This window comes from Spirosoma profusum (assembly GCF_014699005.1).
GTDB classification, from domain to species: domain Bacteria; phylum Bacteroidota; class Bacteroidia; order Cytophagales; family Spirosomataceae; genus Spirosoma; species Spirosoma profusum.
Genome location: NZ_JACWZY010000013.1, coordinates 57,128 through 114,798, shown reverse-complemented (window position 1 = coordinate 114,798; position 57,671 = coordinate 57,128). Strand labels below are relative to the sequence as shown.

Genomic DNA, 57,671 nt, shown 5'->3' with positions numbered 1-57,671 from the left:
GGTGGTTGGCGAGATTTATTATCGCGATAAGGGCCGTTTTCCGTGGCGCATAGGTAACGGTGAGCCACAGCCCCATTTTAAAGGGTATCGGCTAGTGAATCGGTATCCTGAATTTCACTACGTTGTAAATGGCGTCGATTTTCGCGAACTAATCAAACCATTACCCACTAAGCGCGGCCTTATTCGGGCATTTACGCTAACTCCATCAAAACAGGACGTAACGTTTCTGGCTGATGCACAACCCGGAATCGAGTTAAAATCATCGGTTGGCCGCTTTGAAAATGGAGTGCTACGTTTGCCAGCCGGAACCAGACAATTTACGCTAACCATCGAAACGAAATAACCGTCTAATTTTTCATGTTCGCTTCGCTCCTATTATCTACTTTTCTTTGGTCGGCTTCACCGGCGGATACCATTTCGGATTATTACGAGATTGAGGATATTCCAATGCCGACGGGCTTGGTGGCCGAAACAGGTGGCATTACGTTTCTGCCCGATGGTCGGCTGGCAGCCTGCTTTCACCGGGGTGAGGTGATGCTTTACAATCCCAAAACTAAAACCTGGAAACTTTTTGCAGAAGGGCTGCATGATCCGCTGGGGGTTCTGGCAGTAAGTAACAAGGAGTTGATTGTGATGCAACGCCCAGAACTCACCCGCCTGACCGATACCGACGGCGATGGTGTTGCCGATCAATACACGACAGTGACCGACCAATTTGGTATGTCAGGTAATTACCATGAATTCGCATTTGGGCCCGTTCGTGATGCCAAAGGCAATTTATACATTAGCCTGAACACAGCTTCAAACGGAGCCAGTATTCGCAATGAAGTACGTGGTCAATATGATGAACTGGGAAGGAAGGGGCGCATGTATGCGTGTGTACCGTATCGCGGGTGGGTCTTGCAGATTACGCCCGATGGAAAAATGAAACCGTATGCTTCCGGTTTTCGGTCGCCGAACGGGATGGGATTCGATGCGCAGGGGCGACTTTACGTGAGCGACAATCAGGGCGACTGGCTGGGCACCAGCAAGTTATATCACGTAGAAGAAGGTAAATTTTACGGGCACCCAACTAGTCTGGTATGGCGGTCTGGCTTCCCGGACATCGACCCGTTGACATTACCCGTCCGTACGCTCGATAGCATGCGTACCGTAGAAAGTTTCGCTTTTCCGCATGAATTTATGGCTCATTCACCAACGCAGCCCATACTGGACAATACGGGTGGGAGATTTGGTCCCTTTGCCGGTCAGTTGTTTGTCGGGGAAATGGATTTTCCGCATCTGCTACGTATCCTGCCAGATGAAGTGGGTGGGCAGATGCAGGGAGCCTGCGTCCCGTTTCTCGAAAAAGCAGGTTCAAACGGCGTACCACTACGTATCGGCAACAACCGGCTGGCTTTCGCTCCCGATGGAAGTTTGTATCTCGGTAAAGCCGATCACGGCTGGCTTGGTGACCGAGGTATCCAACGTATCAAGTATAAACCGGGTAAAGTTCCGCTCGATATTCTGGCAATGAAACTCACGCCAACTGGTTTTGCTTTAACGTTTACGGAGGCTCTTGATGAGAAAACTGCCCAGGATCTGGCGAACTATCGTTTTCGCAGCTACTACTACGAGTACCATCAAGCTTACGGTTCCAAACAGATAGACGTACAGACCGTCAACGTAACAAGTGCTACGTTGTCCGCCGACCGCAAAACCGTATCGCTGAAAGTAGCAGAATTGAAACCCAGCCGTATTTACGAACTAAATTTAGGCGATCTCAGATCTGGAAACGGGCAGAAAAAAATATTGAGCCGGTCCGTGTGTTATACACTGAACCGGCTCAATATCTGAAACGGCTCAGAATTACGCGTTCCCTAATGTTCGTTCGGGTTCGTTGGCGCGGGTGGCTGGTACGTTCTCCGTGCCTCCTTCCTGACTCCAGTCGGTTTCTGTTACGTTGGTAGTGTCGTCCTCCGACACCGAAGATTGACCCCACGAGGCTCGTTTAGCTTCTTCGATACGTCGCCTATCGGCTTCATCGTCTTCGCTCTCGACGTTGTTCTCCGCGTCGATTTTTGCTACGTCGCCGGGCACGTCAGTATCATTACTGTCGGCCACGCGTGAAGGCAGTTCGTTTTCTAAATTCTTGTCATTCAACTGAGATAACTCCGGGGGAGTACCCATCGTACTATGCATACCTTGAGCGGCATATGACTCAGTGCTCTCTTTGCGGGAATTGCTACTTACGCTCATAACGTTGATTGGTTTAGTGTTGAGTTTGAGATAAATTCGTTAGTAAACCGGTTTATTTTTCAAATCGGTACCTGTTTCAGCAATATCCTCTTCGCGCTCTTTTTGAGCTTGATCTGACTTTTCAGATTTCGAAGTTGTGCTGTTTTGTTCTTTAGCTTCTTTCTGCGCTTCAGGGGCCGAAACCTCGTCATTCGAAGCGTAATCGTCGGGGCCGTGCGTCGTTACGTCGACCATGGACGTATTACTGGTTTTGGAATCAGCAACTGCGGCATCAAGACCTTCTTGGGTTACTTCGAGAGTACTGTTCGACGTATCACCCATCCGCAGAATACCATTTTTACTATCCATATCGGTGCTGCCAATGGCACGGTCGTTACGTCCATCCTGACCACCCCGAACCTGCTCGCTATCCAGCCCGTTGGCTGAGTTTTCCTGTTCGTAACGGTTCCGATTATCTTCGGATGGCCTGTCTTTATCGGTATCGTCAGATCCAAATGGTCCTTCTGTGCGTCCATTTATCTGCGCGTCTTCGTGTTTCGCATTTGTTTCGTCTTTCATGGCGTTGAGTGATTCTGTGTAAGGAATATAACCTTCTGTAGGGCGAAAAGTTTGCACAAGTCATTTACGCCCACAGGTTGTCTTGTACTGACTAACATTAATTAACTGGTGGCTTCGTTCGCTCAAAGATTATTCGCGATCAACCTACCGAAAAATTAATATACCTACCGAAAAATATACGTTCGTCCCTAACATTGGGTAGAACTGGAAGATTCGTCGCTATTTTACGCAGGATTTGTTACCAGATGGAGGGGTTCGTAACTGTTTTCACACAAATGCCAGTTTTATAGACGTATTGGCCGATCAACGATGTCGGTAAATACCTTTCAAGCGGAGAATTTTTAATAGTTGGATAAAGCGTAATGCAGAAAGCGGAACGACGATGTCGATCCGCTTTTTTTTCATCAACTCGTAATAAAAAAGAGGCTGCCTGAGTAGGCAGCCTCTTTTTTATTACGTAGCAGGGAGTTTTAGTCAACGTCCCAGAACAGTTTTGTAGCGAATACGTCAATTGTTCCCTGCGCTTTTACATTAGCTGAGTTGGAACCGCCTTCTGTGTTTGGATAGAAGAAGCGCAATGGCCGCTTGTTCGCTTCCGGTACCTGTGCACTTTGCGGGATGACCGGCAAATTGGTACGACGGTATTCAGCCCAAGCTTCCAGGCCGTTCAAGTTCGCTAAGGAAATCCATTTCTGAATGGCAATAGCAGCAAGTTTATCGGTCGAAGCATCCCAATCGTAGTTCTGGATTTTGCTTCCTTTAAAAGCGGCCGCACCGGCCGTATTAGCACCCAACACCCGGAACGATTGCAGAATACCTTCTTCAAAGTATGCTTTCGGTGTACCAGCTAACGTTACGTCGCTGAATCGTTGTTTGGCTTCAGCCAGTAAGAACTGAACTTCTGAAGCGGTCATGAGGATATACGGGCGATTGTATTCTCCTTTTACAATCAAGCTTGGCCCTAGTGAAGTCGTGTTAGCTGGTAGATAGCCCGAACTGGCACCAATCGGTGTACCTGAATAGTTTGCCATAACTTCTTTCTGGGTACTAACGCCGGGAGTACTCGCATTTTCACCACCATTAGCATAAGCAAGGCGCTTTAATCGAAGCGTATCACCAGCGGCTTTCAGGCTGTTTACAAGGAACTGCGTTGGGCGAGGAAAGTTGTTCAATGCCCGTTTTGCACCATTGGCATCATATCCCCAGCGGTCATAAACGGGGTTTAATTTACCAGCCGTTGCCAGAAAGAACGAAGGGCCGCCTACACCAACATCGATGCCCGTAATAAAACCTGAACCTTCGGTTACGATTTTGTTGATTTCTGGCTTAATGTATGCATCTCTGCCCGTAATCTTCGATTGACGGATGAGGATACGCATTTTAAGCGAATTGGCGAACTGAACCCACCGGGTAATGTTCCCATTAAACACAATATCCGAACCCGTAAAAGCACTGGCGAAGGCATTCGCTTTCAAGTCGACAATGGCTTCATCCAGCAACGTAATCAGCGATTCATAAATAGCTTTCTGATCATCGAATTTTGGCGCAAGTGCGGCCGTTGCTTTCAGCGCATCCGTGTAAGGCAGGTTTCCATACATATCCACCAATTGCTGGAACAGCATGGCTTTCATCACCTTCGACGGACCTTTCAGATACTTCTGGTTGTTCGCATCGGCGTTATTGATTACATACTGGTAATCTTCCAGATTGTCGTAGTAAGGATCCCAGTAGTTGAAATCGCCATCGGTATACTGATAGGCAAACTGAGTGGTGCTGATGATGTAGCCATTACCCTGCGACCACTGTCCTGACCAATAATAACCAATTTCGCTGGAGCCCTGTCCGCCACTGGTTCCGGCAATATTTGTTGCTGTCGTGAACAGCGCATTTGTAAACACGGTGCTTGGCGAAGCTGTAGGCAACTGGTTCGGGTTGGTGTTGATGTCGAGGAATGACTTATTACAACTAGTACCAACCATGGCCACAATGGCCGTTATAACTATTGCTTTTAATTTCATGTCAAATCAATCGTTGTGATCCTTAAAACGTCAGGTTAATATTTACGCCATATTGACGTACCGGTGGTGTCTGTGTGGTAGAATTGATACCAATACCGATTGCCGTGTTCGTTGTTGGCACAGCGGTGCTTCCTGGAGCTGGGTTGCCCTGATAGCTGAATTCGGGGTCGGTGTAGTAATTCATTTTATCCACGATCGTGAACAGGTTACGTCCGTACAGTGCAATGCTGGCACCCGAGAAGATCTTCGTCTTGTTGATCAGGCTTTGAGGCACACGATAGGCAAGGTTAACATCCCGAAGCTTAACGAACCAGGCTGGCGTAACGTAAGCTTCTGAAATATAGCGGTAGTTATCAACCCATAGCGAATATTCAGCTTCCCGTACAACCGTTGTATTGGGCGAAACGGTACCATCTGCATTCAGGATAGCCGAATTGGGATAGATATGAGGAGCACGATTTTCAGTCCATTTACCCGTTCCGGTAAAGCTCATCTGACGGCCCAGGTCGCTATACATTACGTTACCACCCCGATATTCGAAGTTGAACGTAAAGCTCAGATCGCCGTACTCCAGTTTAGAACCCAGACCGGCGATGTGCCGTGGTAACGTACCGCCACGTCCTACCAGCGACGTATTACGGTTTGGATAGCCCGTAGTAGCGTTCACTAACACCCGACCCGATCCATCCGGAGCGTATTGATAACCATCCGTTTTCAGGTAAGGAAAACGCATATCTTTGATTACGTTCGTCGTAGCATACGTGAAACCACCATATTGGAATTCCGTAATACCTGGGTACAGGTCAAGTACTTTGTTATCGTTGTACGAGTACCGAAGCGCAGCATCCCAGGTAAACTTACCACCACGAGCAATCAGGTATTTCACTTCAGCTTCGTAACCCCAGTTTTTGGTTTCGCCGACGTTGATCAGCAGATTTGAGAAACCCGTTGATCTAGGAACACTAACTGTAATTACCTGCCCTTTTGAATTTTGTGTATAGGCCGATACGTCGATATTGATTCGGTTGTTCAACAACTGGAATTCACCACCAACTTCGTACGAATAAACCGTTTCTGGCTTCAGATTGGCGTCGGGTAACGTATTACCTACAGTCAGACCTACAGTATTGCCAAATGGGAAGTTTGCGCCATTCGAATACACCAGATCCAGACCGTACAACGGAATGTTGTCGTTTGCGTTCTTGTTGGCGTTCACCCGAATTTTGGCATAGTTCAGGAAGTTAGAACGCATCGACGGGAAAGCATCGGTAGGAATGAACGAAAGGGCCGCTCCATAATATGGATAAGACCAGTAGTTCGATGGGCGATCCGGCTTGTAGAAGCGCGACGTAAAGTCGTAACGGAACGATCCGTTGATAATCAGCCAGTTTTTGTAATTCGCCGTCAGGTCAGCGTAATAGCCATACCGACGCTCTAACGTAGTAGTTTCACCACCGACTAATTCGCCCTGGCGGTTTGCTACGTTATAAACATCTGGAACGACAATTGAGCTCGAACCAATACCGATTGCTTTAACCGCGCGTTGGTAGATGCTGTTACCCAACAGCAATTTCGTCGATACTGGACCGAAATCCTTGCTAGCATTCACCTGGAATTCGTTATTGATTACGTTTTCGGTACCTGCGTAATCCAGGACAGAGCCCAGAATATCCGTAATAGCCCGGTAGATACCGGTTCCATCACCATCGCGGAAGAAAGGCGCTGGAATGAATGACTTCGATTTAGCCCAGTCTGAATACAGGAATTTGCCCGTTGTGTTTTTACCGGTACGTGAGTTGTTCATCATACCCAGCCGTTCGGTGATCGACAACCAGGGAGTGGCTTTCAACGTAGCACTAACGGTACCGTTCAGATTCGAATCCTTGTATTTCATCCGGTTATTATCGGCGTTGAAATACGGGTTGTTATAGTAGTCGTTATAGAAGCCGTTTGGGTTCGCAAATTTGTTGTTTTGCCAATCGCGCAAATCGGAAAGTGGCAGGTTAGCTGGCTGATTCAGTACGTCGTTGTAGAAATCGGAAGAAGTCCGATCATAAGCAGCCTGCGTATAAGCAGCGTTGAACGTAGCAGAAAGTTTTCCAACTTCTTTCGTACCCGAAATACGCGCACCGGTACGTTCGCTTTTGTCGTGAGGGACAATACCCGCAATCTTCTGATTTTCAACCGACATATAGAACGAACCGGTTTCGTCACCACCCGAGAAATTAATCTGGTTGTTCATTGAAACGCCCGTATCAAAGGCTTTCCGACGCGCATCCGGAATGGCCGAATAAGGCAGCATATATTGCCCACCATCTTCCGTTGTCCGGCCCTGCATACGTATCGAACCGTCAAAGGCATCGCCAAATTGCTGGTTTTCGTACGACCGCCAGTTGTCTTTCATCCGCTCCAGATAGTCGGTCTTATAACCTGTCGTACCAAATCCGGCCGAGTAGTGCGAACCCGAACCGTATTTATCCTGAAGTGCAGGCAAGAAGCTGATTTGCTCGAAGTTGGTGCTATTCGAGAAATTAACTTTCATTTTGCCTTTCGTACCTTTTTTCGTAGTAATGATCAGCGCACCGTTAATACCAGCCGAACCATACAACGTAGCAGCCTGACCGCCTTTCAGAATCGAAACGCTCTCGATATCGTTCGGGTTAATAGTCGCCAGAATGGTAGACGTAGTTTGCATACCGTCCAGTACAACCAGGGCTTCGTTGTTACCCGTTAATGAGCGATAACCACGTAACACAACCTTCACAGCCGGATCAACGCTGTTATTGACGTTGTACACGGCCAGACCCGTTACCTTACCCGAAAGCGCCTGTGCCAACTGCGGAGAACGACCAACTGTTACGTCGCCCGTTTCAACTTTCGATACCGCATAACCGATTTCCCGGTGGCTTTTCCGGACACCCTGAGCTGTTACCACAACTTCCTGAAGTTGTGACGCGTCGGGTTTCAACGAAAAATCAAGCGTTGTCTGATTCTCGATCTTAGCGCTTGTTGTGGTGAAGCCAATAAAGCTAACCTGAAGTACTTCGCCTTTCGCGGCTGTGATCTGATACGCACCATCTGCGTTGGTGGTCGTTCCCTGGTTCTTGCCTTTGATGATAATGCTGACGCCAGGAAGTGGGCTATTATCCTCCGATGAAGTGACTTTTCCGCTAATGACTTGCGCCATCAATGGAATAGCGGACAAACACAGCAGGAGCTGTGCCAGTAGAAATTTACGCATAAAATATAGTTTAAGTTAAGAAAGTGGGACTAAATTAATAATCCAATCACAAATATACCACTAGAGGGCAAATCAAAATTTTGCAATTCCTGCTAATCGTAGAATTAAAATACTGAAACTATCTATTTTGAAGAATTTCCTTTGTAACAAATAAACTGTGCATAAACTTTAGTACTCATATTTCTCAAATTTGAGCTATTTTACTAATCTAATTCAAATATATTGCTTACTTGGGCGAAGACAATTTCTTTGTGAGAATATGGGGCTTTCTTTTATTTTAATCAAATTTTAATCTCCGCTTACGTTTAAATTTGCCTGAAACCAGTCCACAGTGTATTAGAAAAGAACAATTTTCAGATTTTTTTAAAACAAAAATGTCCGCTACGAATAGCGGACATTTTTATCAATTAGTAAGGGAGAGCGTCTATTGTTTATCCCACCAAACTCGGGTATACTGATCGTCTTTTCCCTGACGAGTGACTACCTCGTTGTAATTTTTGGTATTGAGCGTGGTCACTGTTGTTGGATACGCTAACCGGCGAGGAATATCTGTACCACCATTTAAGGGAGAAGCAGCAGGTTTCAACACAGGATATCCAGTACGTCTCCATTCGTTCCAGGCTTCTGTACCTTGGTTGAATAAAGCAATCCAACGTTGGTTGCCAATGACCGCATTTGCGTTTGCATCTGTGTATGCTACGTCAGGTTGAGCAATATACGTATTGAATGCTGCGTCGGTATACGCTGCACCCAGCCACTGTTGCATAGATGCTTTAATAGCCGATTCATATAACGTCTTCGCATTACCTGTAGTCCAGCCTAATTTGGCAGCTTCTGCCTGCGCGAATAGCACCTGTGCATACGTCATGATGTTAGCTGGTGCCGTTTGCGCGCTGATAGCCTGCCCCGCCAGCGAATAGTCCTGCGCTTTACCCGGCGCTGGGAAAACAGCATACGGAGCCCCAACGTAGTCACCTTTCAGGTTTTTGTCAGCGTAAATCGGCAAACGGGGATCGCCCAGTTTTTTGAGATAATCGACGAACGTACTACTTACCGCAAAGTCTTTCCGGTTATTACGAACATAGTTGGCATACAGCGGATTTTCGTTATTAACATCGGCCTGAAACTTGTATTGCACGTTGTCTGCATTCGATGCCAGAACGCCATCCGCTAAGGCTGCATTGAACTCCGTTTTGCCTTTTGCCGGATCAACTTTCGATAAACGTAACGCAGCAATCAATCGGAACGAAGCGGCTAATTTTTTCCAGCGCGCAGCATTGCTGCTCAGAATAATATCGCCTGCTACCGCTTTTCCACCATCGAATTGAGCAGCAGCTTCCTTCCATTCCTTAAACAGGTCATTATAAATATCCTGCTGTTTATCGAACGCAGGCGAAAAATTCTGATCACCTTTTAAGGCTTGCGTATAAGGCACATCGCCCCAACGGTCAGTAATGAACTGATAGATATAGGCTCTCAGAATACGGGCAATAGCGATCTGGTTTGCGTTGGAGCCATACTGGGCCGCTCCAGCACGTGTAGCCTCGTTCGTATTCTGATCAATTACCGCCTGAAGGTTCACCAGGGGACCTGCATATAGACCATTAAAGCTGAAATTGATCGTTTTATAGCGCGAATCCTCAATGTATGTTACGTCAGAGAACTGCTGCACATAAAGTGCAGGAGCAATATTGAATCCACCAGGACCGACTTGTGAATTAATTGTTCCTACAGTGCGTTCAGCGCCCGTCATCAAACTGGCCGTATTCGGGAAGAGTGCGCTGTTCGGGTTGACGTTCAGCTCCTCAAATTTGGTACAGGCCACTGTCGATACTAGTAACCCACCTAGAAGTATTGATTGAAATGCTTTCATTGTTATTGACAATATCGTTTTGCGTTACGTACCGAGCGCTATCTGTTACGTTAACGTCTGGTACGTAGCGATGTGATTTATAAGCTAAGACGCAGGTTGATACCAAACGAACGAACAGGAGGTAACTGACCACCTTCGTACCACAGCGTTTCTGACTCAGAGATATCGATACCTCCACCAATAGCGCTGTAGATCAGGACTGGATTCCGGGCAATCAGCGAAATATTAGCCGATTGTGCCCATTTTCCCAGCATACGTTTGGGCAAATTGAACCCAAAAGCCACTTCACGCAGTTTAACGTAGGTTTTGTCGTAAATCCACCGCTCGTTCAGCGCGAATAACCAACCTTCATATAAATTTTGGGCATCTACCCGTGTTGTATTCTGACGGCCATCTTCGGTTACGCCATCGAGCAATATACCGCCACCCGTTGCTGGATCATCCCGTTTGGGCTTACCAAGTTCATTCAGGCCAGCCGTTTCTTCACTCAGACCTGAACCTGCATTAAACATTTTGGTCGTAGAGAAGAATTTACCGCCTATTACAAAGTCAGTATTTACACGTAGCGTTAATCCTTTGTAGCTGAACGTATTCAACCAGCCCCCTTTAAATTTCGGCAGTACCGAGCCCAGCTCTACGTTATCTTCTTTGATATATAGACCTGCGTTAGCTCCGCTACCATACACCATTGGCCGACCATTCGCATCTTTTTTGATCCCCTGACCTACCAGCGTACCCCAGTCGCGAGGTGATCCATCAGTACCCGTACGAGCATTTAAGGTCAGTGTACGCCATTGTGGACCATCAATCTGGTAGTTGGTCAGGCCACTAGCCAATTCAATAACCTGCGAACGGTTGCGGTCGGCATTGAGGTCGAACTCCCAGCTAAATCCATTCGGGTTTTTAATTGGGTTGGCGTAGATGTGTAATTCCAGACCCGTTGTGCGAATCAAACCAGCATTAACAACCGCATTCGTGTAACCACTAGTCGGATCAACTGGCAGCGGAATAATCTGGTCTTTGTTGTTATTCTGATAGGCGGTGAACTCCAAACCAATACGGTTACCCAGGAAACGCAGGTCGATACCACCTTCATAAGACGAAGAAAGACCGGGCTTCAGGTTGGCGTTTGGCAACGTACCAGGCAGGAAAGCCGTTGAGCTGGTACCGTATGGCTGACCAGCCGTATAGGCCAGCGCAGTTTGATACGGTCCTACGTCGGTACCCACCTGTGCGTAACCTGCGCGAATTTTGGCATACGACAACGTATTGCTCTTTGGCAACAGTTCGGTCAGGATTAAACCAGCCGACAACGACGGATAGAAATACGAGTTATTGGCTTTTGGCAGCGTCGACGACCAGTCGTTACGTGCCGAAGCTTCTACAAATACGAAATCACGGAATCCAATACTTACGTTACCAAATACGCTATTTACCTGACGTTCAAAGAGGTAGTTATTAGCCAGTGGCCGCCCAATCGAAGCAGCTATATTATAAAAACCCGGTGCAGAAAGACCGCCCTGTGTAGCCTGGAATGAAACGTCTACGCGATTATAACGGATATTTCCACCTGCGTTAGCGACAATTGACAGGTCTTTGAGATTCTGGTTATAGTTTACCAGTAATTCGTAGTTGTTCTCCCGACTATTTGTGTTCAGTGTAGAGAATCCCCCCGCGCCCCCTTCGTTCAACGTACCAATCGCAATACGTCCTTGCTGATAATAAGCATTTTGATCTCTACGAACTGTAGCTGATGCTTTCAGGGCTGGTGTAAACTGATACGTCAGGCCAAAGTCACCAAATAACCGATCACTGCGGTTCGTATTTGTGTTTTCGAAAGCTTGTGTATAAGGACTATCCCAATATTTAGGCTTAGGATCAAGCGGACCACCGATGTTCCAGCTTCGGAACGTACCATCTGGATTCTTGTAGTTACGAAGGTCTTCCATACGTAGCTGCCGCTGAAACCACTGGTTAAACATGCCTATTGTCTGGTTAAAGCCATTCAATGTGGTGTTACCAACAGTCAAGGGGCTGCCTGTACCTGTGAGGCCACTATTTTGTGGTGATGTACCTCCAGTTGAGCCGTAACGGTCAGCGGGCTGGTTCTTCGTGTTGGTTGATGTGTAATTAATATTTAGGTTGGCAGTCAGATTCTTGGCGAACGTAATCGAATTCTTGGCGCTGATATAATCCCGAGTCTGCGACGAGTTTGGGATGATACCATTATTGATAATGTGCGTATACGAAATCCGGCTCTGGAACACATCCGTACCGCGCGCGAAAGCAATATTGGTATTATTGCTGATTGGTTTTTCGAAGAAATCACGCACGTTGTTTGGTTGAGCTGAGTAAGGAGTCAACTGACCAAACTCTGGTCCTGGCTGCCAGGAGAACGCCGAACGGTGTGGAGAACCGTCCAAACGGGGCCCCCAGCTTTCATCGGCTGAGTAATCCAAAATTTTCTGACCATTAAACGAAGACCATGCCGCTGGATGGATCGCTGGGTCATACTCGAACGTCTCCCATTCCTGCGAATAACCACCGCCATATTCATTCTGATATTTAGGCAGAAGAGCCACCATATCTAACGTAGTGCTGTGGTTGATATCAAGACGGGTTTCACCAGCTTTTGCGCGCTTCGTGGTGATTACGATAACGCCTGCCGAAGCCCGGTTACCATACAGAGCCGTAGCTGATGGGCCTTTCAACACTGACAGGTTATCGACGTCATCCATGTTCACTTGGCTAATGTCAGTCGGCGTACCATCCACAATATATAGAGGATCGCCACCCGTCAGCGAGTTAATACCCCGGATACGGATGTTTGGGCTACCAAATTTCGCTCCCGACTGGCCTAACACCTGTACCCCGGCTACCTTACCGGCAAGTGCATTACCCACGTTCTGATCACGAGCGAAATTTAGTTTGTCTGCTTTGACGTCCTGAACAGCATAGTTTAGTGCTTTCTTGTCGCGGGCAATACCTAAGGCCGTTACAACAACCTCCTGAAGTTGCGATGCATCCGGAACCAGTGTTACGTTAATTGTTGATTGATTGCCAATAGCAACCTCCTGGCGCGCAAAGCCAATGAATGAGAAAATCAGTGCAGTAGCATTGTCCGGAACGTTAAGACTGTAAGTACCAGATGCATCGGTTGCTGTACCGCGAGTGGTGCCTTTGACCGAGATGTTTACTCCCGGTAGCGGAGAGCTGTCTTCTGATGAAGTGATTTTTCCCGTAATAACTCGATCCTGAGCTAACAAGGGAATAGCGAGCAAACACAGCATGAGCTGTGTTAGTAGAAATTTACGCATAACGTTATTTAAGTTAAGAATAGATTAAACTCTTTTTCAAAGTTATTATATATTCTTAAAATAATATTCGTTTTTCAGCGCAGCTATTTATCCTCAGAAATTTGGAAAATTATCTTTTACAGAATAGAATTTTAAAAAAATGGTTTTGTAGTTAATTCTATCCCTTTTTACAACCAAATTTTGTTTCCAGGGCGATCACAGAGTTTTTACGTCGGCTTATTTTTTAATCTAATTTTAATTGCAAGTCACTTATTATATAATTAATATCACTAAACAATATATCATTATAAATACTGAATAACGTAAATAAGCTTATTTACGTTATTTTAAGGCCCTCGATAAAATTACCTAATAAATTCTTAAGCAATTCTACTAATTAATTTTAAGGATTTTTCACTAAATTTAAAATACTTTTTTTGAGTAAATTACTTAATTTATTTAGAAAATTATCCTTTCATAAAACGTACTAATCCTGCCTCGATTAATAGAAAAACGAGTGACCCTAATAAGAAATATTTCCAGAGACTTTTTCCTAAATTTTCCTTCTCTAATACTTGGACAAAATCACCATCCTGAATGCTATCAAACACTTCTACATTAGGCTGATTGGTAAAGGCCCGGCGTAGCTCATCTGCCGAATAGAAATCCATAGCTGACTCCTGATTCCCGTGATTGAATGCTAGCAGTCGTTCCGTTTTATTATTTAGTTGAAGTTCGTAATAACCCGATTCAACTTCCTGTCCGGCAGCCAGTTCATTACTCTTTGGCATTTCAAGTAGCAGTTGATTACCCACCACCCGTTGCACCGGAATGATCTCCAGCTTATCATGCTTGAGTTTATAAACGGCGCGTTCCGACGGATTGTTTACAGGAATACTAATTAAGTTTTCATCAAATGAGTAGGCTGTTCGTTTAGGGCGCACACTTAGTGCCGCCATTTTATACATGACCGGAACAAACAGCGCATGTTCGGCAAGATTTCCATAAGCAGATGTCAACGGGTTAGCCAATATGTAAACATTACCCTGCCGGGAATTAGTCCCTCCCCCAACGGTCGAATGCGTTAACAATGGGCTACCATCGCGCAGATTGACTAGTCTTTCACCCGCACTCCAGCGCCAAACGGGAGCCGCCGTGGGCATATTTAGCGGGTCGGATTGATAACTCTGCTGAAATACATCCCGAAAAAACGGATTACGCCGATCAGGTTCGGCCACGGGAAGCTTACCAGGTTCTACACCGGCAATGGCCGTAACTTGTAGATTACCCACTCCAAGATTGCGCAGAAAAGGCGCATACGACGTACTATTTGGATTTGTCGGTGGAATGATTGTAAGGCTACCGCCTTGACGCACAAACCGTTCCAATTCAGTACGTAACGTACCATTTACGTCTGTGACGCCTTCCAAAACCACTAAATCGGTTTCTTTCAATTGCCCTACATCGAAGTTCTGAGCATTGAAGCTCCGCCGAACAAACAAGCTGTCATTCGAATAAACGGCATCTATATAATCCGCCAATCGGTTTGGCGAACTGGCTTTTTGCTCAAACAGATGTAGCACTCGCACGGCTGGTGAGGCTTCGATAACGAAAAAGTACTGGTTGTCGAACGTAATAGGAAAATCCTCAAAGACAATTCGTCCCCGATGGTACCCTTTCGTTGTTACGTTAAAATTGAGTGAAACCGTTGCCGAGCCCCCTGGTGGAAGGTCTGCTGTTGCTGTTGACGTCTGTGTATCATCAAGGTAGAGACGTACTGGCAGATTCTTTACGTTCTCCCGGCCCGCATTGGTCAACTTGACATTCAGACTGTTATTCTGCATTTCGCGAATAAAAGGTGTACTAAGCCACACCGAATCCACATAAACGTTTTTAGTGGACTGCGCATCAAGCGGTACAATAAACAACCGATCAGTAGTATCAATTTTCAGTTGCGATAAATCGCCAGTGGTGCTTTTTTGGAAATCAGAAAACCAGAACAACTGATTCCGCCCACCTGGATTGAGCGAACTCAGTAGATTACGCTGCCGTCGATAGACCGTTTCGAGCGGACGAGGAGTATGAGCAAATCGAATCGACGTAACGCGATCACGGATAGACTCAGCAGTTCCAGCCTGTTGTTCAGCTACCGAAAAATCATTCGTCAACAGTTGTAGTGAAGTCGCATTGCGAAACAGCGTCAGTAACTCATCCAGCTTGCCGATAGCAATATCCAGATATCGCTTTGTGTTACGTTCGTTCTGCATACTGAACGAATTATCAACATACAAACTCGTTACGCCCTGCCGCGACAGACCCAATTTGTTTTTACTCGGAATGAAGGGTTGCGCAAAGGCTAATACCAGACACAATAAAAACAGGCATCGACAGGCCAGGATGAGCCAATGTTTCAGTCGTCGAAACGACTTTGTTTCGGTCTGAACAGTACGTAGTAATGCTACGTTGGTGAAAAATACCCGACGCGTACGTCGGAAATTAAATAAGTGGATGGCAATTGGAACCGATATGGCCATCAAGCCAAACAAGAAGGAGGGATATAGGAAGTTCATTCAGAGTATTTGCCGCGAACTATATTTTCTTACTAACGACCCAACACGAGCCTTTCGTTTCTTCGGTGCCTAAGTTAATCAGGGATTGCGATAACATAAAATGCCCCGGCTCAGAGAGTCGGGGCAAATGTCTGAACCGGGATTTAACAGATTGAGGGATTTTTAAGATTTTGTTTGTTAATGGTGCACTTCGAAGAAGCGAAAACAAAATCCTGAAAATCCCTCAATCTGTTAAATCCCGGTTTACAATGTACGCTTCACTTCTTTCAGTTCGAAGCTTTCAATTACGTCGCCAACTTCAATATCATTGAAGTTCTTGATGCTTAGACCACATTCGTAGCCGAACTTCACTTCATTGACATCTTCCTTAAAGCGTTTCAAGGCACTGATTTCGCCGGTGTGAATCACGATGAAGTCGCGAATGATCCGGATTTTATTGTTCCGTTTGATGTTGCCTTCCGTTACGTAGCAACCTGCTACCGTACCGACTTTACTGATTTTGAACACATCACGAACTTCAATATTTCCAACAATCACTTCTTCAACGGTCGGTGCCAGCAAGCCTTCCATAGCATCTTTGACTTCGTTAATGGCGTCGTAGATAATCGAGTACAGACGAATTTCAATCTGTTCCTGCTCAGCCAGTTTACGTGCGCTTGAAGAAGGACGTACCTGGAAACCAACAATTACCGCATCTGAAGCAGAAGCCAGCAATACGTCCGATTCTGAGATTTGCCCAACAGCTTTATGGATGATGTTCACCTGAACTTCTTCCGTCGACAGTTGCAGTAACGAATCTGACAGAGCTTCTACAGAACCGTCCACGTCACCTTTCACAATAACGTTCAACTCTTTGAATGTACCGATGGCTTTACGTCGACCAATTTCTTCGAGCGTAATGTGCTTGCGGGTACGTAGCGACTGTTCACGCAGGAGTTGTTCACGTTTGTTCGCAATTTCGCGGGCTTCACGCTCCGTTTCCATTACGTTAAACTTATCACCAGCCTGTGGAGCACCCGGCAATCCCAGAATCTGAACAGGAGTAGCCGGTCCTGATTCTTTGATACGTTCACCCCGATCATTTGTCATAGCTCTGATACGTCCGTAATGAGCGCCTACCAGCATTATATCGCCCTGACGTAACGTACCGTTTTCAACCAGAACGGTCGATACGTATCCGCGTCCTTTGTCGAGAGATGCTTCGATAACTGTACCAAAAGCGCGCCGATCAGGATTGGCTTTCAGTTCGAGCAATTCGGCTTCAAGCAAGACTTTTTCGAGCAGGTCATCAACGCCCATACCCGATTTCGAAGATATTTCCTGAGCCTGATATTTACCACCCCACTCTTCAACAAGTAGATTCATAGTAGCCAGCTCATTCCGAATTTTTTCGGCATCGGCACCAGGCTTATCTACTTTCGAGAAGGCAAAGACAATAGGTACACCTGCTACCTGCGCGTGGTTAATAGCCTCGCGGGTCTGCGGCATCACGCTGTCGTCAGCTGCAATAACGATGATTACTACGTCGGTAACTTTGGCGCCCCGTGCCCGCATAGCCGTAAACGCTTCGTGACCAGGCGTATCGAGGAACGTAATCCTTCGGTCGTCGGCTGTTTTTACGCTATAAGCACCTATGTGCTGCGTAATACCACCAGCTTCACCAGCGGCTACCTTAGCCCGACGAATATAGTCAAGCAACGATGTTTTACCGTGGTCGACGTGACCCATGATCGTAACGATGGGAGCACGTGGCTGTAGCTCATCCGGTTCGTCGGCTTCTACGTCGATACCAGCTTCGGTTTCGTCTTCAGCTGATACAAACTGAACGTCATAACCAAACTCATCAGCAATTACCGTAATGGCTTCGGCGTCTAACCGTTGGTTAATTGACACGAACATTCCCAGGTTCAGACATACCGATATAACGTCGTTAATCGATACGTCCATCAACGAGGCCAGGTCATTTGCAGATACGAACTCGGTCACTTTCAGAATTTTAGCCTCAAGTTCCTCCTGTTCGTTCATCAAACGGCGGTCCTCTTCACGCTGATTCCGACGGTCACGTCGACGGTCGGCACCCCGGTTCGGCGTATTGCCAAGCATTCGGGCGTTTGTTTGCTGAATAGCTTTACGTACGTCGGCCTGTGTCGGCACTTCACGACGATTGTTACCGCCTGTACGGTCGCCACCACCGCCACCACGATTACGGTCACGACCACCACGACCGCCACCTCCAGTCTTATTATTGTTGTTATTGTTATTATTACCAACTCCACCCCGGTTAGCAGGCGTATTCGTGGTATTCGTATTATTTTGCTGAGGCTGGTTATTACCACCAGCTCGGTTTGCCGTATTCTGATTACGTTCGCCTTGTGGACGATTTCCATCAGGACGATTACCGTCGCGCTGGCCACCCGCCTGATTGCGGTCGCCTTGACGATTGGCCGGAGCCCGGTCGCCATCACGTGGAGCGCGATCGTTACGTGGGGTGTTACCGCCCTGACCCTGTGGCTGATTACCACCACCCTGATTAGGTTGGGCCGTACTACCTAAAGCACCTTCGCGACCACCGCGAATGCGTTTACGTTTCTTCTTATCGGCATTACTACCCTGTCCTCCTCCTTGCCGGGGATTATTAACGGGCAACTCAATTTTACCTAGTATTTTCAGTCCGCCGAGTTGATGACTACCAGCAGCCCGAATGGTTTCTGTTGGTGCACTGTCATCTTCTTCTTCAGTTGGTTCAACCGTTTTATCAACAGGTGTAACAGGTTGCTTTGGCAATACGGGTGCTTTTTCCACCGATGGCGTTACGTTCTGTTTTTCAGGACGAGTTTCCGTTTTTTCTGCATTGACTTTAGGTATCGAAACCTCAACGGGTTTCTCTGCCACAATGACAGGCTTATTTTCTTTTTCCTCGGCTGGAGTCGGTGGAGGAGCTACTGGTGCAGTAACAACTTTAGTTTCTACTGGTTTCACTACCTCTGCCACTGGTGGCGGATTAGGTACTGAAGGCGTAACAGGTTTAGGCTCTTCGGCTTTTACTGGTTCCGCTGGTTTAGGAGGAGTCTGAATTGGTTTCTCCTCCTTCGGTGGCGTCACTTTCGCCTGTGGTGGTGCAGACGGAGTTGGCGGCTTAGCATTTAAATCGATTTTACCCAGAATTTTCAAACCTGGTAAACCGGTCTGTGCCGTTTGCTGAGCAGGTTTTGACTCCGTTAATACCTCTTTCACCGGCTCTACAGGGGCCGTTGTTGGTTTATTCTCCACAATTGGACGTCTCGCGTCCTCCCGACGCCATGCAACGACATCCTCCTCCTGACGGCGTGGGGGCTCAGCAACCGTAGCCGGTGCTTCGGTCCGTCGAGCACCGCTCAGGAGTTCCGTTGATTTGTATTCCTTCGCTAACACCTCCAACTGTTCCATGTTGATTTTGGTGTTAGGATTATTATCAACCTTAAACCCTTTGGCAGACAGACTCTTCAAGATAGTGTCTTTACCTACCTTAAGAATACTGGTTACCTGGCTTAGGCGCATTGACTTTTCTTCTGCCATACGTATGGTCTATATTCGGCAAATTTAGTGGTTGTTCTTATGGTATGAACAATAGTTACAGCAATTAAAATCCCGCACTTAGATAATGAATAGGGAATAATGTAAAATGAACAATGATTTTAGGGCTGTTACTGTCCATTCAGGGCTGCCCGCACGGTTCATTTTACAGTATTCTTTACTATCACTCAAACTCCTGCTTGAGGATGTTCAAAATCTCTTCGACAGTATCTTCTTCCAAGTCGGTTCTTCGGACGAGTTCCTCTTTATTGAGAGCCAGTACGCTTTTGGCTGTATCGAGACCGACCTTGCGGAGTTCGTCAATCATCCATTCATCGATTTCGTCCGAGAATTCCATCAGGTCAACGTCTTCGTCGTCCTCCTGACCTTCGTTATCACGGAATACGTCGATCTCCATATCTACCAACCGCCCGGCCAGTTTAATGTTCTGACCACCTTTACCGATAGCCAGTGATACCTGATCGGGCTTTAGGAAAACAGAGACGCGCCGGACATCCCGGTCGATTTGCATCGAACTGATTTTGGCCGGACTTAGTGCACGGCTGATGAGCAGTTCCAGATTTTCGGTGTAATTGATTACGTCAATATTTTCGTTACCCAATTCCCGAACAATACCATGAATACGTGAACCTTTCATCCCAACGCAGGCTCCTACCGGATCGATGCGGTCATCATAGGATTCAACGGCTACTTTAGCCCGTTCACCCGGCTCCCGAACAATCTTACGTATCGAAATCAGACCGTCATAAATTTCGGGCACCTCAATTTCAAATAAACGCTCCAGAAATACGGGTGACGTGCGCGAAAGCACAATTTTGGGCGTACCATTCAGCATCTCAACCCGGCTGATGACAGCTTTTACCGCTTCACCTTTCCGGTAACGATCTTTAGGAATCTGTTCAGTACGTGGCAAACTCAATTCATTGTTTTCGCTATCAACCAGAATGATTTCGTGCTTGAGCAACTGATATACTTCCGCGCCAATCAAATCGCCAACCTGATCTTTGTATTTCTGATAAAGGAGTTCTTTTTCCATATCCTTTATCTTCTGAATCAGCGTCTGGCGAGCAGTTTGCACAACCCGGCGACCGAAATCTTCCAGTTTTACCTCTTCAGCAACTTGCTCACCCACTTCAAAGTCGTCCTGAATTTTACGGGCTTCGGCAAGCGGAATTTTATCATAATCCCAGATATCTTCCGAATCGTCATCAACGATTTCGCGGGTGCGCCACATTTCGAGGTCACCACTTTCGGCGTTAATAATGACGTCGAAGTTTTCGTCGGTACCGAATTTCTTACGTATCATCGTCCGGAAGACTTCTTCCAGGATAGAAATCATGGTGGGCCGGTCAATGTTTTTGGACCGGGCAAAGTCAGCAAACGATTCAATTAATAGTCCACTGGTCATTTTAGTAGTTAGTCAATAGTCGGCAGTCGTTAGTCGTTGGCATTCGCTTAATTAACGACTGCCGACTATTGACTGATAACTTTATTTAAACGATATTTCTACATTCGCTTTTTTAATCTGCTCAAACGGAATTGGCGTGGGGCCAGTTGGTGGCGCTTCAGCCGCTACGTCAGCTTCTTTTTTCTTTTTACTCTTTGACTTTTTTTCGGGCTGAATATCCAGCACAATCTGCTCATCACTGGCGGATTCCAGCTTACCGGTCCGTGTTGCTCCATCGGTTAACGTAACAACGAGTTGTCGCCCGATATTTCGCACAAACTGGCGGGCGAAGGTGAGCGGATAATCAATACCAGGCGACGAAACTTCGAGCGTAAATGGTTTTTCACCAAAAAAATTTGACTCATCCATCAACGAGCCTAATTTACGGCTGACTTCTGCGCATTCGTCAATCGTAATACCCGTATCGCTATCGAGTAAAATTGTCACTTTCAAACGTCCTCCCTGTCGACCAGCTACCTGACAATCAACAACATAAAGTTGTCCATTGTTAAGAAATGGTTGCACCAGATCAGTAATTTTTGCTTTGTCGTCCATAAGGTAAGGCTAACAAAAAAGGGAGTGCGACTCCCTTTTTTAATCAATGCCATATGGTTTTAATGCCCCAAAGATAATACGTTTCTGTGTCGATAGCAAGCCCTGACCAACTGCTTCGTGCAGGCAATTCAGGCATAATGCCTTAATTTTGACGTAATGAGGATATTTGTACCGCCCACCGACACCCTATGACACTACGTACGAGAGTTGGGCAACTCGTTGCCTATTTTTTCCGGTCATTGCTGTGGTCGCTGAATATTCTGCTGGTTTTATACACATGCCTCGCTTACTGGTTACTCTATTCGCTTCCCGTTGAACACTGGACTGCCGGTATGATTATGATTACGTTACCAGTAGCCATTTTTCTGAACTTAATAGTTGTTATCCTCTGGCTTACTACAAGTCCCTGGCGAAGCTGGTTGTCGGGTATCGTGGTTATTTTGGGACTACTTTTATTTGGCCACCGCACTTTTGTCTGGAACAGCGAACAGGATGTTCCCGCTGGCTTCATGCCAGTAAAGGTATTTAGTTATAATGCACATACTTTCGGACTCGAAGATTACTGGACGCGCTACCGGAGTTCACCCCGCGCCCGACGTATCATCAACTACGTACTACGTTACGACGCGCCCATCAAATGCTTTCAGGAATTCGCCACCGCATCTGAAATCCCTGATTATGACATTCTGCTACGTTTCAAAATGACCGGCTACCCCTATTCGGCCCTCTTAAACTCTAATGAAGCGCGGGCAAAAGATGGTTATATTGGCATAGCTACTTTTTCCAGGTATCCGATTATTGCTTCGGGCAGTCAGGCTTTTTATGGTGCCAATGGGGTGGTTTGGGCAAATATTAAGATCGGCAATGATACCATCCGGGTCATCAACGTTCACTTACAGTCTATGGGGATTCGGGTGGGACGTGTACTGAGGCAGAATGAGTTAAAAAAAGTGCGGCAGGAAACCCGTGGCGTGCTGAGTGCGCTACGTAACGGATTCATTGAACGTAACGAGCAGGTTCGTGTAGTTGAGAAATTCATTCAGGAGAGCCCGTATCCGGTTATTGTGACAGGCGACCACAACGATACGCCTTATAGTGTAGTGTACGAGCGTCTGCGCCGAATTTTACCGAATAGCTTCGAGGATGCAGGGCGTGGTTTTGGTTTTACCTACAATCGATTGCCTGGATTTATACGTATCGACAACCAGTTTCACGATCCTAAACTTCCGGTCCAGAACTTTGAGACGATCAACTACATCGGTTATTCCGACCACTACCCCATCGTCGGGACGTATCTTGTGAAAAAATAGACGCTGAGGAAACGATACGTAGTAAAAATTCCTGCTGCTACGTTATGGATGCGCATTCACCCAAATTTCACCATCCATAAAGATTTCTTTTTTCCAGATAGGAACGGTTTGTTTGATGGTATCGATGATGTAGCGGCAGGCTTCGAAAGCATCGGCGCGGTGGGCGGTTGCAACACCAATCAGAACCGCAATTTCGCCAATCTGCAACGTACCTTTCCGGTGAATAATCAGGCAACGTAGCAACGGCCAGCGTTGGTTAGCATCATCGGCAATCTTCTGCATTTCACCTATGGCCATTCGGTCGTAGGCTTCATACTCCAATCGGTCAACCGGACGCTGCTGGGTATTGTCGCGCACAACGCCCAAAAATATATCAATGGCTCCAGCCTGCGCCGACTGGAGTTCATATAGGGCCGACGTAACGTCAATGGGTTCTGAAGTGAGTGCAATCATAAAATGAATAGTGAGAAATGAACCACACAGGCATCCCGAATGAATAATAGCGGTAAGAAATCATTCTATATTACTCATTATTCATTTTGCGTTTTTAGCCGCCACTAACGGGCGGAATAAGCGCAATTTCGTCATTTTGGTGAACAAGCTGATCGGCTTCAGCATACTCGCCATTCACTGCTACCAACAACGAACGAATGGAGGCTAGTGCAGGGTAATTCTGATGCAACTGATTTAGTAATTCAGCAACACGCGCATTCGCTGGCAATGAAACTGACACTGTCGATTGCCCGGTTAGGTCGCGGGTAATACCAAATAAAAGTACTGAAACGGTTGAATTCATAAAGTAACGTATCGGTCAGTAAACGTACCAAACGAACAAGTAAACGTGTTATCGAAGTTCGTCAGATACTCATAAAAAACCTGTGCCATTATCAGCTTAAGCCAGACAACAGCACAGGTTTTTATAAAAAAGGTCTTTCTAGTTCGAATTATCGAGTTTTCGTTCGGCTTTTTTCATTTTCCGGTCAGCCTTATCGAGCGCTTTATTCGTTCCGTCTTTTACGTCTTCCTTAGCGTTACGAGCTGCTCTTTTCGTCTTCCGGGCGGCCTGACGGGTTTCACGTCCGACCTTATCGGCTGCGGCATCAACGGTTTGCCCGGCTTGTTTCGCCGTTTCTTTGGCATTCTCTTTCGTATCCTGAGCGAATACAACAGCGGTTGAAAAGGCCAGCATAGCCGCCAGCATCACTATCTTTTTCATGGTTGTTGAGTTGATTTAAAACAACGTAATAACCCATGAAAGGACTCAATTGTTTAAGGCTGATGGCAAAAATGCTACGTTAGTCTTTGTGCTTGAATACTTTTACCTGATATACGTAATCCTGCATGCGCTTGATCTGTTGTTTCCGCGACAGATTAGTCATCGTGTTTTTTCGGTTCAGACGTAGCGGCTGGCCTTTGAGCGAATCAGCCGGAATTGTGTTCAGCGCTTCGATCAGGTAATTTGTTTTGACAGCGAAGCTTACACCTTCCGATGTAGTCTGTTTACCGCTGATTATACCAATTACGTTACCTTTCTCATCAAGCAGCGGACCGCCTGAGTTACCTGGGTTTACACCGATAGCGACCTGATAGGCCGTTGAATCGCCCCGATAGCCCGTTCCGGAACTCAGATAACCCTCGCCATATACAATCTCCTCGCGCGGATAACCGAGGGTATATACACGTTCACCCAATTCAGATGGGCGGGCTTCAAAACCATACGGTACAGGAGGTAGTGTTCGGAAAGCGCTATCATCACAAAGTTGTAGAAAAGCAAGATCGTGCTGACTATCAGTAAAGACAACTCGTGCTTTATAAACCTCACCTTTCACGCTCTGGACATACACCGAATCTGCCTCCCGAACGATGTGATTATTCGTCACAAAATAACCGTCAGGTGTCAACAGAAATCCCGACCCTGATACCTGTGCCGGGTTGATAGACAATCCCCGCCCTCGTCCATTAATATCGTTGATAAGTTTCCGTTGGGATGACTTAACAGCCTGAATCTCTTTGCTCAGCAAACTATACTGTTGTTCCTGCTGGTGACTCTGCTGGTAAGATCGGTAAAGGAAAATAGAACCGAACGTAGTGATAATAGCCGCCGTAGCCGCTACTGCCAACGTAGTACGATACGTTTGCCACAACGCCCGAATCTGACCTGTGGTCTGACTTTGAAAACGATACGTATCAGCCTCCTGGCGCATGGCATCCATGTCCAACCGGGCTTGTACTTTTTTTAGTCGTTGCTTAAAACGAATACGTTCTCCGTAAGCGTAAAGCGACTGTTCGATTTCGCGTTCGTCGTTCATCTCTATGAGTGATTATAGACCGGAGCGCCGGTGCGGTTGTTTGAATTATAAGTTAGCTGACGCCGAAACTTTATAACCTTACAACTTTATAACGTATCACTGTTTGTATTCCGAAAAGAAGAGCCGCTTGAGCCGCATCAGACATTTGTATTTCTGCGTTTTAGCGTTGTCAGCGTTGGTATAGCCAAACTTTTCGGTAATCTCCTGCATACTTAGATGCTGGATGTAAAAATCTTCTAACAACGTTCGACAGGGTTCCCCGAGTCGTTCGAGTGAATCGGCCATCAATGTAAACTGCCGATCTCGCTCTTCATGTTCCAGCAAGTCGTCGCCGATTTGTTCGATGACCAGGTCGTCGGATGCGGGCGTTTCTACATCACGTACCATATATCGACTACGTTGCGACAATTGCTTCAGCCATAAGCGTCTGCAAACCGAATAGAGGTACGTCTTTAGTTGACAATGCAGTTCCAGCGAACCACCTCTCACCTTTTCAAATAATACAATCAACGCTTCCTGGTAAATATCCTTGGCGTCGTCTTCGCTGCCGCTATTGTTGGTTACGAAGTGAAGCACCATCGGAAAATACTGGCGATACAATTGCATCAATGCGTCGTCAGAGCCATCGGCCAAACCCGTCAGCAACTCGTCATCAGTCCATACGGGTAGCCTGTTTTCCTTCATTGAGTTGAGCTATTACTTAATACAAAAAGCCTTTAGACGTAACCCAAAAAAAAAATAAAAATTGTTTGGGTTACCTTTTCCCGTGTCGGGTATTAAGGTTGACATTTATTCATAATCACTAAACGAAAACATTCTCAAAACTATGAAAGCAATCACGAAATCCGCCTTCTTTTTCATGGCTATGATCGCCCTGGCTACGTCTTGCAGCTCGAAGAAGACCGAAACCACCGAAACGACCACCACCACGACGGATTCTTCTTCGACGATGGCTACGGACTCGACGATGGCTACGGATTCCGCTTCGACGATGTCTGCTGATAGCGCGAAGTAATTTTTGCTAAGGCACAACTGCCGGTAATTCTTGCCGACAACGCTATAAACGATTGGAAGCTTCCTGATTATTCAGGGAGCTTTTTTTATTGTGTTTTGTAGAGACAAGGCATGCCTTGTCTCATTGGCGTCAGCAATAGCAGGCATCAGCAAAACCATCCGGCTGGGAGACAAGGCATGCCTTGTCTCTACATCAATTCCCCTTTCAGCTTATTCATTTCGGCCGTTGGCGAAGCTCGTTCATATAGAATACAGTAGACTGCTCTCGTGATGGGCATGTCGACGTTGAACTGCTTATTGATTTCGTGAATACTTTTGACAGCATAATATCCTTCAGCTATCATGTTCATTTCGGCCTGAGCCGATTGAATCGTGTAGCCCCGACCAATCAACGTACCAAACGTGCGGTTGCGGCTAAACGGTGAATAGGCCGTCACGAGCAAATCCCCGAGATAGGCCGAGCCACTCAAATCACGATGTTTTGGATAAACTGCATCCACGAACCGACGGATTTCCTGCATAGCATTCGACACCAGAACTGCCTGGAAATTATCGCCGTAGCCTAATCCCCGCGTAATACCACAGGCCAGCGCAATGATGTTTTTCATGACGGCTGCGTATTCAATACCGTAAATGTCATCGACGGGAGTTGTCTGCACAAACCGGCAACGTAGCAGGTCGGCCACTCGTTTTGCACTGTCGGAATCGGGCGAGGCAATGGTGAGGTAAGATTGTTTTTCGAGGGCTACTTCTTCGGCATGGCATGGGCCGGCGATCACCGCCATTCGTTCGGGTGGTACGTCATATTGATTGCTCACCCAATCAGTTACCAACTGATTAGCCGAGGGAATCATTCCTTTTATAGCCGAAATCACCCATTTCCCGGCAAAATGCTCAGGTTTTAGCCCAGTAAGTGCGTCGCCAATAAACGCAGCCGGAACGGCAAGAATAATAAATTCGCTATCACGAACAGCCTCTCGAATTTTGATACAGACCTTCACTTTTCGGGTGTTAATCTGCACATCGCTAAGGTAGCTGGGATTGTGCCCAAATTTTTTGATATGCTCCGCATCCGACGATTTACGAAGCCACCATTTAATGCTGACGTTGTTTTCGGAAAGAATTTTAACGAGCGCCGTCGCCCAGCTTCCTCCACCAACCATCGTCAACCGAACGGGTTGTGATTGTTTCATGGAGTAAAGATAATTCTGAACCGGGATTTAGCTGATTGATGGATTTTCAGGATTTTGTTTTTCGCTTCAAAGAAGCGCTTTCATTAAAAAAAAATCGTGTAAATCCATCAATCAGCTAAATCCCGGTTCAGAAGTCGGTTCTATTCTTCTTTATCTTCTTCCTTCTTCTTATTCTTCTTCGGATCGCGTTTCACGATGAGTTGGTCATTTTTCAGTTTTTTAGAAACTGCAATAAACGGCCCTGAAACGATCTGCTCGCCAGATTTCAGTCCAGATAGGATTTCAATGTTTTCGAAGTCGCTGATACCCGTTTTGACTTCACGCTGAACGGCCTTACCTGCTACGTTGACGAAAACAATTTCCTTTGGTTTTTCTTTCTTTTCGGCCTGATTCGTTGGTTTCTCATCGACCGTACCATTACGTCGATCTTCCAATTTCTCGGTATCAATAGCTGTTGAATCAACCCCTCGTGTTGTAACGGCGGCAATTGGCACCGACAATACGTTCGATTTTCGATCAGTGATAATTTCGACGGAAGCCGTCATTCCTGGCTTAAAGGGATAGCCTTTTTTGTCTTTCACTGCCAACAGGTCGGTATAGGAACTATTGAGGATTTTCACTTTCACCTCAAATTCCGTGACCGCATCAGTCGATACAGAAGCAGCCGCTCCTGCATTAGCAGCCAGCCCGTTAGCGGTATTGGCCACTTCATAAACAATCCCTTTGAATTTGCGGCCAGACGTAGTATAGGAATCAACTTCAATATCGGCGGTGTCACCCAGAGTTACACGCACAATGTCGTTTTCGTTGACATTCACCCGAACTTCCATGTTTTGGAGGTTTGCAATCCGCATGATTTCCGTACCGGCCATCTGCGACGTACCAACAACCCGTTCACCCAATTCGATATTTAGTTTCGAAACGGTTCCGTTGACTGGGGAGTAAATGGTTGTTTTGCGCAGGTTTTCGCTGGCATCGCGCAGGTTAGCTTCGGCACTTTGTATGTTGAACTGAGCCGCCCGAACGTTAGCTTTTGCGGCTTCTACCTCTTGTTGCCCTACATTATAGTTGGCCTCGCTGGTTTCGAGGTCGGCGGAAGAAATAACTTTATCAGCAAACAGTTTACGAGTTCGCTCATAATCAGCTTTGGCCCGAATCAGTCGGGCACTCGACTGAGCTACCGACGCTTTCGACTGCTCCAGCTGTGCACGGCTCTGATTAACAGTAGCTTTCGCCCGCGCCATCATCGACTCGTAGTTGTCGGGGCGGATGCGGCACAGGAGTTGACCCGCTTTCACAGGGTCACCTTCATTCACATACAAGCCAATGATTTCGCCCGATACGTCGGGGCTGATTTTAACTTCTACCTGGGGCTGTACGCGCCCCGAAGCGGTAACCCGTTCAACGATATTAGACCGTTTAACCAGGGCAAAATCAACTTCAGTTGCTTCGGGTTTGCCAATCCACCCGGCCTCCTTTGCAGCAAAGAGACCACCGGCAATTAAAACAATTAATCCTCCTAAAATCCACCAGATGCGGTTTGACTTCTTCATATTGAGCGAATGAGTGAATTAGTTAATGAGTGAATGAGTGAATACAATTCGATTGTTTTTATTCACTCATTCGCTAATTCACTCATTCACCATTAATTAAAACCTAAGGGTTTATTTTGGTAATAATCTAAAATTTTGGTTCGAAATACGTAATCATATTTAGCCTGGACAAGACTAGCCCGAGCGCGGTCGAGATTCGTTTTGGCAATGTTATAATCGGTTGCGTTGAGAGCCCCGGCATTTAACCGGCTTTCGGCCATCTGAAACGCCCGTTCCAGCGACGCTACCTGCACCTGTGTTGCTCTGTAGCGATTAGCTCCAGCCCGCATTTGCGTATAAGCCGTTTCTATTTGCTGGCGCAACGTTAAACGAGTGTTCTGAGCCGTTAACTCAGCGTTTTGTTGCTGAATTTTAGCCGTTGTAATCCGATTGCGCGACAAGTTACCCTGAAAAATAGGTACGCGCAAAAACAAAGATACCGATTGGCTAAAGTTGTTTTCTAGTTGAGAGCCATAGGAAATCCCGGCACGGTCGGAGCCTTGCGTTGAAATGTTGATAGGGATATTAGTTCCAGTGGCGGGATCAGTTATAAAACCAACCGTTGTCTGATTCGTCTGGCCATTCGGTACGTTTATACTAGCGGCACTGGAATAAATAGTACTCAGATTTCCGTTTAACGATAGGGTTGGATAAAGCCCACCTTTGGCTACTTCCACGCCCAGACCAGCGCTCTTAACTCGCAAATCGGCCCCCTTCACTTCAGGCAAATTGGTAGAGGCTGCGTCATAAAGTTGCTGAACACTAGCCGTATACGGGTCCAGATTTGGATCAGGCACATCAATAGGTACTACGTCAAAATCCTGGTTAATCGGTACATTCATTGCCTGCATCAAGGCAACTTTCGCCAAATCGAGCGTATTCTGGGCATTAACGATATCCACTTCATTGCTGGCTAATGTTGCCCTGAGTTCAAACAGATTTGATTCAGGGGCCGAGCCAGCGTTCACCAAACGCTGCGTACGGTCTAACTGTGCCCGCGTTACGTCGGCCTGCCGTTGCGCAACGGCCAGTTGCTCAGTCCCGGTTAGCACGTTCAGGTAGTTCTGGGCAACCGTCAACGACACATTGTTCTGCGTAGCATTCAATTCCTCCTGACTAGCCTGAAGGGCCAGATTATTTTGCTTCACGGTGTTCTGAAGCACCATGCCATTATAGAGCGTAACCGACGTATTAAGCTGATAGTTACTGGATTTAATCGTTTGCTGAACGAACGTATTATCCTGAGGGTTGATGCTACGTCCTCCATTTATCGACTGATTCGATTGAAAAACAGCCGAAGGCAGCCGATTTAACCGGGCCTGATGGAGTTGCAGATCGCTGTTGGCAACGGTTAGTCGTCCCTGGCGCACCAGAAGATTATTTTGCTGAGCAACGTCGATGCATTGCTGCAAGGTCAGCCGCGACGACGCACTGGCAGTTGCCGTGCTCGTAGGTGCGGTGGTGGTTGTAGCACCGGGTGTATTTTGCGCGTATGTGCCCGACAGACCTGCTGTCAGTAACAAGGCCGTTACGACCCGCATTTGTTTCCACGCTACTTGAGTACACATAATTTTGTTGGTTCAATGTTACAAACTTACCTTCGGGCCAGCTATCGTTTTAGGATAAACGGCGCAAACTAAGTATGTTTCTGGTTTATAATTCGGATGTACTTTACGAAAACGATTTTCGCCTGTCGATTCATGACCGGGCTTTTCAATACGGGGATGGTCTCTTTGAAACCATCCGTTACGAACAACGTACTGTCTGGTTCTGGCCCGACCATTTCGCCCGCCTTACGGCCGGCATGGCTGGTTTAGGTCTTCAGGCACCGGACAACTTTACCGCCGACGCTGTTTATCAATGTATCACTGAATTAGTGTCGGTGAACAGCCTGACCGATCAGGCAGCACGTATCAAAATTCAGGTTTGGCGGCAGGCGGGCGGGCTTTATACACCAATCACATCCAAAGCCAACGTATTGATTACTGTCCGTTCCTCGCTCCCATTTTCTGTAACAGATAAAGCTCAGATTGGAATTTATGATACGTTCCGATTGTCTTCTTCGCCTGTTTCGGCCTTCAAAACTCTGAGTGCCCTACCCTACGTACTGGCCGGTGTTTACAGATCGAAAAACAGTCTCGATGATGTTATTCTGCTCGATACCAGCGGGTTTCTGGCAGAATGTCTGGCATCGAATCTGTTCTGGTATACCAATCAGACCTTATTTACACCATCGCTCCAGACCGGCTGTATTAACGGCATCATTCGACGGCAACTGCTACGTTTCGCTCCTGAGCTAGGTATCTCCCTGACTGAGGGGCTATATTTACCCGACGTACTTACTCAGGCCGACGTAGTGTTTTGCACGAACGTTATGGGCATTCAATGGCTACGTAACATAAACGGGCTGCATAACAGTCTGCACTTGCAGGGGTTTGCAAGTGCAGAATCGTTACTTAACGCCCTGTTCGCTCAGCTTCACAGCTGAATCGTCCAGCCAGCCATCTTTCAATCGAAGTATGCGTGTGCCATATTCAGCGTTAATTTCTGAGTGAGTTACCTGCACAATCGTTACGCCATCTTTCTGATTCAGTTCGCGGAATAGTTCCATAATATCGCGGGCCTGATCGGAGTGAAGGTTGCCTGTTGGCTCATCGGCGAAGATAACGCTGGGGCCAGCCGCCAGTGCCCGGGCAATACCAACCAACTGCTGCTGCCCCCCAGATAGCTGTGCCGGAAACAGGTCTTTTTTAGCGACCATGTTAAAACGGTCCAGCAACTCGGCTACACGACTTTTCCGTTCAGACCCATTCAATCCTTTGTATAGCAGGGGCGTTTCGATGTTCTCGTATACCGTCAGTTCGTCGATGAGGTGATACGCCTGAAACACGAAGCCGATCTGGGTTCGGTGGAGTTCGGTACGTCGTTTCTCCGAGAGTTTCTGCACGGGTTGGTCATCGAAGAAATATTCGCCTTCAGAAGGCTCTTCGAGCAACCCCAGAATGTGGAGCAGCGTTGACTTCCCTGATCCCGACGGCCCCATGATGGATACGAATTCACCCTGATTGATGTCGAGAGTGACGTTACGTAACACGTAGACCCGGCCAAACCCGGCGGGGTAGTATTTCGAGACGTTGCGGAGTTGAATCATAATCTGTTACTTTGAAAATTGTTTTAGTTTAGTTAAGCTGTACGCTTTATGTATATACCTGGCAGCACGGATGACCTTATTTTCCGGGAAGATGTGGCCATTTATGGGCCTAAAGATCATCAACTCATTATTTCAAAATTAAATACGCGCCTTGGGACTCTTTACTATGATGCTAAGACTATTACACTTGAGCCCCTGCCCGAAATAATGCTCAACGAAGCCGAGGCTAGCCCTACACCCGATGTTATTTTATTCGATAATGAAGCTTTGACAACACCTATCATTATTGAAATCTGTCATACCGTTGGTTTAAAGAAAGACATCAACAAAGTTATTCGACTTATCGATGAGGACGAGTATGGTATTCTCGAAGGTTTTGTTTATGACTACAAAACGGAGAATTGGCTTCGTTACCGCAAGGGCGACGCGGGTTTAATGACCCAGACATCGTTTTCGGAAGTACTCCATCTCGACCTCAATCGCATGCTTGCCTAGTACGCTCAAGCCTCGTGCCACTTTCACATTGCATTGATAGCTAATTGATTACAAAAAGCAATACGTTGTCTATCGTCCGCTACCGGACAACGATTTTTTGAAACCGGACATGTTTTTCACATAAAGGATGCAACTTACTCAATGATTTTACCATCTTCTCAAAAAAACTAAACCGCTTATTGTATGAAAGCAATTTTCTTAACGCTTTTCCTCTTTTCCGCCGGTATCAATCCTAGTACTGACGACGACTGGAAAAAAGACCGATCCGTTTCGGGTTTTTCAGGTATTACTGTGAGTAGCGGCATCGATCTGTACCTAACCCAGGGAAGTTCGGAGAAATTAACCTTCGATGTAAAAGGTGTTGACGAAGACCGGGTAATATCGAAAGTCAGAAATGGCGTACTAGAACTCTACATTGAAAAGAAGGGCTTTGGCGGCTGGAATTTTGGCCGGAACAACTACGTCAAAGCTTATGTGACCTTCAAACAGTTGACGAATTTACAGGCTGCGGGCGGAGCCGATGTATTTGGGCAGGGGCGACTGACGTTTAACGATCTGAACGTAGAAGCTTCCGGTGGTGCCGACGTAAAACTCGACCTGAAAGCTGACAAACTAAACGTATCGGCTTCTGGTGGTGCTGATGCTACGATTCAGGGAACCGCCCGTTCGCTCAACGCCAATGGCTCGGGTGGCGCCGACCTTGATGCGCGAAAGTTAGTGACTGAAGTCTGTAACGCTAACTCGTCGGGAGGTTCAGATGTATATGTAAATGCCAGTAAAGAGCTGACAATGAAGGCATCTGGTGGTTCCGATATCTATTATTCAGGTTCAGCTAAAATACTTGCCAAAAGTGAATCAGGTGGTGGCGACATTAGCCGCAGAGACTAAAAAAGAGTGAAAGAGTGAAAGAGTGAAAGAGCGAAAGAGTAATTTTGTCTGTCAGAATCACTCTTTCAACCTCCGTTGCGGCACTCTTTCACTCTTTCACTCTTTAAATGTTGACTCCCACAATTGGTATTCTTGGCGGAGGGCAGCTTGGCCTGATGCTTTTACAGGCAGCTGTCGACTGGAATCTCCGCGTTCACATACTCGACCCCGATGCAGAAGCATCCTGTCGGCATTTATGCACCCAATTTTCGCAGGGTTCGCTGACTGATTACGAAACGGTTTATCAATTCGGGCAGGCGGTTGACGTATTGACGATTGAAATTGAACGGGTCAACGTGGATGCACTTGAAGCCCTCGAACGCGAAGGTAAACGTGTGTTTCCGCAACCGTCGGTGATACGTATCATTCAGGATAAACGGCTCCAGAAGCAGTTCTATTCTGCCCATAACCTCCCCACTGCCGACTACGTATTGACCGAAAATCGCGCCGACGTAGCGATGGTCGATATTCAACAGCCTGATTTTCTTCCCGCTTTTCATAAACTAGGCCGCGATGGCTACGATGGCCGTGGTGTGCAACGTATTGCCTCAGTAGCCGATGTTGGTAAAGCGTTCGACGCGCCGGGTGTGCTGGAAAAAGCCGTTGATTTTGAGAAGGAATTGGCTGTCATTGTCGCCCGAAATGAACGTGGTGAAGTCCAGACTTTCCCAACGGTCGAGATGGTATTTCATCCCGAATTAAATCTGGTCGAATACCTTTTTGCTCCTGCTGAAATATCCCCTGAAATCAATCAGAAAGCGCAGGACATTGCCCGACGTACCGCCGATGCCTTCGGTATTGTGGGACTGCTGGCTGTCGAATTGTTTCTGGATAAGCTCGGTAACGTATTGATTAACGAAGTAGCTCCCCGCCCGCACAATAGCGGTCATCACACCATCCGGGCCAACGTAACGTCGCAGTTTGAACAGCACTGGCGCGCTATTCTGAATTATCCGCTTGGCGATACGTCGGCCTACCAACCAGCCGCGATGGTCAATCTCCTCGGCGAAGACGGCTATACCGGCCCGGCTGTTTATGAAGGATTGGAAAATCTGCTGGCTATCCCCGGCGTCTTCCCGTTTTTCTACGGAAAAGCCATCACCAAACCTTTCCGCAAAATGGGGCACGTAACGGTAATGGACAATTCACTGAATGCGCTACGTACCAAAGTCGAGCAGGTGAAAGCAGGAATTCGGGTGATCACGTAAACGTAACATATGGACAACCTGATGATGATTCTATAAAAAACCTTTAGAATCATCATCAGGTTGTCCCTGCATGAAAATGCGCAAAAAAGGAGATTCCCCAACGAAAATCTGTCCGGTTTGTAATCGCCCGTTTAGCTGGCGAAAAAAATGGGAACGAGATTGGGATCAGGTCATTTATTGCAGTGACGCCTGCCGACGGGTTAATAAATCAGCGAATGCAGTCCATAACACTCATCGTTAATCAGCCAAAAATCCAGTCTAGTTCCAGCGTTAATTCAGGGAAAATAGCCGAGGTAGCTTTGTCTCCCTGTTCGTATACTTCGTGTTCTGTATAGCGCTCGTTCTCAAGTACATAAGCATATATTTCCTGGCTTTTAGGAACGGCTATCCAGTACTCGCGCACACCCGCTGACTCATACAAATCAAACTTTTCATTAAAGTCTTTTTTGAGCGTTGACGGAGACGTAATTTCGATAATCCAGTCGGGCGGACCTACGCACCCGAATTCATCAATTTTGGTGGAATCGCAGATAACGCAAATATCCGGCTGTACAACCGTATAAATTTTGTTATTAAACCCCGGTTCGTAACCAGGATTGGGTAGCCTTACGTCAAAAGGAGCCGAATACACTGCACAGGAACGCCCTCGAAAATGAGCGTATAATTCCCCCGAAGTTTGCATAGAGATTCGTTGATGTTTTGAACGTGGCGCAGGTGACATATCGTAGAGCTTTCCTTTTATTAGCTCTACGCTTTCGTCGAAGCGCCACTTCAGGTAATCAGCGTACGTATACGTACCGTTTGGGTCAAGTTGCGAAAGTTCAGTAATCATAGCCAGACGCGCGATTAACTACCAAAATTACGAAACTCTATCGACCTATGCCACCGTATTCGTCAACGTACCAATACCGTCAATCGTGATGCTGATTTCGTCACCGGAACGTAGCGTGAAATCGTCGGTTGGTACAATGCCAGTACCCGTCATCAGGAAGCAGCCGTTGGCAAACGAACACTCACGATATAGGAATGAAACCAGTTCGGTATGTTGTCGTTTCATCTGGCTGATGGCGATACTTTGCGTAAAAACCGCCTGACTGTTTCGAATAATTTCCAGCCGGATTTGCGATGTTGGCGCAATCGGTGATTCAGGAACGTAGAGACATGGGCCAAGTGCTGCACTGCCATCATACGATTTCGCCTGGGGTAGATACAACGGATTTTCGCCTTCGATGCTACGTGAACTCATGTCGTTACCGCAGGTGTAGCCCACAATGTTTCCCGACGACGTAATAAACAAGGTTAATTCGGGTTCTGGTACGTTCCAGGTTGAGTCGGCGCGGATACGTACATTCGCACCGGGGCCAACTACACGCTCAGGCGTTGCTTTGAAAAATAATTCGGGGCGCTCGGCGTCATACACGCGGTCGTAGAAATTATCGCCCCCCGCTTTTTTCGATTCTTCCATCCGGGCGTCCCGGCTACGTAGATACGTAACCCCCGACGCCCAAACCTCCTGACGCCCAATAGGGGCAAGCAAACCTGTTTGAAGCCAATCGCGATACGTAGTAGAGGACGCAACAACCTGCGTAAGTTGCTGTAAATGAGCGTATAAATCATCCCGATTTACAAGGGTGTCCCAATCGGCTGTTGGTACGTTGTAGAACTGATTATCGGATTCAAGAACAATGCCGGAGCGTGTATTATAAAGTTTCATGGAGTTAAGCTAAATACGTAGTGCAAAGAAAATTTGGAAGTTATTTTACTTCATCGTAATATTGCGATAGAATTTATTTTTACGATTCTAGTCTGCTAATGGGTTTATCTAAAACCGAAATATTTACGGAATACGACAACCGCATCGCTGAATTAGCCAAGGCTTTGGCACATCCGGCACGCGTAGCCATTTTGCAAGTGTTGATTGAGCGAACGAGCTGTGTCTGTGGCGATTTGGTCAGTGAACTTCCATTAGCGCAGGCCACAGTTTCACAACACCTAAAAGAGCTTAAACAGGTTGATTTAATTAAAGGAGAGATAGATCCACCTCGCGTTTGCTACTGTATTGATAGACCTGTTTGGGAGGAAGCCAAGCAATTATTTGCTGGATTTCTAGGGCAGTCTTTCGAGCAGGACTGTTGTTAAAATTTTTTATTCTTATTCATCGTAATATTACGATGGTTTTAAATTGGCTTCGAAGCACGTACATAAATTGTTCACTTTTAAATTCAAACAATCATGGAAACACAAGATTGCTGCGAAATTGATGACGGCTGCACCGATGACGGTGAATGCTGCTGCCCGCCTGAGGCCGGGTGCTGTTAACGTTTAGTTTACAACGTCCCGAAACGAAATCATTTACCGGTTGTTTCGGGACGTTAACTTTATAAAACCATGACTATTCAGCTCAAAGCCGCCCAACCAGATGTATTAGGTCCTCTAACCGAACTCCTGGCCGCTCATCATTTACCCGTCAGTGACTTGCCTGGTGGGTTGCCCAATTTCTGGATAGCTGTCAATAGCGACCGACTTATTGGGTCAATCGGATTTGAAAAATACGGCAATATTGGTCTACTACGTTCGGTTTGTGTCGACGTTGATTACCGAAATCAGGGCATTGCGCATCAACTTTACAACGTACTGAGTCAGACAGCACAACAACAGGGAATTGATACGTTGTACCTGATTACAACAACGGCTGCTCAATATTTTGCACGGTTAGGCTTTACAGCAATCGATCGCAACGAGGCTCCTACGTCTATCCAGCAAACGAGTCAATTCAGTTCGCTCTGCCCTGCATCGGCTATTGTTATGAGACAAACTCTCTGACCAATATGAAGCGAATTCTGGTTATGTGCACCGGCAACTCAACCCGAAGCCAAATGGCTCAGGGATATCTTCAACATTTCGCTGGTAATCGTGCTCAAGTATTCAGTGCTGGTGTTGAGACACATGGCCTCAATCTTAAAGCTGTTCAGATAATGGCCGACGATGGCATCGATATAAGCCATCACACCTCAAATCATGTCAGTGAATACGCCGGTATCTCGTTTGACTACGTTATTACGGTTTGCGATCACGCTCAGGAACGCTGCCCCATTTGGCTTGGAAATGCCACACGCATCCATCAAAATTTTACTGACCCCTCGAAGGCAACCGGTTCAGTTGAAGAAATATGGAATTCCTATAAATCAGTACGTAATGAAATCCGTGATTTTAGCCTACATTTCGCTCAAAAAGAGTTATCTTAGTAGGCTTACGAATCATCGAAAATGCTGCAAAAAACCCGGGGCATTGCCCTCAGTTATATCCGTTACCGCGAGTCATCAATCATTGCCCGCATTTACACCGAAGAGTTCGGCCTGCAAAGCTATCTGGTGAACGGCGTCCGCTCGGCGCGAAGTAAAAACAATAAAATTGCTTTATTTCAGCCGCTTACCTTACTGGATATGGTGGTTTACAACAAACCCGACCGCGATCTGCATCGGTTGTCGGAAATGAAGACAAGCTACCCGTTCCAGAGCCTACCCTTTGAGGTAAGCAAATCAACTATTGCCTTATTCGTGACGGAGATGCTGAACAAAGTCCTGAAGGAAGAAGCCAGCAATCCGATGATGTACCGCTTCCTGATCGATTCAGTCTTATTTTTGGAAGAAGCTCAGACTAATTACGAGAATTTCCACCTCACTTTCCTGCTAAAACTTTCGTTTTTCCTGGGTTTCGGCCCTGAATCATCACGAGAGTTCGAGACTCAACTTCGCGAAAACTCCTACCCTTTTTTGCCTGATGTTGAAATGGAAACAGCCTTGAACATCATGCTACGTCAAAAGCTCGGTACGCTCATCAAGTTAAGTCGTGCGGGACGTAACGAATTGCTTGACGCACTGGTAGCGTATTACCAGATTCACATCGATTCGATTGGCGAAGTGAAATCGCTGCCGGTGTTGCGGGAAGTGCTGAACTAGTCTAAATTTTCCGCTTCAATTCGAAATGCTGACCCAGATACAGCCTACGTACCTGTTCGTCGTTAGCGAGTTCTTCAGCGGAACCCTGCTTCAGAATTTTTCCTTCGAACAACAAATAAGCCCGGTCGGTAATGGAGAGAGTCTCGTTAACGTTGTGGTCGGTAATGAGAATGCCGATGTTACGGTGCTTCAACTTGGCCACAATGCTTTGAATATCCTCTACGGCAATTGGGTCGACGCCCGCGAAAGGTTCATCCAGGAGAATGAAGTTGGGGTCTACGGCTAGCGCGCGGGCAATTTCAGTACGTCGACGCTCTCCACCTGATAGCACTTTTCCTTTACTCTTGCGTACATGTGTCAGGCTGAATTCTTCCAGCAATTGCTCTACTTTTTCGCGTTGCTCTCTTTTAGGAAGGCTGGTCATTTCGAGCACTGCCAATACGTTCTCTTCTACTGATAAGTCACGAAAAATAGAAGCTTCCTGCGCCAGATACCCTAACCCAAGCCGGGCACGCTTGTACATGGGCAAATCCGTTACGTCGGTAGAGTCGATAAAAACTTTGCCGCTATTGGGTTTTACTAACCCAACCGCCATGTAAAATGAGGTAGTTTTACCGGCCCCATTCGGGCCCAGCAATCCAACAATTTCGCCCGTTTCAACCTGATACGATACGTTGTTGTTAACCAGCCGCGAGCCGTATTTTTTTACTAAATTTTCAGTTCTAAGAATCATGAGTTTAAATCAGCAGTCAATAGTTGACGGTCGATAGTTAACAGCTCTTACTTCATTTGTGCAGACTGACCGCAACGGCGGACCGTGACTGTCGATTATTGACTAAACTTTTATATCCTTCAGCATCAACTGGAGTAGTACGTTGCCGTTAAAAAAATTCTGCTCGACCTGATAACAGATGGCGAACGGTTCTCCCTTACGAAGTTGACGAGCCAGGTGCGCCAGCCCAAACCCAACAGCCGTTAATATGTGCCCTGAACGCTGCTGCCGAACGCTGATTTTCAGGTGTTTCTCTTTCATAATAATCGGTTCTTCGACCAGATAAACGCCCTCGGTCATGAACACCGGCTGCATGTTGTGCGGGCCAAACGGGCCCATCTGCTTCACAATCCTGACGAGTTTATCGGTAATCTCGCTGAAATCGAGTGGGAGATCGATGTCAATCATGGGCGTCAGATGCTCTTCTTTTATTTTGCGCGAAACGACTTCTTCGAACTTAAGCCGGAACGCGTCGATGTTATCCACGGGCATGGTCATACCTGCTGCGAATGTATGCCCGCCAAACTGCTCCAAGAGTTCAGCACACTCTTCAATCGCTTCGTATACATCGAAACCCGGCACCGACCTTGCCGACCCAGCCGCCTTATCGTTCGACTGCGTCAGAATAATGGTCGGACGGTGAAAATGCTCAATGCAACGGGAAGCCACAATACCGATAACCCCCTTATGCCACGTAGCATCGTACAAAACAGTACTTTTGGCGTTCAGCAACGTTTCGCTCTCGCGAATCATGGCCAGCGCTTGTTCGGTCATGCTGCTATCGAACTCGCGTCGGCTGTTGTTATGCTTGTTAATTGCCATCGCAAACGTATCGGCTTCGTCCTCAGATTCGGCCAACAACAACTGTACGGCGGCTTTGGCATGTTGAATCCGACCAGCGGCATTGATACGTGGCCCCAGACCAAATACCAGATTAGTAATATCCAATTCCCGCGCAAAACCTGCTACTCTGATTAACGCTTTCAGCCCGGTACGTGGTGCCGTGTTAAGATATTTTAAGCCATAGTACGCCATTACCCGGTTCTCGCCCGTCAGCGGCACTATATCGGATGCAATACTGACGGCCACTAAATCCAGACTTGGAAGTAAGGCATCCAATGGAATGGAAGCGTTCATGCAAAACGCCTGAAGCAGTTTGAAACCTACTCCGCAACCACTCAGTTCTTTGTACGGATACCCACAGTCGTCGCGTTTTGGGTCCAGCACGGCAGCGGCATCGGGCAGTTCAGAGCCGGGGCGGTGGTGATCGCAGATAATAAAATCGACGCCCAATGCTTTTGCCTCGGCGATACGTTCGATGGATTTAATGCCACAGTCGAGGGCAATAATGAGCGTGAACCCATTTTCAGCCGCCCACAAAACGCCTTGCTTCGAAATGCCATATCCTTCCTTGTAACGATCCGGAATGTAGTAGTCGATGTCGGAATGATAGTTTTTCAGAAAGCTATAAACCAGTGCCACCGACGTAGTGCCATCAACATCATAATCGCCGTAAATCAGGATTTTTTCCTGCTTTTCGGGCAGCATCGCCATCTGCAATCGCATAATCGCCCGGTTCATGTCTTTCATCATGAACGGGTCGTGCAGATGACCCATTTCAGGCCGAAAAAAAGTTCGGGCTTCATCGTAGGTATGAACCTCACGCTGCACCAGCAATGCGGCCAGGGCTGAACTAATACCCAGCGATTGAGTTAAAGAGTCGATAGCAGCCTGTTGTTCTACTGAACCGGGGAACGGTCGTGTTATCCATCGTTTGGTAGGCGGGTGCGGCTGGGCTATCATGATTGTAAAATTAAATCGGTTTTTATAAAATCGCTACGTTATGCGCTATCTCCTTTTCGCCCTAAGCCTGTGTATGACGGCCTTCGTCCCCCGGTCGTCACCAAAAAAAACCAATCTAACCGTTGAAATTCAAAACGTCCAGCCGTTGAAAGGAACTGTTTTTGTAGCCTTGTTTCCCCCTGGCAATGAGTTCCCCAATGGGAAACCCATTGATGGAAAAAAAGTAGATGCTGAGAGTGCGACCGTTCGGGCAAGTTTTTCTGTGGAGCCAGGTACGTATGCCATCGCTATTTTTCACGACGAAAATAGTAATGGCAAGATGGACAAAAAAATGTTTGGTATTCCGAAAGAGCCGTACGGATTCAGCAATAACTTTCGCCCTAAAATGTCGGCACCCAAATTCAGTGATTGCCAATTCACGGTTGGCAATGGTGGAAAAACGATTCAGATTGCTCTGAAGAAGTTCTGAACCGGGATTTAGCTGATTGACGGATTTGCAGGATTTTGCTTTCGCTTCCTCGAAGCGCTTAATAAAAAGCAAAATCCTGCAAATCCGTCAATCAGCTAAATCCCGGTTCAGAATCCTGAAAAAATCCTGGTTCAGACAGCCCGGTTCAGAATTTTTTTGTAATTTTACCCGGCAAATAACACAACCTGCTATTTGCTCATGAGCTTAGATACCAGCAAATTTCTTTACGAGGCTCTTACTTACGACGACGTACTGCTCCTTCCGGCTTATTCGGAAGTTCTCCCCCGAGATACGAAAACCGTCACCCAGCTTACCCGCAACATACAGCTTAACATTCCACTGATTTCGGCGGCCATGGATACCGTTACCGAATCGGCGCTGGCGATTGCTATGGCTCAGGAAGGCGGTATTGGCATCATCCACAAAAACATGAGCGTTGAAGCGCAGGCCGATCAGGTCCGTAAAGTGAAACGCTCGGAAAGTGGTATGATTATCGACCCGATTACACTCTTAGAAACCGCTACGTTGGGCGACGCGCATAAAATTATGCGGGAGTCTAAAATTGGCGGTATTCCCGTGGTTGATGATACCGGTAAACTCGTTGGTATTCTGACCAACCGGGATTTACGTTTCCAGAACGACTTCTCCAAGCCCGTTACGGACATCATGACGAAGGAAAACCTCGTAACAGCCTGGCAGAATCTTACGCTCGAAGAAGCTGAGAGCATCCTTCAACAATACCGCATCGAGAAATTACCCATCGTTGACGACAATTACCACCTCGTCGGGCTGATTACGTACAAGGACATTCTTAAAAAGAAAAGCCATCCCAATGCCTGCAAAGATGAACTCGGTCGCCTACGTGTAGGAGCAGCTGTGGGTGTAACCCCCGATCTTACCCGACGTATCGAAGCGCTGGTAAAAGCCGGTGTCGACGTCATCAGTGTAGATACTGCCCACGGGCACTCTAAAGGCGTATTAGACGCGGTACGTAACATCAAGCAGCAATTTCCCAAACTTCAGGTCATTGCGGGTAACGTAGCAACTGGCGAAGGTGCCAAAGCCCTGGCCGATGCCGGTGCCGATGCCGTGAAAGTGGGCGTAGGACCGGGTAGTATCTGTACCACACGTATCATTGCCGGTATCGGCATGCCGCAACTGACCGCCGTTTACGAGTCGGCAAAAGCGTTGCAGGGCACAGACGTACCGGTAATTGCCGACGGGGGCATTCGTTTTTCGGGCGATATAACCAAAGCTTTGGCCGGTGGAGCCAGCACCGTAATGATTGGATCGCTTCTGGCGGGTACTGAAGAAGCGCCCGGCGAAGTAGTGCTTTATGAAGGTCGACGGTTCAAGACGTACCGGGGTATGGGTTCCGTTGAAGCTATGGAAGATGGCTCGAAAGACCGCTATTTTCAGGACGCCGAAGACGACATCAAGAAACTCGTACCAGAAGGAATTGTCGGTCGTGTACCAATCAAAGGCAAGGTATCTGAGATTGTGTATCAGATGGTTGGAGGATTGAAAGCTGGTATGGGTTATTGCGGAGCTATTGATATTCCGGCTTTGCAGCAGGCCAAGTTTGTCAAAATCACCACGGCCGGTTCACGCGAGAGCCATCCTCACGATATTCAGATTCAGAAAGAAGCACCGAATTACTCGGCGCGGTAAGGGTTAAAAGTCGACAGTCATTAGTCGTCAGTCGTTAGTTATTCTGATGACTAATGGCTGTCGACTTTTAGCCTAATTCACAATATTCACTTTTCCCGTCCCTTCCAGCCGGACTTTCCCCGATCCGGTAAATTTCAGTTTTTTCGCCTGTCCGGTATAGGCGGTAGGAACGGTTACTACGTGTGTGCTCATAATCTGAACTGGCAACGTACCATTGGGAATACAGTTACAATCCCAGGTCGTCGGTACGTTCCAGTTACCCGTCTGGGCCGAGCTGAATGCCGTTGGGGTTACGACCGTTACTGTAACATTCTGACTAGGCACACTAAGGCAAACTCCCGAACTGGCAGTCTGCTGACAGCGAGCGTAATACTGCGTCGTAACGGTTGGCGAAACAGGCATACTTACCGCTACGTTATCGGCAGTCTGGTACCATTTCAACGTAGCACCAACACCTGTACATCCGGTTGCATTGAGCGTGGCAGAGCCACCCGACGTAATGATTACACTGGTGCTGGAGACTACTGGCGATGCAGTACCCAGCACGGTGAACGTAGTGGCTGTACGGCATATGCTTTGGTTGGGACTCGCTACGTAAAACACGGTAGTTCCGGGCGTATTGGTGTTAGGAACGCCTGATCCTCCAACCCCCACCGGATTAAAGACCGTACCTGAGAATACAGGAGAACCTCCAGAAGGCGCCGTAAACCAGTTGGGCGGACCAAGTTGAAATCCCTGGTCAGTCGCCTGCAACGTAAAGCTTCCGGTGATACCAGAGTAAAACGTACCAACCACTAAAATATAGGTCGAACCAGCTACCAGTGTATGCGTGAGCTTTGAGAGATAGAGGCCTTCAAAAAAGTCAATATCATCATCACCACGCAGGAAATTCGTTGCCGGACTAGCTGGGTTAAATGAAGTCTGATACAATGATAAGTAAGAATCATTGTCAGGGAAAGTAGATGCTGTGACTTCGAAAGTTTGTGGACCACTGGCAGGAGCCACAAACGTAAACGATTGATAATAAACCGTTGTGCCTGTATTATATGTAGTCACATCATCGTTAGCGGCCCGCGCATACGTGGGCGAACCAGTTGTCAGTGCTCCATTTACAAGATTGCTGATTTGTGTGGGTACAACCAGACCTGCACCAGTAGGTACACTGGCATCCTGACAAACCGAATAGGAGCCAACGATTGGAACAATACTCGGATAGACCGTTACCTTAATAGTCTGTTGAGTGGAGCATTGGGCAGACGGAGCTGATAACGTAAACACGTATCGGACAACAACCGGAGACGTAGTGGTATTGATAAGTGTCTCATTAATTGCAGCCGAACTGCTGATGGCACTTCCATTACTAACGCCCGTAACGGGCATCCGGACCCAACTGATGGTTGTATTGGCGGTAGTAGACGTAGCATTATACGTAAACAAAGTATTGGAACAGACTGTGGCTGTTATGGGTGAGCTTAAGGCGGGACCATCGATTGGGGCAAAGCTTTCAGTAACAAGGCGGTCATTGGACGAAACACCGGTGGAGGCCCCCGCTCCTAAACCACGCCGGGCAAAAGCTCTGCCAATGGCACAATGATATCGACCGCCAAATAACATTTGGTCGGCCTGCAGAATAGCATCACGAGCCTGCACAAAGCTCGGGCTACAGGGTTGCATTCGCAACCCTTCATTGACCAGTTTCAAAGCTGCGATGTTCCCCCGCATAGCAGTTATACTGCTGGGGGTGGTGTATATGTTTTGCTCTATGTGGTTATCCTGCATAATGATTTCCCAGGTCATATCCCAGAGCATGGTTGCCCAGATTGAGCCAATACCGTGTGGAATCGCGAAATCTGCATCACCCACTTTGGCGTAGGTAACGTTTCCATTTACATTATCCATGTCGTAGGAGTACGGATAATCACGGATACCCACCCCGTTCGTCGGCTGGCCCAGCGAATACGTCCCAACCCCACGCGGGATATTGGCACTTGCGACATTAGCACTCAGTGACGACCAGTTAGTTGTTAGCATCAATGCCAGGAAATCACTCCAGCCTTCGCCACCCTGCTCTGCGTTATCCAGACATGACGAGTTAGCTGGCCCGCCAGTTAACCGGGTCGACCAGCCATGACCATATTCGTGCGTAATGATACCATTATCAAAATCGCCATCAGGCTGATACGTTGATGACGTATTCCACAGGTACATCTGCATACGGCCTCTTATGCCGTCATTATCGGTGAAAAAGTTTGCATTGTTGGTTCCCCCGCCATCCTGAACATCCGCAATAACATAATCATTACCCAGGCCACCCAGGCCCTGAATATTACTATTCTGGAAATTACCACTCGGTTCATCGAAGCCAAATTTCCAGAGCACATCATGAATCAGGTTATTCCAGTAAAACAGGTTGGTAATGGCGGCATCCCGGTTGCCGACTGCCGTATTCAATCCAAACGTATACGGATAGGTAAAATCCAGTGTCGCCGACTGGGGGCTCGCTCCCGGCTGATCATTGTCGTCGATGTCTTCCTGCGCATAGACGTTGTTGCCGCGCGTGGTGGTGTAGCTGGTTACGCCATCGTCGTGCCAGCCATTGGTAGTACCTGGCCCTACACCGGCGGGAGCAAACCGCGCATAAGGCATCACCGATTCAGTACGCGGACCGAAGGTGGGACCTTCGATTGGATAGTCAAAAACCGTATAACCATTCCCCGTAAACGCCCCCGATTTCTTTTGGATTCCAAAATATTTAGCACCATCGGGCTGGGTGCCATCGACACACTCATGGGGGGCAGCGAGGTGTGTCGACGTACCGAAATTACAACTAATGATGGCGTCTTTCTTTTGCAGAATTTCGCCCGACGTAGCGTCTACATGAATGTTCCAGCCATGTTTGCCATCTTTGGTCAGAAAACGAACCTGCCAGGTTAGTGCCAGTTTATTAATTGCTGTCTGCTTTTTCTCTACCGTAAACGTAGTAACCGGAAGCCAGTACAGTTTTACATTTATCTTTTCGTTTGATAGATTAGTCAACGAATAGACGGCTTTCGTCAACGTACCATCGGCTAGTTTGGCTGTTGCCAGTTCCTGAATCGGGAGTAGATTGGTGCTGGCCAGCCCTACGTTTGCTGCGGCTTTCTGAAGGGCAACCACTGGAGAAATCATACTCTTACTGGTTCCGGTTTTCGCAATGCGATCGATGCCCGCAATGAAATTATGGTTTGTGTACGAAACCTGCTTATCCATCAGCACTACGTTCATCATTCGATTGTAAACTTCAACTGACTGATATGCCTGATTGAAGTAAACGTGATACCATCCCGTAGTGGGCGATTTGTAAGCGCTGGACAAAAGCAGTCCATCAATATCGGGTGGGGTTAACTGCTGTTGCTGCATGTTGGCTGCTACGTATTGACGGGCAGTTTCTATTTCAATTTGAGCGTATGCATCAACCATACCCATCATCAAAACCAATACACAGCAACTGATACGTAGTACGCTACGTGAAATTCGATAAATGTTGAGCATGTTTAATTCTGAGGAAGGAGAAAAGCACTCATTTCGGTAAAATAAGCCCTTGATTACCGATTTTTCAACAAATGAATCAGAATTAATACGTATGTCGTCAGTATAAATAATAGCTGCTACATATCCATCCCAAACTTCTGACAAGCGGATAAATGAATCATCACTCAACCGCCAATGCGTTGGATTCTATGTAGTTCAGTCGTTCTTCATTGGTCTGAGTTGAGTCGGTTATGATGAAGGGGCATATGGAACAGGCGGTAGGCCCAACCTGTTGATGCCACCGACATTGCGACCGAATAGCGCAAAAGGGCAAGGCGGTCGGCTCCGACAGATGTTTGTTGAATGACATCACTAAATCAATAACACCGCAGCGGCCTTCGCGCCATTGATTGCAACCCGATTTCACACACCGATTGGCAAATCGAAAATGTCGCTCAGGCGCGTCGATGGACGTAACAGCTTCGGTTAATTCGGTAGTAAGCAGTTCAGGTTCTTTCAGCAGGCTCACCGACTGATCGGGGCCAACAACGCCCAGCAGCAACGCGCCTTCTTCGGCGCGTGCGCTGGGGCAAAGGGTCGTATTTGGGGTTACCATGTTAATTACATGCCTTGAATACCCTTTTGCAATAATCCCTCCTGAACCTTTATCTCGTCGAGGCTGACTTTCAAGTCTCTACCGATTGCTTTAATCCAGTAGCCTTTCCAGCGACTTGGCGGAATCACTACGTGCGAGCCACCTCCTCCCGGAAATGACCCTCCTCCACCACCAGCCGGACCATCGTCGCCATCGGGATCATCGGGATTCGGATAACCCGCCAGCGCCGATGCAACTACTGTCTGAATACCGGCTGCAATCTTACTTTCGAGTCGGGCAGGGAGTTTCATTCCACTTAGCAATACGTGGAATTCGCTGCCTTTTGTGTTTTTGGATGCTTCCATTTTGAGAAGTTGATTTAGGGTGAAAACTTCCCAAAAGTCGGCGAATAAACGTAGCGGTTTTAGCGCAGAATTGCGGAATCTGTTCGACGTAGTATTGCCCAATTTTAGTCGGGTATCACTACGTTCTCTGGAAGAATGCGCGTAGAATTACGTATCAGTGTTACGTTGGACGGAAGGCTCCAGATAATATATATTACTAATGGTGCCGTGAAGAGTCAGATCGATTTCGCGGAGACCAATGCGGTAATTATCAACGGCAAATTCCGGCGTATCCTGCTTCATCTGGTAGAACGTCGACGGCGAAAGCAACACCACCAGATTACCCCGCTGAACTACTTTTTCGACGTGGTAATGACCACAAATTACTGTTACGTGGCAGGGTAATTCACGTACCAGTTCCAGAAACCGTTCACTCTGTCGAAATGGGTATTTGCTATCCATGAACTCAACGTCCGCCCGTAAGGGTGGGTGGTGCATGAATATCACTACGTTCGTATCGCGTAAGGCTTTTATGTAATCTTCCAACCAGTTCCATTGCTCTTCCGAAAACGCTCCTTTACCAGAATCCAGAAACAAAGCCGGGCGTCCCTCCATAGGCAACGCGTAATATAACTCACTCTGAATCAGATTATGTGTAAGCTTGAATATCTCGGCCATCATCGCCGAATCATCGTGATTCCCCGGAATCACAAAATAAGGCATCGGAAGTTTATCGAGCTCACTTTTCACCCAACGGTAAATTGCTTCGTCGCCCTCCGTATTGCAGATGTCGCCACCAATGACCAGACAATTGGGTTTCAGTTCGGCCAGGTAAGCCAGGGCATCCAGGAAATTCTGTCGCACATCGACGCCCGCTGGTTTTTCACCTTCGGCATCCAGATGCATATCGGTAATAAAGGCAATTCGCATTTTCAACCGGGGATTTAACAGATTTAGGGATTAATAGGATTGTCTGAACCGGGATTTAGCTTCGTTCCAGTACACGTCCATCTCAGCTAGCGTCATTTCGCTTAACGTTTTGCCGTTGGCCCGCGCCTGCTCCTCCAGATACTGAAAGCGTTTGATGAATTTCTTGTTTGTCCGCTCCAAAGCTGTTTCAGGATTTATGTCGATAAAACGAGCGTAGTTGACCAATGAAAATAACAAATCACCAAACTCGCCTTCGGCTCGCTGGACGTCGATAGTTTGGCTGGACGATACGTTAAATTCTTCTTTAAACTCCTGCATTTCCTCCTCTACTTTCTCCCAAACCTGCTCCTTCTCGTCCCAGTCGAAGCCCGCACCTCGTGCTTTTTCCTGAATGCGCATGGCTTTGACGAGTGCCGGCAGTGAACCCGGTACGCCACCCAGCACCGACTTGTTCCCTTCTTTCAATTTAAGTTGCTCCCAGTTGGCTTTTACCTGTTCTTCGGTTTCGGCCACGGTGTCGCCGTAAATATGCGGATGGCGGCTAATGAGTTTATCGCAAACCCGATTCAGTACGTCGGCCATGTCGAAATGATCGGGCGAGCTGGTGCTGGCTTCTGAAGCAATTTTTGCGTAAAAAACCAGATGTAACTGGATGTCACCCAACTCCTTACATATTTCCGCATTATTCTTCTCCAGAATGGCGTCGGAAAGTTCATAGGTTTCTTCGATGGTGAGGTGGCGGAGGCTGTCCATGGTTTGTTTACGGTCCCAGGGGCACTGTTCGCGTAGTTCATCCATAATAGTCAGCAGTCGATCAAAAGCCATCAGTTGTTGCTGACGACGGAGGGGCATATCCTGAAATTCCTTCATTGATTTCATAAATCGGTACGTAAGAGAATTTCTCTCACGTACCGTTTGTGTTTGGTAAAACTAACGAAAACGGGGGAAATGGCGAAGAGAAAAACGAGAAGACTCTTTTAACCGCAAATAGAATTACTCGTGAACCTTTGCGTACATCTCAGAGCTCTTTACGGTTAAAAGAACCCGACACGTACCACTCGCTCACAAACTTTTTTTCACTCCATATTGACATGTATTGATTTACTTCATTTACTTTGCAACACAAAGTACTTTTACTATGCAAACACAATCACATCCTACGCATTATTCAAACTTGTCACTACCACGCGACGCCCGGCCTGGTAAAGGCTTATGGGCGTTGGCCCTGCTCACAGTTGCCGGATTTAGTTTGGTCACGCTACGTGGCTTGCTGACCGGAAACTGGTGGTATTTTCTCATGCTCGACTGGAACCTGTTTCTGGCCTGGTTTCCATTAGGGGTCGTTCTGGTGCTACGTGATTTACGGGCAAACGGCAATACGGTTTCATGGTTTCGGAGTCGGTGGTTACTGATTGGCTCACTGCTGCTCTGGCTAGCCTTTTTACCAAACGCTCCGTATATCATCACTGACTTATATCACATCAACCACATTCCGCAGCCATTGCTCTGGTTCGATACCATGTCAATCTTTTTATACGCATTTACAGGCTTGTTAATTGGCTTATATTCGACGCTTCTCGTGCATCGAATGCTACGTCCACTCATGGTTTCGTGGCTAAGTTGGATGTTGATACTAGCCAGCCAGGTATTGTCGGGATTCGGCATTTACCTGGGGCGTTTTGGTCGATGGAACAGCTGGGATATACTGACTCAACCCTCTTCGCTGACCAAAGCCGTGGCTTTTGCGTATCAAGACCATCTGAGCGTTAAGTTGACTATGGCTTATGGTTTCGTACTGGTAATTCTCTACGTAGCGTTTTACTGGTACGTTGAGCATGAGGACGATGCGCGTTTGTGAGCGACAAACGAACCAATTTCTGGCTATAAAATGCAAGCATTAACGATACATTTGCGGAATGATTGATTTCCGAAAAGTTATTCGCAGTTTTCGATTTGCCGGGCAGGGAATTATGGATTTGTTTCGATTCGAGAACAACGCCAAAGTTCACCTGCTCATCGCCATTCTGGTGGTACTGGCAGGATTCGCCCTGCAACTCAGCCGGATCGAGTGGGCCATCATCCTGACGCAGTTTGGGCTGGTCTGGGCGGCCGAAGCCTTCAATACTGCCATTGAAAAACTTTGCGATTTTGTATCGCCGGACATCCATCCACAAATTAAAGCCGTTAAAGATTTATCGTCGGGCGCTGTGCTGCTGGTAGCCATTGCAGCAGCGATTGTCGGCCTGATTATCCTCGGCGGACGATTGCTCGACGTAGCAGGAAACCCATTTTATTCACACGCTCAAATCACAGTTACTAATTCAGTCATTCAACATCCGTTGCAGCACTTTTTCACTCATTAACTCTTTCACTCTTTAATCATGCGCGAATCGCACGAACACCTGCAAACACTGACGGAAATCCGCAGTCTGATGGAGCGTTCCTCCAAATTCCTGTCGTTAAGTGGTTTATCTGGCGTATCGGCGGGGCTGGTGGCGATGGCGGGCGCCCTGGCTGTGTACATGCGCCTGCGTACAAACTGGTTCACCGTGCTAAGTTACGACCGGCAAAAAAGTTACGACGACGCAACGAACCAGACTGTAGTAGAATTTGTGGTAAAAGTAGCTCTCTACGTACTGGTGCTGGCACTGCTCTCTGGTACGTATTTCACCGTCCGGAAAGCCCGACGGCAGGGTTTGCGCGTCTGGAACAAGTCATCGCAACGACTCCTTTGGGCATTGGTGGTACCGCTGGCTACGGGTGGCGTGTTTTGCCTCGCACTGCTCTATTATAACCTCATCTGGCTGGCTTTTCCTGCGACGCTTATATTTTATGGATTAGCTTTGCTGAACGGTAGTAAATACACGTTTCGCGATGTCGAATCGCTGGCGTATTGCGAAATTGGCCTGGGGTTGCTGTCGATCTGTTTCCCTGGTTATAATTTATTGACCTGGGCGATTGGTTTTGGCGTACTGCACATCGGGTATGGTATGGCCATGTATTATAAATACGAACGGAATGTAACCCATGATGAACGACCTGCTGGCTCAGTTTAATAAAGCTTTTGAAAGCAAAGCGCGCCTGAGCATCATGTCGGTTCTGATGGTCAATGATTCCCTGAGTTTCAACGCGCTGAAAGAGTTGCTCGGCCTCACCGACGGCAACCTCGCCACCCATCTGCGCGCGTTAGAGGAATTAAACTACGTATCGGTTCAAAAGCAGTTTGTCGGGCGCAAACCCAACACGACATACTCGGCCACTCCGGCTGGGCAACAGGCGTTTACCGACCACCTGAACGCACTGGAAGCGTTTATCAAGAATTTATAAGGCCTCGACAGGCTCCGGCCGCTTCGGCGGTCCGATGTCGAAGTTAGCGGATGTGTTGTAGCTATCCCATTAGTCGCTACCGCGACTCCGACATCGGACCGCCGAAGCGGCCGGAGCCTGTCAGGGCCGAAATTCGCACTACGTTACGGTTGAATGCCGCCCAATCCGCGATAAACGGATCCGCTTTGCGTCTGTACACAGGCGCTTTTCATAACTGAACCGGCCGCAGCAAATACCCATTTCTCCTTGCCACTATCGGCAGTGAACGCACATAATTTGCTGCCACTTCCTACGTACAGCGTGCCATCGGCTACGGTGGGCGTTGTGTTCGGCATATACACCGATTTTGTCCAGACCACCGTTCCTTTCTGAGAATCTATTGCGTAGAGCCTGCCATCGATCGAATTAAGGTAAATAAAGCCGTTGACTAACGATGGGGCTGTGACAATGAAACTTGTTGGCGTAAACGACCAGCGTTTTCTTCCATCTTCACAGGAATAAGCAATTAATGCCGAAGGGCCATCGTAGGGAACAAACAGGCAGTTATTATCGGTAACAATATTGGTATGAATAGAGAATGCATCATGTGTTTTCCATATCAGGGCACCTGTCATAGCATCCAGCGCCAGCAGATTGCCATAATCATCACCGGCATAAACGTACCCCTTTACCCAGACCGGACTGGAATGAAACGAAAAACCTGACTTGTATTTCCATTTTACATCTCCGTTCTGGCTATCGAGCGCGTAAAACGTACCATCGTTACCACCAAAATAGATAATTCCCTCATGCACAATCGGGCAGTTTTCCGACGTATTGCCCGCGGCCAACGTACCAGCCGCCTGCTCGCCCGCCCGAAATACCCATTTGAGCTGCCCCGTTCCCAGGTCAATAGCATGAAGGGTTGTGAAATTTGGTCGGGTAAGATCCCAGGGAGCTTTGTTGTCGGTCAGTACAAAGACCGTTTTATTGCTGATCCGGGGTGAAAAAACGGGGCCTGCTCTGAGTTGGTATTTCCAACGTATAACGCCGGTTGAGGCATCGACAGCGCACAAAGCCGATTCGGAAGATACACCCTGAATAACCAGTCCATCTGCGACGATAGGCGCGGCATCGATGGGTGCCCGACTCAATTTATTTTGCCATTTTGGTTTTCCGTTCCGGACATCAAGTGCATATAACGTTCCCTCCTGAGAACTAAAGAAAACGCTCCCCTCAGCCTGATGATTATCTTTCGCTACGTACCCGCAAACCACTAAAACTACCCCCAAAACCGCAAGGAATTCGTAGAACCGTTTTTTCATGAGCATAATGGGTTGAGTTATGCTCACAATTTACGATAACTAGCTACTTACCTCAAGTCAGGATATAGTACCAAAAAGGGGATTACTATAACTATTAGTTGATTTTAAGTATTCATGTGTTAAATGTCTGTTAACAACGCATCAGATGATCAAATCATGATAAACCACTTTGACTAAAATCCTAATGCCCTCTTGGCAGAATACAATTTTATTTAGATCCTAAAAGCCGTTTTACCACCCCCAACCCAGCTACACTTTCCGAATTAAATCCAGCAATTTACGGTCGAGTTTATGGCCGTGCCAATCTTCATAGGCTATGTCGGTACGTCCCGAATCCAGTACGCCGAACGAACCTGCAAACTCCCACAGGGCAAAGCCAATTCCATTACTTGTCAGAATGTCGAGCACGTCGCTGAACCAGGCTAGAAATACGGGATGTGGCGTTTTGTTCCAGCAGCCGCATTCACCACAATGTACGCCAACTCCTTTGTTCACCAATTCAATCCAGGGCTGGTAGAATTTGTCGAGCATGGCCCGACTCAGGTATTTGTCACCCACTTGCCCCGGCCATTTGGGTTCGGGTAGGTGGTCGGGATCTTTATTGGCCCAGGGGGCTTTGTAGTGCGAAATAATACCCGGATTATAGCCCCGACAACTCTGGGCAATATCGAGGTCGGCTAGTTCGGGAATGACCGAGCTGCCTACGTCGTTGCCATCCGCAATAATCAGATGCTTCGGATTTTCCTGACGTATCGCTTTCATAGCCGCCTGCGCTACCTTTCGATACGTCTCGCCCGGCACCGTGCTACGTTTCGAATGCTGGTCGTTCATATCGGCGCGCATACTTGGCTCGTTGAGCAGGTCGAAGCTGATTTTCTGCGACGATACGTTCTTATACCGCTTGGCCCACATATTCCAGTGAAAACAGAAAGCGTCGAGGGCAGCCTGATCGGTCCAGAGATTGTAGGGTTCGTTGAAACCCGCGTTGACGCAATAGCCGGGTGCGCGGTGCAGATTCAGACTGACGTGCAGGTTGTATTTGTGCGCCGTTGTTACCAGTTGGTCAATCCGATCAACGGCCTGTTGGTCAATCTGATATACTTCTTCGGGTGTAATATTTCGGCTCCGGTCGAATTTGACATACGATGGATACGCCATCGGAATACGCACAAAGTCGAAGCCCCAGTCCTGCATCCATTTGAAGTAATCTTCTTTTGTAGCCGGGCGACTGTTGGCGGGATCGGGCGAAAAGAAATCCAGCAGGTTAAAGCCTTTCCACTTTGGCAGCTTGTTTTTTGCTACGTTACGTTGTGGCGGGGTCGCCAGCAGATCAGAGCCGGTTGTTCCCAACGCAGCCGCCAGCAAGCTCGTGTTCTGAATAAACATCCGTCGTTCCATGCTACGTAGAGCCACATATACCGACTATCTACTGCTAAAAATGAAGGAATGATACGTTAAGAGTTGTAAAGTTTTAACGTAATAAAGAGGAAAGGGTATAGGGTTGAAAAGTTGGCTGACACCAGTTATTAGTCCGATGTCAGCCAACTTTACAACCCTATACCCTTTCCTCTTTATTACGTTTTTTACGGATTAATAGCCAGGTTTTCTACCTTGTATTGATACAAATCGGTTGCGATTTTCTGGTTGATAGTCTGGTTCCAGCGTTCGCGCTCTGTTACGTGTCCATCGGCGTTAAGATCGTATTTATAAGCGTAGTTAAACAACACTTTGTAAGGAGCATTCTGGATGCGGCTGACGGTCTGGACAAGATGTTTGTTAAACGTACCAAAAACAGGCAGAAACATTAATTCTGTACCCTCGTCTTCGCCTTCGCCAAAGAATGAGAATTGAGGATTATACGGATGAGAATCCTTTAGCGGGCTGCCGCTGCCACCATAAGTGTACTGATCCACATAAAAAACGGTATTGTAGTTTTGAACTTTAGCAGACGTTAAATCACCGTCGTTATTGTAAGTGAAGATCGTACTTTTATTGGAGTACGGAGAATCTTCGTCATTACATTTAATCAGGCGATGATTCTCGTAGGTGAAAGCCAGCGTCTTAATTTTGTAAAGCGCATTGCTATTGTTGCTTTTGGCCCAAATTTCGGCCCTGGCAGCCGACGTTCCACCATAAAGGTCAATCACGATCTTTCTGTACTCTTCGTAACCATTTCCAACCGGCTGCCAGCTGTGGGCTATTATTTTATAAAGATTGGGCAGGTATTCGTAGGTGGTAAATTTATTACCCTTTTTCACGCCAGCCAGCTTGCCGTCAGCCTGATACGTTAGTTCGTACCCACCCATTTTGATGAGCGTATATTTTTTGGGGATCGTCGGGTTGATTACCGGCGTAACTGCTTCCCTGAAATTATCAGACGATCTGGCGTCCGAGGCCATTGGTGAGAGTAGTGAGTCTTTCTCACAGGACGTTAAACTGATACAAAAAGCGATACTCAGGGCACTGGTGGTAATTTTCAAAAAAGAGTTCATTGTACTTGTTGTTTGTGATTGGTTTTGTGAATGATGCTCAATCATTATGTGTAATTGAACGCAACAAAGGTAGAAATGCCATCAGCCAGCATTCCAATCGGAACTAACAACAAGTGTCAATAAGTAAATAACTGGCGGAAATACGCTCGCCGTAAGAAAAATTATGGCAAGAAGCGAATCCATTCATTTCAGAGCGTTTCTCAGCGTTGACCGGGCCAGGCTGGAGCTTATATATTGATCACGTACTGCCCGAAGCACTAAGTAAAAAAAGTGCCTATCGTAGTTTATAGGTCAATGGTCTGCCAGACGTCGTACAGCTAACCGTACGTTACGGCTGGAATCAACTAATAAGGAAACCAATAACCATGAGAAAAACCCTCCTTGCGTTGTGCCTGACAACGCCTTTCGTACTTAACCTGACAGACAGTTTTGCCCAAAAAGGCAAACCGCTGTACACCTTCCCGATTGGCGTGCAGTCGTATACCTACCGCAACAGTTTTCCTAAAAACGTCATTGCTACGTTAGATACCATCAAAGCGCTGGGCATCACCGATATGGAAGGCGGAGCGCCGAAAGGGATGACCGAAGCCGAATTTAAAAAGCTGTGCAACGAACGCGGCATCACTATTTCGGGAACAGGCGGAGGTTATGAGCAGTTGGTCAAAGATCCGATGGATGCCGTTAATAAAGCCAAAGCGCTGGGAGCATCCTACGTCATGTGCGCCTGGATACCTCATCAGCGCGGAAGCTTCAATCTGGACAATGCCAAAAAAGCCGTTGAAGATTTCAACCGGATTGGTAAAACCATGAAAGACAATGGTATTACGTTCTGTTATCATAACCACGGCTACGAATTCCAACCGCACGAAGACGGTACGTTGTTCGACTACATCGTCAAGAATACGAACCCCGACTACGTATCGTTCGAGATGGATATCCTGTGGACCCAGCACGGCGGAGCCGACCCGGTGGCTCTACTTAAAAAATACGGTAATCGCTACAAGCTGATGCACCTGAAAGACCTCAAAAAAGGTGTTAAAGGTGATTTAACGGGCGGCACTCCTCCCGAAAACGACGTACCACTGGGCGAAGGACAGGTTAATATTCCCGAAATACTACGTCTGGCGAAAAAAGCGGGAATCAAACATTATTACATTGAAGACGAGAGCAATAAAGAATATGAGCAAATGCCCAAAAGCATAGCATATATTAAGAGCTTGAAGGAGTAATTTTGAACGTCTTTACCTACCGTGCACTTGTTTGGGCAGCCGCGTTACGTGGCTGCCTTTTTTAATGAATTGTGTAAAATAGATAATGGTAAATGGGAACGTAACGAGTAGTCGGAGCAATGAAACACGTGTTTTTACGATCTGAGAAAAGCCATTAAATCCATTATTACGTGTAAATTTGCGCCCTTTTTGCATTAGAAACCGGGCTTTTGTGGCCTACTAAAGCTGCTGGTACGTATCTGGCTATAACTGAAATGGCAACAATTTCCTGCGGAATCGATTTCGGGACATCGAATACAAGTGTGGCTATTGATAACCACGGCGACATTAGTCTGGTACCGGTCGAAAATGGGAACGTAACGATTCCAAGTGCTATCTTTTTCCGACGTAGCGACAACAACGCTTATTATGGCCGAGCGGCAGTCAATCTCTTCTTCGACCGGCAGGAAGGTCGTTTTATGCGGAGTTTAAAACGGGTGCTGGGTACGTCGCTGATGAAACACGGTACGTTGGTGAACGGTACGTCCATGAATTTTTCGACCATCATTACGGCCTTTTTAAGGCAGGTGAAGGCGAAAGCTGACCTGATGGCGGGAGAGGATATCGAACATGTGGTGATGGGCCGTCCGGTTCACTTTGTCGACAACGATCTGGAAGCCGATGCCCGTGCTCAGGACGAATTGAAAGCAATTGCGCAG

53 protein-coding genes (2 of these 53 running past the window's edge) are annotated in these 57,671 nt (G+C 47.2%); 22 read left to right on the top strand and 31 right to left on the bottom strand.

The window, feature by feature from the left end; all coding sequences use genetic code 11:
• A protein-coding gene (locus IC229_RS16485; protein ID WP_190888100.1) for a plastocyanin/azurin family copper-binding protein crosses the window boundary here: on the top strand, positions 1 to 343 show its end. Its footprint begins 731 nt before the window's first position; the window shows 343 of its 1,074 coding nt (coding positions 732-1,074); the start codon falls outside the window, past its left edge; its stop codon occupies positions 341 to 343.
• Between the two features lie 14 nt (positions 344 to 357).
• Entirely contained in the window at positions 358 to 1,836 is a 1,479-nt protein-coding gene (locus tag IC229_RS16480; protein WP_190888099.1) for a PQQ-dependent sugar dehydrogenase, read from the top strand.
• A gap of 12 nt (positions 1,837 to 1,848) precedes the next feature.
• Here IC229_RS16480 and IC229_RS16475 read toward each other — a convergent pair whose 3' ends face one another.
• From IC229_RS16475 to IC229_RS16430, 10 genes are all read right to left on the bottom strand, one after another.
• Positions 1,849 to 2,238 (bottom strand): hypothetical protein, encoded by a 390-nt coding sequence (locus tag IC229_RS16475; protein WP_190888098.1) that lies wholly within the window; start codon positions 2,236 to 2,238, stop codon positions 1,849 to 1,851.
• Between the two features lie 39 nt (positions 2,239 to 2,277).
• Positions 2,278 to 2,796 carry a hypothetical protein gene (locus IC229_RS16470; protein ID WP_190888097.1) on the bottom strand — a complete coding sequence of 173 codons (519 nt, stop codon included), beginning with the start codon at positions 2,794 to 2,796 and terminating at the stop codon, positions 2,278 to 2,280.
• Between the two features lie 470 nt (positions 2,797 to 3,266).
• On the bottom strand, positions 3,267 to 4,814 hold the full coding sequence (locus IC229_RS16465) for a SusD/RagB family nutrient-binding outer membrane lipoprotein (RefSeq protein WP_190888096.1): 1,548 nt from the start codon (positions 4,812 to 4,814) through the stop codon (positions 3,267 to 3,269).
• Positions 4,815 to 4,836: 22 nt separating this feature from the next.
• Positions 4,837 to 8,055, bottom strand: a complete 3,219-nt coding sequence (locus tag IC229_RS16460; RefSeq protein WP_190888095.1) for a SusC/RagA family TonB-linked outer membrane protein — start codon at positions 8,053 to 8,055, stop codon at positions 4,837 to 4,839.
• Positions 8,056 to 8,479: 424 nt separating this feature from the next.
• A complete protein-coding gene (locus IC229_RS16455; protein WP_190888094.1) occupies positions 8,480 to 9,928 on the bottom strand; it encodes a SusD/RagB family nutrient-binding outer membrane lipoprotein in 1,449 nt (482 codons plus the stop codon).
• Positions 9,929 to 10,005: 77 nt separating this feature from the next.
• Complete coding sequence (locus tag IC229_RS16450) at positions 10,006 to 13,245, bottom strand: SusC/RagA family TonB-linked outer membrane protein (protein ID WP_190888093.1); 3,240 nt, start codon at positions 13,243 to 13,245, stop codon at positions 10,006 to 10,008.
• Between the two features lie 446 nt (positions 13,246 to 13,691).
• Positions 13,692 to 15,794, bottom strand: a complete 2,103-nt coding sequence (locus tag IC229_RS16445) for a BatA domain-containing protein (protein ID WP_190888092.1) — start codon at positions 15,792 to 15,794, stop codon at positions 13,692 to 13,694.
• Between the two features lie 243 nt (positions 15,795 to 16,037).
• On the bottom strand, positions 16,038 to 19,349 hold the full coding sequence (gene infB, locus IC229_RS16440; protein ID WP_190888091.1) for a translation initiation factor IF-2: 3,312 nt from the start codon (positions 19,347 to 19,349) through the stop codon (positions 16,038 to 16,040).
• A 181-nt stretch (positions 19,350 to 19,530) separates the two neighbouring features.
• Entirely contained in the window at positions 19,531 to 20,775 is a 1,245-nt protein-coding gene (nusA, locus tag IC229_RS16435; RefSeq protein WP_190888090.1) for a transcription termination factor NusA, read from the bottom strand.
• Positions 20,776 to 20,856: 81 nt separating this feature from the next.
• Positions 20,857 to 21,369, bottom strand: coding sequence for a ribosome maturation factor RimP (locus IC229_RS16430; RefSeq protein ID WP_190888089.1), 513 nt, complete (start codon positions 21,367 to 21,369; stop codon positions 20,857 to 20,859).
• Between the two features lie 188 nt (positions 21,370 to 21,557).
• Here IC229_RS16430 and IC229_RS16425 point away from each other — a divergent pair, with 188 nt between their 5' ends.
• Complete coding sequence (locus IC229_RS16425; RefSeq protein WP_190888088.1) at positions 21,558 to 22,679, top strand: endonuclease/exonuclease/phosphatase family protein; 1,122 nt, start codon at positions 21,558 to 21,560, stop codon at positions 22,677 to 22,679.
• 42 nt (positions 22,680 to 22,721) lie between these two features.
• Here IC229_RS16425 and IC229_RS16420 read toward each other — a convergent pair whose 3' ends face one another.
• The 5 genes from IC229_RS16420 to IC229_RS16400 form a co-directional block, all read right to left on the bottom strand.
• Positions 22,722 to 23,132: a molybdenum cofactor biosynthesis protein MoaE gene (locus tag IC229_RS16420; RefSeq protein WP_190888087.1), complete on the bottom strand. Its 411-nt coding sequence runs from the start codon at positions 23,130 to 23,132 to the stop codon at positions 22,722 to 22,724.
• 94 nt (positions 23,133 to 23,226) lie between these two features.
• Positions 23,227 to 23,475: a molybdopterin converting factor subunit 1 gene (moaD, locus tag IC229_RS16415; protein WP_190888086.1), complete on the bottom strand. Its 249-nt coding sequence runs from the start codon at positions 23,473 to 23,475 to the stop codon at positions 23,227 to 23,229.
• Positions 23,476 to 23,613: 138 nt separating this feature from the next.
• A complete protein-coding gene (locus IC229_RS16410) occupies positions 23,614 to 23,895 on the bottom strand; it encodes a hypothetical protein (protein ID WP_190888085.1) in 282 nt (93 codons plus the stop codon).
• 79 nt (positions 23,896 to 23,974) lie between these two features.
• Positions 23,975 to 24,988: a S1C family serine protease gene (locus IC229_RS16405; protein ID WP_190888084.1), complete on the bottom strand. Its 1,014-nt coding sequence runs from the start codon at positions 24,986 to 24,988 to the stop codon at positions 23,975 to 23,977.
• Positions 24,989 to 25,084: 96 nt separating this feature from the next.
• Positions 25,085 to 25,672, bottom strand: coding sequence for an RNA polymerase sigma factor (locus IC229_RS16400; protein ID WP_190888083.1), 588 nt, complete (start codon positions 25,670 to 25,672; stop codon positions 25,085 to 25,087).
• Between the two features lie 142 nt (positions 25,673 to 25,814).
• On the opposite strand from IC229_RS16400, the gene IC229_RS16395 reads away from it, so the two are divergent.
• Entirely contained in the window at positions 25,815 to 26,003 is a 189-nt protein-coding gene (locus IC229_RS16395) for a hypothetical protein (protein WP_190888082.1), read from the top strand.
• Positions 26,004 to 26,190: 187 nt separating this feature from the next.
• Here IC229_RS16395 and IC229_RS16390 read toward each other — a convergent pair whose 3' ends face one another.
• The 3 genes from IC229_RS16390 to IC229_RS16380 form a co-directional block, all read right to left on the bottom strand.
• The gene (locus IC229_RS16390; RefSeq protein WP_190888081.1) at positions 26,191 to 27,195 is read right to left on the bottom strand and encodes an NAD(P)H-dependent glycerol-3-phosphate dehydrogenase; all 1,005 of its coding nucleotides are present in this window, start codon (positions 27,193 to 27,195) and stop codon (positions 26,191 to 26,193) included.
• 140 nt (positions 27,196 to 27,335) lie between these two features.
• Positions 27,336 to 28,748, bottom strand: coding sequence for an efflux RND transporter periplasmic adaptor subunit (locus IC229_RS16385; protein WP_190888080.1), 1,413 nt, complete (start codon positions 28,746 to 28,748; stop codon positions 27,336 to 27,338).
• 92 nt (positions 28,749 to 28,840) lie between these two features.
• Entirely contained in the window at positions 28,841 to 30,355 is a 1,515-nt protein-coding gene (locus IC229_RS16380; RefSeq protein ID WP_190888079.1) for a TolC family protein, read from the bottom strand.
• Positions 30,356 to 30,429: 74 nt separating this feature from the next.
• On the opposite strand from IC229_RS16380, the gene IC229_RS16375 reads away from it, so the two are divergent.
• Complete coding sequence (locus IC229_RS16375; protein ID WP_190888078.1) at positions 30,430 to 31,275, top strand: aminotransferase class IV; 846 nt, start codon at positions 30,430 to 30,432, stop codon at positions 31,273 to 31,275.
• On the opposite strand, the gene IC229_RS16370 is transcribed toward IC229_RS16375, so the two are convergent.
• Positions 31,240 to 31,938, bottom strand: a complete 699-nt coding sequence (locus IC229_RS16370; protein ID WP_190888077.1) for an ABC transporter ATP-binding protein — start codon at positions 31,936 to 31,938, stop codon at positions 31,240 to 31,242. The genes IC229_RS16375 and IC229_RS16370 overlap by 36 nt on opposite strands.
• A gap of 48 nt (positions 31,939 to 31,986) precedes the next feature.
• On the opposite strand from IC229_RS16370, the gene IC229_RS16365 reads away from it, so the two are divergent.
• The 4 genes from IC229_RS16365 (at position 31,987) to IC229_RS16350 (ending at position 34,809) form a co-directional block, all read left to right on the top strand.
• Positions 31,987 to 32,433: a hypothetical protein gene (locus tag IC229_RS16365; RefSeq protein ID WP_190888076.1), complete on the top strand. Its 447-nt coding sequence runs from the start codon at positions 31,987 to 31,989 to the stop codon at positions 32,431 to 32,433.
• 183 nt (positions 32,434 to 32,616) lie between these two features.
• Positions 32,617 to 33,321 (top strand): head GIN domain-containing protein, encoded by a 705-nt coding sequence (locus tag IC229_RS16360; RefSeq protein ID WP_190888075.1) that lies wholly within the window; start codon positions 32,617 to 32,619, stop codon positions 33,319 to 33,321.
• A 107-nt stretch (positions 33,322 to 33,428) separates the two neighbouring features.
• Positions 33,429 to 34,568 (top strand): 5-(carboxyamino)imidazole ribonucleotide synthase, encoded by a 1,140-nt coding sequence (locus IC229_RS16355; protein WP_190888074.1) that lies wholly within the window; start codon positions 33,429 to 33,431, stop codon positions 34,566 to 34,568.
• 70 nt (positions 34,569 to 34,638) lie between these two features.
• A complete protein-coding gene (locus IC229_RS16350; protein WP_190888073.1) occupies positions 34,639 to 34,809 on the top strand; it encodes a DUF2256 domain-containing protein in 171 nt (56 codons plus the stop codon).
• Here IC229_RS16350 and IC229_RS16345 read toward each other — a convergent pair whose 3' ends face one another.
• Both IC229_RS16345 and IC229_RS16340 read right to left on the bottom strand, forming a co-directional pair.
• On the bottom strand, positions 34,810 to 35,400 hold the full coding sequence (locus IC229_RS16345; RefSeq protein WP_190888072.1) for a Uma2 family endonuclease: 591 nt from the start codon (positions 35,398 to 35,400) through the stop codon (positions 34,810 to 34,812).
• A 45-nt stretch (positions 35,401 to 35,445) separates the two neighbouring features.
• Complete coding sequence (locus IC229_RS16340) at positions 35,446 to 36,282, bottom strand: fumarylacetoacetate hydrolase family protein (protein WP_190888071.1); 837 nt, start codon at positions 36,280 to 36,282, stop codon at positions 35,446 to 35,448.
• Positions 36,283 to 36,380: 98 nt separating this feature from the next.
• Between IC229_RS16340 and IC229_RS16335 the strand changes: the two genes are divergently transcribed.
• The 4 genes from IC229_RS16335 to recO all read left to right on the top strand — a co-directional run bounded on the left by IC229_RS16335 (position 36,381) and on the right by recO (position 38,527).
• Entirely contained in the window at positions 36,381 to 36,707 is a 327-nt protein-coding gene (locus IC229_RS16335) for an ArsR/SmtB family transcription factor (RefSeq protein WP_190888070.1), read from the top strand.
• 249 nt (positions 36,708 to 36,956) lie between these two features.
• A complete protein-coding gene (gene arsN2 / locus IC229_RS16330; protein ID WP_190888069.1) occupies positions 36,957 to 37,391 on the top strand; it encodes an arsenic resistance N-acetyltransferase ArsN2 in 435 nt (144 codons plus the stop codon).
• A 5-nt stretch (positions 37,392 to 37,396) separates the two neighbouring features.
• The gene (locus tag IC229_RS16325) at positions 37,397 to 37,813 is read left to right on the top strand and encodes an arsenate reductase ArsC (RefSeq protein ID WP_190888068.1); all 417 of its coding nucleotides are present in this window, start codon (positions 37,397 to 37,399) and stop codon (positions 37,811 to 37,813) included.
• A 21-nt stretch (positions 37,814 to 37,834) separates the two neighbouring features.
• A complete protein-coding gene (recO, locus tag IC229_RS16320) occupies positions 37,835 to 38,527 on the top strand; it encodes a DNA repair protein RecO (RefSeq protein WP_190888067.1) in 693 nt (230 codons plus the stop codon).
• A 1-nt stretch (position 38,528) separates the two neighbouring features.
• Here recO and lptB read toward each other — a convergent pair whose 3' ends face one another.
• Complete coding sequence (gene lptB / locus IC229_RS16315) at positions 38,529 to 39,260, bottom strand: LPS export ABC transporter ATP-binding protein (RefSeq protein WP_190888066.1); 732 nt, start codon at positions 39,258 to 39,260, stop codon at positions 38,529 to 38,531.
• Positions 39,261 to 39,362: 102 nt separating this feature from the next.
• Positions 39,363 to 41,102: a single-stranded-DNA-specific exonuclease RecJ gene (gene recJ / locus IC229_RS16310; RefSeq protein ID WP_190888065.1), complete on the bottom strand. Its 1,740-nt coding sequence runs from the start codon at positions 41,100 to 41,102 to the stop codon at positions 39,363 to 39,365.
• A gap of 40 nt (positions 41,103 to 41,142) precedes the next feature.
• Here recJ and IC229_RS16305 point away from each other — a divergent pair, with 40 nt between their 5' ends.
• Positions 41,143 to 41,571 (top strand): DUF2141 domain-containing protein, encoded by a 429-nt coding sequence (locus IC229_RS16305; protein ID WP_190888064.1) that lies wholly within the window; start codon positions 41,143 to 41,145, stop codon positions 41,569 to 41,571.
• A 198-nt stretch (positions 41,572 to 41,769) separates the two neighbouring features.
• On the top strand, positions 41,770 to 43,242 hold the full coding sequence (gene guaB, locus IC229_RS16300) for an IMP dehydrogenase (RefSeq protein ID WP_190888063.1): 1,473 nt from the start codon (positions 41,770 to 41,772) through the stop codon (positions 43,240 to 43,242).
• Between the two features lie 72 nt (positions 43,243 to 43,314).
• Here guaB and IC229_RS16295 read toward each other — a convergent pair whose 3' ends face one another.
• The 3 genes from IC229_RS16295 to IC229_RS16285 form a co-directional block, all read right to left on the bottom strand.
• On the bottom strand, positions 43,315 to 46,773 hold the full coding sequence (locus IC229_RS16295) for a M36 family metallopeptidase (RefSeq protein ID WP_223834025.1): 3,459 nt from the start codon (positions 46,771 to 46,773) through the stop codon (positions 43,315 to 43,317).
• A 160-nt stretch (positions 46,774 to 46,933) separates the two neighbouring features.
• Positions 46,934 to 47,368 carry a hypothetical protein gene (locus tag IC229_RS16290; protein WP_190888062.1) on the bottom strand — a complete coding sequence of 145 codons (435 nt, stop codon included), beginning with the start codon at positions 47,366 to 47,368 and terminating at the stop codon, positions 46,934 to 46,936.
• Positions 47,369 to 47,373: 5 nt separating this feature from the next.
• The gene (locus IC229_RS16285) at positions 47,374 to 47,712 is read right to left on the bottom strand and encodes a hypothetical protein (RefSeq protein WP_190888061.1); all 339 of its coding nucleotides are present in this window, start codon (positions 47,710 to 47,712) and stop codon (positions 47,374 to 47,376) included.
• A gap of 19 nt (positions 47,713 to 47,731) precedes the next feature.
• Here IC229_RS16285 and IC229_RS35740 point away from each other — a divergent pair, with 19 nt between their 5' ends.
• Positions 47,732 to 47,857, top strand: coding sequence for a hypothetical protein (locus tag IC229_RS35740; RefSeq protein ID WP_262893393.1), 126 nt, complete (start codon positions 47,732 to 47,734; stop codon positions 47,855 to 47,857).
• A gap of 2 nt (positions 47,858 to 47,859) precedes the next feature.
• Here IC229_RS35740 and IC229_RS16280 read toward each other — a convergent pair whose 3' ends face one another.
• Both IC229_RS16280 and mazG read right to left on the bottom strand, forming a co-directional pair.
• The gene (locus IC229_RS16280; RefSeq protein ID WP_190888060.1) at positions 47,860 to 48,621 is read right to left on the bottom strand and encodes a metallophosphoesterase family protein; all 762 of its coding nucleotides are present in this window, start codon (positions 48,619 to 48,621) and stop codon (positions 47,860 to 47,862) included.
• Between the two features lie 30 nt (positions 48,622 to 48,651).
• Positions 48,652 to 49,491 (bottom strand): nucleoside triphosphate pyrophosphohydrolase, encoded by an 840-nt coding sequence (mazG, locus tag IC229_RS16275; protein ID WP_223834035.1) that lies wholly within the window; start codon positions 49,489 to 49,491, stop codon positions 48,652 to 48,654.
• A gap of 268 nt (positions 49,492 to 49,759) precedes the next feature.
• On the opposite strand from mazG, the gene IC229_RS16270 reads away from it, so the two are divergent.
• The 4 genes from IC229_RS16270 to IC229_RS16255 are packed head-to-tail and all read left to right on the top strand — an operon-like array spanning position 49,760 to position 51,948.
• Positions 49,760 to 50,479, top strand: coding sequence for a DUF1361 domain-containing protein (locus IC229_RS16270; protein ID WP_190888059.1), 720 nt, complete (start codon positions 49,760 to 49,762; stop codon positions 50,477 to 50,479).
• Positions 50,480 to 50,537: 58 nt separating this feature from the next.
• Positions 50,538 to 50,984, top strand: coding sequence for a diacylglycerol kinase family protein (locus tag IC229_RS16265; RefSeq protein WP_190888058.1), 447 nt, complete (start codon positions 50,538 to 50,540; stop codon positions 50,982 to 50,984).
• Positions 50,985 to 51,002: 18 nt separating this feature from the next.
• Positions 51,003 to 51,677: a hypothetical protein gene (locus IC229_RS16260; protein ID WP_190888057.1), complete on the top strand. Its 675-nt coding sequence runs from the start codon at positions 51,003 to 51,005 to the stop codon at positions 51,675 to 51,677.
• Complete coding sequence (locus IC229_RS16255; RefSeq protein ID WP_190888056.1) at positions 51,649 to 51,948, top strand: winged helix-turn-helix domain-containing protein; 300 nt, start codon at positions 51,649 to 51,651, stop codon at positions 51,946 to 51,948. The genes IC229_RS16260 and IC229_RS16255 overlap by 29 nt, the downstream gene beginning before the upstream one ends.
• Before the next feature lie 143 nt (positions 51,949 to 52,091).
• Here the strand turns inward: IC229_RS16255 and IC229_RS16250 are convergent, their stop codons facing one another.
• From IC229_RS16250 to IC229_RS16240, 3 genes are all read right to left on the bottom strand, one after another.
• A complete protein-coding gene (locus IC229_RS16250) occupies positions 52,092 to 53,252 on the bottom strand; it encodes an outer membrane protein assembly factor BamB family protein (RefSeq protein WP_190888055.1) in 1,161 nt (386 codons plus the stop codon).
• A 249-nt stretch (positions 53,253 to 53,501) separates the two neighbouring features.
• The gene (locus IC229_RS16245) at positions 53,502 to 54,650 is read right to left on the bottom strand and encodes a glycoside hydrolase family 5 protein (RefSeq protein ID WP_190888054.1); all 1,149 of its coding nucleotides are present in this window, start codon (positions 54,648 to 54,650) and stop codon (positions 53,502 to 53,504) included.
• A gap of 185 nt (positions 54,651 to 54,835) precedes the next feature.
• Complete coding sequence (locus tag IC229_RS16240) at positions 54,836 to 55,744, bottom strand: hypothetical protein (protein WP_190888053.1); 909 nt, start codon at positions 55,742 to 55,744, stop codon at positions 54,836 to 54,838.
• Between the two features lie 365 nt (positions 55,745 to 56,109).
• Between IC229_RS16240 and IC229_RS16235 the strand changes: the two genes are divergently transcribed.
• Positions 56,110 to 56,973, top strand: a complete 864-nt coding sequence (locus IC229_RS16235) for a sugar phosphate isomerase/epimerase family protein (protein ID WP_190888052.1) — start codon at positions 56,110 to 56,112, stop codon at positions 56,971 to 56,973.
• A 254-nt stretch (positions 56,974 to 57,227) separates the two neighbouring features.
• On the top strand, positions 57,228 to 57,671 hold the beginning of the coding sequence (locus tag IC229_RS16230; RefSeq protein WP_190888051.1) for an Hsp70 family protein. The gene runs 858 nt beyond the window's last position; 444 of the gene's 1,302 nt are visible here — the first part of the coding sequence; the start codon lies at positions 57,228 to 57,230; its stop codon lies off the right edge, out of view.

What these genes read in the sequence shown, in the direction of transcription:
- IC229_RS16350 (WP_190888073.1), top strand. Translation starts at nt 34,639, where the DNA reads ATGAAAATGCGCAAAAAAGGAGATTCCCCAACGAAAATCTGTCCGGTT.
- IC229_RS16260 (WP_190888057.1), top strand. Translation starts at nt 51,003, where the DNA reads ATGCGCGAATCGCACGAACACCTGCAAACACTGACGGAAATCCGCAGT.
- IC229_RS16450 (WP_190888093.1), bottom strand. Translation starts at nt 13,245, where the DNA reads ATGCGTAAATTTCTACTAACACAGCTCATGCTGTGTTTGCTCGCTATT.
- IC229_RS16400 (WP_190888083.1), bottom strand. Translation starts at nt 25,672, where the DNA reads ATGAAGGAAAACAGGCTACCCGTATGGACTGATGACGAGTTGCTGACG.
- lptB (WP_190888066.1), bottom strand. Translation starts at nt 39,260, where the DNA reads ATGATTCTTAGAACTGAAAATTTAGTAAAAAAATACGGCTCGCGGCTG.
- IC229_RS16445 (WP_190888092.1), bottom strand. Translation starts at nt 15,794, where the DNA reads ATGAACTTCCTATATCCCTCCTTCTTGTTTGGCTTGATGGCCATATCG.
- IC229_RS16390 (WP_190888081.1), bottom strand. Translation starts at nt 27,195, where the DNA reads ATGAAACAATCACAACCCGTTCGGTTGACGATGGTTGGTGGAGGAAGC.
- IC229_RS16425 (WP_190888088.1), top strand. Translation starts at nt 21,558, where the DNA reads ATGACACTACGTACGAGAGTTGGGCAACTCGTTGCCTATTTTTTCCGG.
- IC229_RS16345 (WP_190888072.1), bottom strand. Translation starts at nt 35,400, where the DNA reads ATGATTACTGAACTTTCGCAACTTGACCCAAACGGTACGTATACGTAC.
- IC229_RS16355 (WP_190888074.1), top strand. Translation starts at nt 33,429, where the DNA reads ATGTTGACTCCCACAATTGGTATTCTTGGCGGAGGGCAGCTTGGCCTG.
- guaB (WP_190888063.1), top strand. Translation starts at nt 41,770, where the DNA reads ATGAGCTTAGATACCAGCAAATTTCTTTACGAGGCTCTTACTTACGAC.
- IC229_RS16340 (WP_190888071.1), bottom strand. Translation starts at nt 36,282, where the DNA reads ATGAAACTTTATAATACACGCTCCGGCATTGTTCTTGAATCCGATAAT.
- IC229_RS16305 (WP_190888064.1), top strand. Translation starts at nt 41,143, where the DNA reads ATGCGCTATCTCCTTTTCGCCCTAAGCCTGTGTATGACGGCCTTCGTC.
- recJ (WP_190888065.1), bottom strand. Translation starts at nt 41,102, where the DNA reads ATGATAGCCCAGCCGCACCCGCCTACCAAACGATGGATAACACGACCG.
- IC229_RS16325 (WP_190888068.1), top strand. Translation starts at nt 37,397, where the DNA reads ATGAAGCGAATTCTGGTTATGTGCACCGGCAACTCAACCCGAAGCCAA.
- IC229_RS16240 (WP_190888053.1), bottom strand. Translation starts at nt 55,744, where the DNA reads ATGAACTCTTTTTTGAAAATTACCACCAGTGCCCTGAGTATCGCTTTT.
- IC229_RS16285 (WP_190888061.1), bottom strand. Translation starts at nt 47,712, where the DNA reads ATGGAAGCATCCAAAAACACAAAAGGCAGCGAATTCCACGTATTGCTA.
- IC229_RS16375 (WP_190888078.1), top strand. Translation starts at nt 30,430, where the DNA reads ATGTTTCTGGTTTATAATTCGGATGTACTTTACGAAAACGATTTTCGC.
- arsN2 (WP_190888069.1), top strand. Translation starts at nt 36,957, where the DNA reads ATGACTATTCAGCTCAAAGCCGCCCAACCAGATGTATTAGGTCCTCTA.
- IC229_RS16265 (WP_190888058.1), top strand. Translation starts at nt 50,538, where the DNA reads ATGATTGATTTCCGAAAAGTTATTCGCAGTTTTCGATTTGCCGGGCAG.
- mazG (WP_223834035.1), bottom strand. Translation starts at nt 49,491, where the DNA reads ATGAAGGAATTTCAGGATATGCCCCTCCGTCGTCAGCAACAACTGATG.
- IC229_RS16410 (WP_190888085.1), bottom strand. Translation starts at nt 23,895, where the DNA reads ATGAAAAAGATAGTGATGCTGGCGGCTATGCTGGCCTTTTCAACCGCT.
- IC229_RS16290 (WP_190888062.1), bottom strand. Translation starts at nt 47,368, where the DNA reads ATGGTAACCCCAAATACGACCCTTTGCCCCAGCGCACGCGCCGAAGAA.
- moaD (WP_190888086.1), bottom strand. Translation starts at nt 23,475, where the DNA reads ATGAATTCAACCGTTTCAGTACTTTTATTTGGTATTACCCGCGACCTA.
- IC229_RS16480 (WP_190888099.1), top strand. Translation starts at nt 358, where the DNA reads ATGTTCGCTTCGCTCCTATTATCTACTTTTCTTTGGTCGGCTTCACCG.
- IC229_RS16470 (WP_190888097.1), bottom strand. Translation starts at nt 2,796, where the DNA reads ATGAAAGACGAAACAAATGCGAAACACGAAGACGCGCAGATAAATGGA.
- IC229_RS16420 (WP_190888087.1), bottom strand. Translation starts at nt 23,132, where the DNA reads ATGATTGCACTCACTTCAGAACCCATTGACGTTACGTCGGCCCTATAT.
- nusA (WP_190888090.1), bottom strand. Translation starts at nt 20,775, where the DNA reads ATGACCAGTGGACTATTAATTGAATCGTTTGCTGACTTTGCCCGGTCC.
- recO (WP_190888067.1), top strand. Translation starts at nt 37,835, where the DNA reads ATGCTGCAAAAAACCCGGGGCATTGCCCTCAGTTATATCCGTTACCGC.
- IC229_RS16280 (WP_190888060.1), bottom strand. Translation starts at nt 48,621, where the DNA reads ATGCGAATTGCCTTTATTACCGATATGCATCTGGATGCCGAAGGTGAA.
- IC229_RS16370 (WP_190888077.1), bottom strand. Translation starts at nt 31,938, where the DNA reads ATGATTCAACTCCGCAACGTCTCGAAATACTACCCCGCCGGGTTTGGC.
- IC229_RS16250 (WP_190888055.1), bottom strand. Translation starts at nt 53,252, where the DNA reads ATGAAAAAACGGTTCTACGAATTCCTTGCGGTTTTGGGGGTAGTTTTA.
- IC229_RS16385 (WP_190888080.1), bottom strand. Translation starts at nt 28,748, where the DNA reads ATGAAGAAGTCAAACCGCATCTGGTGGATTTTAGGAGGATTAATTGTT.
- IC229_RS16405 (WP_190888084.1), bottom strand. Translation starts at nt 24,988, where the DNA reads ATGAACGACGAACGCGAAATCGAACAGTCGCTTTACGCTTACGGAGAA.
- IC229_RS16475 (WP_190888098.1), bottom strand. Translation starts at nt 2,238, where the DNA reads ATGAGCGTAAGTAGCAATTCCCGCAAAGAGAGCACTGAGTCATATGCC.
- IC229_RS16360 (WP_190888075.1), top strand. Translation starts at nt 32,617, where the DNA reads ATGAAAGCAATTTTCTTAACGCTTTTCCTCTTTTCCGCCGGTATCAAT.
- IC229_RS16270 (WP_190888059.1), top strand. Translation starts at nt 49,760, where the DNA reads ATGCAAACACAATCACATCCTACGCATTATTCAAACTTGTCACTACCA.
- IC229_RS16395 (WP_190888082.1), top strand. Translation starts at nt 25,815, where the DNA reads ATGAAAGCAATCACGAAATCCGCCTTCTTTTTCATGGCTATGATCGCC.
- IC229_RS16380 (WP_190888079.1), bottom strand. Translation starts at nt 30,355, where the DNA reads ATGTGTACTCAAGTAGCGTGGAAACAAATGCGGGTCGTAACGGCCTTG.
- IC229_RS16255 (WP_190888056.1), top strand. Translation starts at nt 51,649, where the DNA reads ATGATGAACGACCTGCTGGCTCAGTTTAATAAAGCTTTTGAAAGCAAA.
- IC229_RS16295 (WP_223834025.1), bottom strand. Translation starts at nt 46,773, where the DNA reads ATGCTCAACATTTATCGAATTTCACGTAGCGTACTACGTATCAGTTGC.
- infB (WP_190888091.1), bottom strand. Translation starts at nt 19,349, where the DNA reads ATGGCAGAAGAAAAGTCAATGCGCCTAAGCCAGGTAACCAGTATTCTT.
- IC229_RS16430 (WP_190888089.1), bottom strand. Translation starts at nt 21,369, where the DNA reads ATGGACGACAAAGCAAAAATTACTGATCTGGTGCAACCATTTCTTAAC.
- IC229_RS16455 (WP_190888094.1), bottom strand. Translation starts at nt 9,928, where the DNA reads ATGAAAGCATTTCAATCAATACTTCTAGGTGGGTTACTAGTATCGACA.
- IC229_RS16335 (WP_190888070.1), top strand. Translation starts at nt 36,381, where the DNA reads ATGGGTTTATCTAAAACCGAAATATTTACGGAATACGACAACCGCATC.
- IC229_RS16365 (WP_190888076.1), top strand. Translation starts at nt 31,987, where the DNA reads ATGTATATACCTGGCAGCACGGATGACCTTATTTTCCGGGAAGATGTG.
- IC229_RS16235 (WP_190888052.1), top strand. Translation starts at nt 56,110, where the DNA reads ATGAGAAAAACCCTCCTTGCGTTGTGCCTGACAACGCCTTTCGTACTT.
- IC229_RS16465 (WP_190888096.1), bottom strand. Translation starts at nt 4,814, where the DNA reads ATGAAATTAAAAGCAATAGTTATAACGGCCATTGTGGCCATGGTTGGT.
- IC229_RS16245 (WP_190888054.1), bottom strand. Translation starts at nt 54,650, where the DNA reads ATGGAACGACGGATGTTTATTCAGAACACGAGCTTGCTGGCGGCTGCG.
- IC229_RS16460 (WP_190888095.1), bottom strand. Translation starts at nt 8,055, where the DNA reads ATGCGTAAATTTCTACTGGCACAGCTCCTGCTGTGTTTGTCCGCTATT.